Raw genomic sequence first — 40618 nt, forward strand, 5'->3', positions numbered from 1 at the left:
GTTGAGCGGTACGTTTCGGAATTTTCGGCTCGCAGAAGAGCACTGAAATTGTTTCCGCCTGGCCGCCACGGCCAGGACGACTCAAGTTTCGGAATTTTCGGCTCGCAGAAGAGCACTGAAATTCAAGACACGACTCAGCAAGGAGTTCAATTCGCCCGGTTTCGGAATTTTCGGCTCGCAGAAGAGCACTGAAATGGAACAGGCTGAAAAGGTATCGCGCTCATAACAAGTTTCGGAATTTTCGGCTCGCAGAAGAGCACTGAAATACGCGTCTGGCTGGCGCTTGACAAGATTGCAAAAGGTTTCGGAATTTTCGGCTCGCAGAAGAGCACTGAAATCTGCAGCTTTGTCCACTTCCGCACGCGTTCACGCGGTGGGTTTCGGAATTTTCGGCTCGCAGAAGAGCACTGAAATTCGACGTTGTGAGTCAACGTTTAGATCCCGGTAGCGAAAAGTTTCGGAATTTTCGGCTCGCAGAAGAGCACTGAAATCGCAGTCAGTTGCAAATATGACCTGGACATCCAGCCTTGGTTTCGGAATTTTCGGCTCGCAGAAGAGCACTGAAATTTCGGGGTTGTTCGTTCGATTCTTGTCTCACTCATGCGAGTTTCGGAATTTTCGGCTCGCAGAAGAGCACTGAAATCGAGCACTCGTTTGATGATTTCTCCAAGCCCGTTCGGTTTCGGAATTTTTGGCTCGCAGAAGAGCACTGAAATGGCTAGTAATACGGGTGTAGAACGGATGTTCACGGACGTTTCGGAATTTTCGGCTCGCAGAAGAGCACTGAAATCCCACCCTGGCTCGATGCGACGTGTCTGGCTAGCACTTGTTTCGGAATTTTCGGCTCGCAGAAGAGCACTGAAACTCAGGTCCAGAACTGTTCCTCCGACCGTTCATAAAGTTTCGGAATTTTCGGCTCGCAGAAGAGCACTGAAATTGGAAGGGGTCAGTAAATGACTGACGGACTTGGAGAGTTTCGGAATTTTCGGCTCGCAGAAGAGCACTGAAATGGGCTATGATTCGAGCGCTGATTCAGCTGGATAGAGTTTCGGAATTTTCGGCTCGCAGAAGAGCACTGAAATCTGAACACGAGTTCGAAGGATCGGCTCGAACGGGGCGGGTTTCGGAATTTTCGGCTCGCAGAAGAGCACTGAAATTTCTGACTCCCGACATACCCCGACCGCACCATTGGGTTTCGGAATTTTCGGCTCGCAGAAGAGCACTGAAATTTTCCGTGCTCATCCGCCTTCCTGTGACCCCTATCGTTTCGGAATTTTCGGCTCGCAGAAGAGCACTGAAATTTCTTTCAGTTCGTCGATGAGTAGTTTTAACGAGATGAGTTTCGGAATTTTCGGCTCGCAGAAGAGCACTGAGGGCGTAAGTCAAAAGGTGAAAGGCAAAAGGCAAAAATCTTGCTTCAGGCTATAGCGGCTGGCTTCGACAGGCGCAGCCAACATCTGGTTCCCGCACCGGTTCCCGCCCTGATGCGCGCGGTTGGCTTCGACAGGCGCAGCCAACTCAGCCTGGAGACATCAGCACCCGGCAAGCGCGCTCGTAGAATAGCGGCTGGCTTCGACAGGCGCAGCCAACTCAGCCGCAAGGCGGGCGCGGCACGGCGCTCCTGATGCGCGCGGTTGGCTTCGACAGGCGCAGCCAACTCAGCCGCAAGACGGTCAACACGGGCAAGTATTGAGCCACATCCGGCTGATCACCCTATGATCAAGCCCTTTGATGGCGTCGTTCGCTTTGGGCATTGGGAAGCCATCACCGGCGAAGCGCCGCTGCTCTCCAACGCCTCCTGCTCCCACTGTGGGAGAAGGGGGGCGGGAAGAAGGGCGCCGTGCCGCGCTCCAACGCCCCCGCTCCTCGCCGACCTCGCCTACGCCGTCGCCGTCCCCAACGAAGGGCGCCGCGCTCCACCGCCCCCTGCTCCCCCTGTGGGAGAGAAGGGGGTTGGGGGATGAGAGGATTCCTCCTTAGTGGATAGATACGCTAGGGCGTCATCGCCATGCTATAATGTCTCTCCGGTTGGCGCGCCAGCATTCAGGGGCACGTGATGGATCAGATTTTTGTAGCAATCGATGTCGAAACCACCGGCCTTGAGGCAGGGGTCGATGAGATTATCGAGATTGCAGCGGTTAAGTTCCGCGCCGGTGAAGTGCTCGAGACGTTCGACACCCTTGTGCAGCCGCGCCACTCGCTGCCGCTCAATTCCAGTCGGTTGACCGGCATCACCGCCGAGATGCTCGCCAGCGCGCCGCGCTTTACGGAAGTGGCGCCACGCTTCGCCACGTTCCTCAAAAACTATCCGCTCGTCGGGCATAATGTTCGGTTCGACATCAACATGCTCCAGGCACAGGGCATGCGCCTGCCCCAACCAGCCTTCGATACGCTCGAACTGGCGACGCTCCTGATGCCGCGGACACCTGCCTACCGCCTTGGCACCCTCGCGGCAACGCTCGGCATTGCCCATGATGAGGCGCATCGCGCGCTTAGCGATGCCGATGTGACCCGGCAGGTCTTCCTGAATTTGCTTCAGCGCATTGCGGCACTCAACCTGAATGACTTGAATGAGATTGTGCGTCTGACAGCGCGGATCGACTGGTCTCTGCGACCGCTCTTCGAGGAGGCGCAGCACGCCAAAGCCTTGCGCGTCTTTGTGGACGAAACGCCGATCAGCGCCGCCGAATCGCACGACACCGAAGAGAAATGTGTCCCGCTGAAGCCCACCGGCGATGCTCGTCCGATCAATCTGACGGAGATCCGTCGGTTCTTCAACCCTGATGGGGCGCTTGGCCGTGCGTTCGAGGGGTATGAACAGCGCGATCAGCAGGTGCGGATGTCGGAAGCGGTTGCCGATGCGCTCAATCAGGGCGGGGCGCTGATTGCTGAAGCCGGCACGGGCACCGGCAAAGGGCTGGCGTACCTGGTTCCGGCGGCGCTGCACGCTGCGCGCCGCGGTGAGCGTGTCGTCATTTCGACGAATACGATCAATCTACAGGATCAGTTGTTCTTCAAGGATATTCCGGCACTCCAAGAAGTTATGTCAAATGGAGCGACGGATAAGCCACCGTTCACTGCAGCGCTGCTCAAGGGACGCAGTAATTATCTGTGCCTCAAACGATACCACGACCTGCGGCGCGATCCGCGGCTGATGTCGGACGATGTGCGCGCGCTGCTCAAGGTGCAGTTGTGGCTCCATGTCACCGAGAGCGGCGACCGCGCAGAATTGCCGTTGCAGGAAGGCGAGAATGCGACGTGGAATAAACTGAGCGCTGCCTGGGATCAGTGCACCGGTCCACGTTGCAGCGAGTTTCATCGCTGCTTCTTCTTCAAAGCGCGCCGGCAGGCGGAAGCGGCGCATCTGGTGATCGTCAATCACGCGCTGCTGATGGCGGATCTGGCGGTCGAGAATGATGTCATTCCGCCTTACGATTACCTCATTATCGACGAGGCGCACAATCTGGAGGAGGCTGCCACCGATCAGTTGAGCTTCAATGTTGATCGGGAAGGGCTGCTTGCGTTCCTCGATGATATTTTTGTCGAAGACCAGGCGCAGATCGTCGGCGGGTTGCTGAGCGAACTTCCAAACCATTTCCGCGAAAGCATGGCAACCCGGGTCGATATTGACCGCGCCGACTCCATTGCGGCCGCCCTGCGTCCGGCAGTGGCGCGTGCGCGCGATGCGGTGTACGGCTGCTTCAATGCGTTGATGGCGTTCATCCGACACGACGCCAATCTGAATGCCGCCGACACGCGCCTGCGCATCACCCAGGCGCTGCGACGCAAACCGTCGTGGGCGGACGTCGAACGCGCCTGGGAAACGCTCAGCGGAACGCTGACCGCCATTGGCGAGGGCCTCGGGCAACTGGAGTCGCTCCTGATCGACCTGAAAGATGCCGAACTGCTGGAATACGATGCGCTGCTGCTGCGCGTGCAGGCGCTCAAACGGTATGCAACCGAAGTGCGCGTCAATATCGGGCATATTCTGACCGGCGGCGCGGAAGAAAAAGTCACCTGGCTGACCCACGACCGTCTGCGCGATACGCTGACCCTCTCCGCCGCGCCGCTCTCGGTCGCCGAGATGTTGCGCACCAACCTGTTCGAACGCAAGACCACGACGGTGCTGACATCGGCGACGCTGGCGGTCGGCGGCGACTTCCACTTTGTGCGCGAGCGGATTGGTCTCGATGAGGCTGAAGAACTGGCGCTCGACTCGCCGTTCGATTACACCCGTCAGGCGTTGCTGTATATCCCAAACGATATTCTAGAGCCGTCGCATCCCGGGTATCAGCGAGCGATGGAGCAGGCCATTATCGACCTGGCACGCGCGACGAACGGGCGGATGCTGGTGCTGTTCACCGCCATCAATGCACTGCGGCAAACCTACCGCGCCATCCAGGAACCGCTCGAAGACGCCGGGATCGCGGTGCTCGGTCAGGGGATCGACGGTTCGCGCCGCAGTCTGCTCGAACGCTTCAAGGAGTTCCCCGGCACCGTGCTGCTCGGCACTTCGAGTTTCTGGGAGGGGGTCGATGTGGTCGGCGATGCGCTCTCGGTGCTGGTGATCGCAAAGCTCCCCTTTAGCGTGCCGACCGACCCGATCTTCGCTGCGCGATCAGAGCAGTTCGACGATGCCTTCAACCAGTACGCCGTCCCTCAGTCGATCCTGCGCTTCAAACAGGGGTTCGGGCGCCTGATCCGCTCGAAGGACGACCGCGGCATCGTGGCGGTGCTCGACCGCCGCCTGCTGACGAAGAAATACGGTCAGACCTTCCTCGACTCACTGCCGCATACCACGGTGCGCAGCGGTCCGTTGCAACGTCTCCCCGATCTGGCGCGGCGTTTCCTGGCGGCGAATAATGGCGAATAATGGTATGTCGGGGGCGTAGGGGCGGGGGCAAAACCTGTTCCTTCCCTGTCACAAACATTCCAACCGCCGCATCCAGGCGTCGAAATGCGGGCATTGTACACGAATGGCGTCAAGACCAATCTGCTCAACAATGCGAGGTCCGTGGAGCGGCTTCCGGTACTGCGGAAAATGGCGCCGGATGCGTGCTGCAGGGTGAGAATGCTGACCATCATTGATATCTTCAGGCGACGCAAATGACTCCCAGTCGCCAAACATGCGACCCACGGCATCACGCTTTGTAAACATTTGCTTGACGAATTCTGGTTGCACGAACAAAAATGCCTCGAATTCGTGCAACATCAGATAGGGGAAAAAGCGATCATGACCTATATCCCGAGTAAATTCCCGCTCAAGATGTGCAACTTTATGATGGGGCGACGCGGCAGGAAGTGTCGATACTCCTGGAAAATCAGCAGGCAATCCGTAGTAGTCAATAAGCGTAGTCACTAATACAGCGCTGTTGTCGCGAAGCAGGTTGAAAATATCACGACGAACCTGGGCATAGCGCGTGATGCCTCCTCGAGATGCTGCACCTGATTTCGATAATTTTGTCACAATCAGGGTGGGAATAGCGACAATATCACGGCTCAACAAATGCGACGCTACGCTACGGTGAACAAACGTTTCCTCTGTTTGTCCTTCGCACAAGATGAGCACTTTTTTCATATCACCGTCCTGGACGCCCGCCGATTACATTTTTCTCCCACAGATCGCCGAGACTATAGTCTTCTAACCAGTGCTCGATCTCTGCCTCATCCAACCTGCGAATGACAGATCCTTCTTCGGTGCGATCAACGACCAGGATTTCGGGTGCAGTAAACTGATCAATGAGCGTGACCGATTGGGTCGATAGAATCGATTGAACCTGATGTGAAACGCTGCGGATCATTTCAGACAACAGTGTGACGGCATAGGGATGCAAACCCAGCTCAGGTTCATCAAGAACAATCGTTGCTGGCATTTTTGCCGGTGGCTGGAGGAACAGCGTTGCCAGGCAGATAAAACGCAGCGTTCCATCAGAGAACGTGCCTGGACCAAAGATTGTGTCCGAACCACGCTCTTTCCATTCCAGACGAATTTTTTCCGGGTTATGCGGAGAAGGACGGAGCACAAAATCGCCAAAAAACGGCGCAACCAGCCGCACCGTCTCAACAATAGCACGATAATGCTCTTCATACTGTTCACGCAGCAAGTAGAGATATGCTGCGAGGTTGGCGCCTTCGGGATGCAGCGCTTGATTGTCGTGAATATCGCACCCACTCCTGACACGCGCCGATTGGCTCGTATCGTGAAAATGGTAGAGTCGCCAGGAACGCATCGCCTGATAGACGTACCTGGATACGCGACTCTCTTTCACCCAGCGCCACAGATTGCTCTCAGGTCTCAACAGGTCATCACGTCGATCCAGGTACGGCTCGGAATAGTGACGACGGTCGTGGAACAATGTCGCTTCGGTTTTGATCAATAAGGTATCTTGAGCGGGAATAAGCGTGCAGGCATACCCGTTTGCCAGATCATCCCGCCTGAACCAAAGCATGATGTCGATCTGATCGGTCGTCTTGCGCCCATAATAAAGAATCTGATCCACGCCGCCACTCTGGGCAACATGAACCTGGAGGCTCTCTTCCATTATGCGATGAAGAAATGTGAAGAGGCTGATAAAGTTCGATTTGCCCGAACCGTTCGCGCCGATCAATACATTGACCGGTTCAAGCAACAGATCGAGACTCTGGAATGATTTGTAACCTTTGAGTATGACTCGTTCCAGCATCTGTTGAGGCATAACAAGCCCTCTTCCAGATCATTTATCTTTGAGTGTACCATGGTTTGGGTCTGCATGCCTGCCACATATGCAACAACGACAGGTTGCGCAGGGAGATGGCATCGCTACGCCCGCGCGGCGGCGCCGATCGTTTCGGCGACAGCGCGTTCGATCCGCGCGTCGTCGCCGGAGGTTTCAAGCGGGTCTTTGCGCAGCCGGTGGCGCAGCGAGAGCGTTGCGACCCGCGCGATGTCGGACGGCTGCGCGCTCTCGCGCCCCTCGAACGCGGCAAGCGCCACTGCCGCGCGCGCCAGCGTCAGTTCGCCGCGGTGCCCGTCGATGTTCAATGCCACGCACAATCGCGCCGCTGCATACAATGCCTCGTCGGTCAACTCAACCGAGGGCAGCCGTTTCTGCGCCATGCGTATGCGCCGCTGCAACCGTTGCTGTTCCCGCTCCCATTGCTGCGCAAATGCTACCGGATCGGCGTCGAATGCACGCCTCCGTTTGACGATCTCGACGCGCTCCGCCACGTCGTCGATGGTGGTGATGCGTGCGTGCAGCCCGAAGCGGTCGAGCAACTGCGGGCGCAGGTCGCCCTCTTCGGGGTTGCCGCTGCCGACGAGCACGAACCGCGCCGGATGACGCACCGAGATGCCCTCGCGCTCGACGACGTTGACGCCGCTCTGCGCTACGTCGAGCAGGAGATCGACGAGATGATCTTCGAGCAGGTTCACTTCATCAATATAAAGGAAGCCGCGATTGGCGCGCGCCAGTAATCCCGGCGCAAATGCCTGCACCCCCTCGACCAGCGCACGTTCGATGTCGAGCGCGCCAACCACCCGATCTTCGGTGGCGCCGAGCGGCAGATCGACCACCGGCGCCGGACGCAGGATTGCGGGCAGGCGCTTTGTGCCGGCGCGTCGCTTCTCCTGGCCGTTCTTCGTGGTATGCTGATCGGGCGCCGAGCAGTGCGGGCAGATTGGCGACGGCGCAGCCGGATCGCATCCGTAGGGGCACCCGGCGACGGCGCGCTGTGGCGGCAGCAACGCCGCCAACGCCCGCACCGCCGTACTCTTCGCCGTGCCACGATGCCCCATGACCATCACGCCGCCGATTGTCGGATCGATGACGCACAGGAGCAGGGCAAGTTTCAATTCCGCCTGACCAACGATCGCAGTAAATGGATAGACCGGCAGCGTGGCGAGTCCGCTGTCGGTCGGTTTGCCGTTGTGCGTTTCAGCAGAGGTTGTGGTCATAACACCTCGATATCGGGCGTCACCGGTTGGCTGCGACAGGCTCAGCCAACGCCGATCACAAGAGTTGTCGGATCCTGGTCATCAGGCATCGCCGGTAATCGCGACCAGTTCGGTCAGCGACGGCTGGCGGCTGCGGAAGGCGGTTACGTCGATCCGCTGTAATAATACCAGAGAAATGCCCAGCAGCAGCGCCTCGATCAGGAACACGCTCACGTAACCGCTGACCGCGCTTCCGCTCATATGCGCAATCACGTCACGCATCACGCCGCCAAGCAACGTGCCAACCCCACGCGCGATGGCGTCTGCCACCCCCCACGCGCCGATGAACAACCCAACCTGTTCCGCCGTCGTCATATCGAGCATCAGCGCCAGGTTGGTCGTTGTGGCGATACCGGTGCCAAAGCCAAGGAGCACGATGCCGGGGAAGAACATCGCTTCCATGGCAGTCATACCGCTCAGCGCAATGAGCAGAAAGCCGGTCGCTGCAATCGAGCCGCCGATCATCGCGCCGCGCTTTTTGCTAATCCAGCGGCTGAGGAGCGCACCGTACAGCAGCAGCGCCGCAAGCGTCGCGCCGCCCCACATCGCCGTCAATTGCGTGGTTTCCTTCACGTTCATCCCGAACGCCTGTGCGCCGAACGGCTCCAGCAGCACGTCCTGACCCAGAATCGCCGCCAGCATCATAATCAGGTAGACGAAAAAGATCCGCGCCTGCGGGTTGTCGAGCACGGCACGGATGGCCGCCATCTGCCCGGCGCGACTCTGTTGCGCGGCAATGGGTTCGCGCCGCGGTTCGAGACCGATCAACCCCGCCAGCGCCAGGACCAGCGCGACGCCAGCCGTCTCCAGGAAGACGGTAAACAGGCGCTCTTCGCTGTACGGCTCCAGCGCGCGTCCAACAACAACCGCCGTCACAATGACGCTGGTGATCATCATAAACCACATAATCGCAACCGTGCGCGAACGCTGCTGCTCGGTGGACATATCGCTGGCAAGCGACAGATAGGCGACAACCGCCAGGTTGTATCCAACGCCCCACATACCAAACAGCAGCAATGCCAGCGGCACGCCAACCGACGGATCATGCGCCAATGCCAGCGCCGCATGCGGCGCCAGCGCAGCGCCGGTAAGCGCAAGCAATGTTCCCAGCGCGATGTATGGCGTGCGCCGGTACCCGAAGACCGGATGGGTGTCGGAATACTGCCCGATCCAGACCTGCGCCGGCGAGAGGATGTATGGCAGCACGACCAGCACGGCGACCACACTCGCCAGAATGCCGAGATCATGGATCATGATGCGATTCAGCACGCTGTTGATCAACACGAAGGTCATGGCGATCGCAACATGCAGCAACCCCAGGCGAATATTCTTGATCAGCGTCATCGTGCGCTCCTTTCCTGAACGTCGAGCGTTTACCGCTCCACGGCAATCCCTTCCAGTCGATCCTCAAGGTCCGCATAAATGGCTTGCAACGCCATGAGGGTGGCGTCGTCCGCCTGCCAGAATCCGCGGCTGTGCGCTTCGAGCAGTCTGCCGGCGATGGCGGTGGCGGCGTGTGGGTTGAGCAGCGCCAAACGCTCGCGCATCTCCTCGTCGAGCATGAAGGTTTCGGCAACCCCCTGGTAGACCCACCCCTCGACGGCGTCCGCTGTGGCGCTCCAGCCATACGTGTTGCCGACGCGCGCTTCGATCTCATGCACCCCCTGGTAGCCATGCGCGAGCATTGCCTCGAACCATTTGGGGTTCAGCAGCTTGGCACGGGTCTCGATGCGCACCTGCTGCTCCAGCGTGCTGATGCGCTCACCGGTGGTCGCCAGCGCCTCGGCGACCAGCACACGTGGCCGGGCGCCACGCAGTTTCTCAACGCTCTTCGTCACACCGCCAAGGTACTCGTAGTAGTGGTCGATGTCGCTGATCCCGATCTCGAAACTGTCCACGTTCTGGAAGGTCGCATCGACCGTCGCCAGCGCCCGCTCCAGCACCGCGCGCGCGTCGCGCCATTCGCCGTGTGCGCCAGGGGCGAAACTCTTCCGCGCCACGAAGGCTTCGCTCATCTCGGAGTCGCTGTTCCACGTACTGCTCTCGACCAGGTGGTTGACATTCGCGCCGTAGCTGCCCGGCGCATTCGAGAAGACGCGCGTGGCAGCTTCGTCGAGGCTAATGCCAAGTTCGGCGGCATGCGTCAGCGCGTGTTTGCGCACATAGTTCCGCTCCGGCGGCTCATCGGCGTGCGCTGCCAGCCGAGCCGCCTTGCTCAGCAACTGCATCTGATGGCTGAACAGGTCGCGGAAGATGCCGCTGACGGTGATCACCGCGTCGATGCGCGGCCTGCCCAGTTCCGCCAGCGGAACGAGCGCGACATCGCTGATGTTGCCGAGTTCGTCGGCGACCGGACGCGCGCCCATGAGCGCCAGCGCCTGCGCAATGCCTTCGCCGTCGCTCTTCAGGTTATCCGTTCCCCACAACACAATGGCGACACTCTCCGGCATGCGCCCCTGCTCACGGCTCAGGCGCGCCAGCAGGTCGGCCACCAGGCGCTCGCCGGTCGCCTGAGCCGCCGCCGTCGGCACGCGATACGGGTCGAGACCGTGAATGTTGCGCCCCGTGGGGACCACTGCCGGGTTGCGCACCACGTCGTTGCCCGGCGATGGCGGGATGTAGCCGCCATCGAGCGCGTGCAGCAGATTGCGCAGTTCGTGGTCGTGAACCATCCGGTCGAGCAGGTCTTCCAGGTAAGCGCGAAACCGACGCAAGACGCCGGATGGAAGCGGCGCGCGCCGCAGCAGCGTTTGCTCGAACGTCATGCCAGGCACGGGCGCAGACGACGCACGGCAGCGATATTCTTCCACCAGCGCGCGCATTGCGTCGCGCACCAGCGCATCGATCCGCTGGAAGACCTCCTGCGCCTGCGGATCGTGGCGCAACGCCGCCTGGAGCCGTCCATACTCGTGACCCATTGCCGCAGCCACCACATGGGTCAGCGATTGCTCGACGCCTGACGGTCGGGCGAATGCCGCCACCAGCGCCAGCACATCGGTCAGTTCGGCGGGGTCGGGTTCTTTGTCGAGCACATGCAACCCGACCGGGATCATGCGCTGTTCGATCTGCAACAGTTCGTGCGCCAGCGCCGCGACATACGTTTCATCGGTTGTCTGGTCCATTTCATTGCCGATGCCCAACTGCTCCGCCTGCGCGCGAATGTCGTCGAGCATACCCGGCTGCGGACGCGCCCGATACGCATCGAGCGAGTCTTTCAGGCGGCGCAGTCCTTTGTACAGCCCTGCCTGTTGCAACGGCGGAACCATGTAACTCACCAGCGTTGCGGCGCTGCGGCGTTTGGCAATCGTTCCCTCGCTTGGATTGTTGACGCTGTAGTAGTAGATATTCGGCAGAGGACCAAGCAAGCGCGCGGGCCAGCACTGCGTGCTGACGCCGGTTTGTTTCCCCGGCATGAACTCCAGCGCGCCATGGGTGCCGAAGTGAAGCACGGCATGCGCGCCAAATACGTGCGCCACCCAGGTGTAGAACGCCGCGAAGCCGTGGTGCGGCGCAGCGTCCTTTGCCATCAAGAGGCGCATTGGGTCGCGCTCATAGCCGAATGATGGCTGCAACCCGACGAACACGTTGCCGAACGTGTGGCCACAGATGAAAAAGTCACGTCCATCGGTCAGCAACTCGCCAGGAGCGGCGCCCCAGAACGGTTCGATGGCAGGATACGCAGGGAAGAGGCGCCGGTAATCGGCGACGCTGAGACGCGCGGCGACGCTGCCGGGTGTGCCGAACAATTCCGCGTTCTGCTCCACGACAAGGTGGCGCAGTTCTTCCGGCGATGCTGGAACCTCAACGGAGTACCCGGCGTCGCGCAGCGCATGAAGCAGGCGATGCACCGAGGCGAAGACGTCGAGATAGGCGGCGGTGCCAGCATTGCCGAGGGTTGGCGGGAAGTTGAAGAGCACAACCGCCAGTTTTCTGGCGTGGGGCGGGGTGCGGCGCAGCGCCACATGCCGCGCGATGCGCTCGGCTGCCAGATCGATCTGTTCAGGCAGCGGCACGAAGCGATCACTGCCCGCCGTCGGTCCACCGAAGACCAGTGGCTCGACCGCGCCATCGAGTTCAGGCAGCGCAACATTCATCGCCACCTGAATAGGAGTCAACCCACTGTCATCGCGGCGCCACTCCTCGACGCGCTGGAAGGAGAGCGGGATCAACCCCAGGTAGCGGGTATCGAGGTCGCGCAACGCCGCCACCGCCTCGTCGGGCTGGCTTGCCGCCATGCCGCCAACAAGCGCGAATCCCACACCATTGACAAGTGCATCGATCGTTGCCCGCCGGGTGCGGTGACCGGCATTTTCGCCGCCGAACCAGTGTGTGCGCGGCTCATGGGTCAGGAAGAAACGCTCGATTGCCGGGCGAAAATCGAGACCGGCGGCGTATACCATGCGCACCTCGAGACCGCGCTGTTCCAACGCGCGGTAGAGAGCGTGAATGTGCTCCATGTTGCCGCTCAACGCCACCGTGCGCAACGTCAGCAACCCTACAGATCCCTTCGATGGCTCGCCTTTGCGACGTTTTGTGCGCTGCGCGAGCCACTTCTCGTACTCGCGCTCGTCGACGAACGGTTCTGGCGCATCAGGATGCAGCAGCGCCACATCGGGGTACTCGATCGGCGGCAGCACCTTCATGCGACCCTGATAGCCGGGCACATACCGTTCGATCAGCATGACCAGCATGCGGCGCAGATTTTCGGGCGAACTGTGCATCCAGTACTGATGCACCGCAATGTAGGTCGCCAGATCACGCGCCTTGCCGGGAATGTGCTGCAGGACGCGCCCCAGATTACGCATCAGCGCCAACTGCCGCTGCCCCTCGCCCCGTCCATTTTTGGGGCGGAACTTGTGCATCCAGCGACTCAGGAGCGACGCCTCCTGTTCCTCCACCTTCTTCCGCAGATCGAATCGCCCCAGGCGAGTCATGCGGATGAGCGCCGGATTGCTGGTAATAATGCAGACTGGCGCCGTCGCCTGCATCAGAACCTGTTCCAGGGGACGGACGAACTCCTCGCCGAAGAGCATCGCACCGAACACAACATCGCTTGCCGCCACATCGTCCGCCAGGCGTTGCCAGTCAGCGGCGGTGCGTAGCGCATTCGTGTCATAACACGTCAGGCTCAGTGCGATCCCCTCATCGCGATGCAGCAACCTGGCGCCTTCACGCAGCGCCGCAAAATGGTTGCCGTCCATGGTCAGGAAAACGAAGCGCATGGCTGAGTCCTCAGGGGTTAGGGGTTAGGGGTTAAGGTTAACGCTTCCGCGTGCGGTCCCCTGAACCCTGGCGATTTATGCTGAGATCACCTGTTCATTGAGCGATGTATCCTTTTTCCAGCCCGGACCGGGATAGTTCGGGAAGCCTTCGAGACCCTTCCAGTGACTGACGTCGGTGGTTGGCGCCGGTGGCAGGCGATAGGTCGCCAGAAGGCGCGCGGCGATCCCGGCGCTCAGGCGCGCCCGCTGCGCCAGAGCAATCGGATCGTTCCGTCCTTCGAGCGCGCGGATCTGAGCGTCGTAGCGCACACAGGCGTCGAGATGGCGGAAGAAGCGCGGATCATCCACCGGCAGCGTCACCGGAAACACTTGCGTGGCGATATGGTTTGTCAGGCGGATCACCTGCTGATCGTAATCGCGCCAGTTCAGGCCGAGCGCCTCATAAAACCCGGCGCGGCGCGCATCATTCAGGTACATCGTGGCGTATACCGCCAGCAGGAAGAACCGGATCCAGCGCAGGTTGCCGCCACGCAGCAGATCAGGCTGACTGCGCATCAACAGCGAGAAGAACTCGCCGTGCCGGTATTCATCGTTGCACCACTTCTCGAACCACTTGAAGATCGGGTGAATCAGGCCCTGCGGGTGCTGCTGCAAATGACGGTAGATCGTGATATACCGGGCATAGCCGATCTTCTCCGAGAGATAGACGCTGTAAAAAATAAACTTCGGCTGAAAATAGGTGTACTTCTTGCGCGTATGGAGCACCTGCAGATTCATTTCGACGCCGAGGTCCGCCATTGTTTTGTTGAGAAAACCGGCATGGCGACCTTCATCCCTGCTCATACAGCGGAAGATCGCCCTGAGCGTCGGATCATGGAGATGCTTGACCATTTCCGCGTAGAGTAGACATCCACTAAATTCTGCGGTGCAACTGCGCTCGAGAAACTCAATAAACTGATCACGAGCGGGCATATCGTCGAAGTTTGCCAGAAACTCCTCGTTGCGCACAAAATGCTTCTTGTTGTAATCGAACTCGAATTCATTGCGAATCCAGTCGAATTCATCACGCATATGCGCGACATTGAGACGATCAATGGCTCGAAAATCAGTCGTGTAAAAACGCGGGTTCAGGATCGCTTCGCGCAGCGCATGGCGCGTCGTCGGGCTGTATTCACCAGGCATATTGATCATCGTTGCCTCCTCCTGTTGCTACCGCGTCGGATCAGAACATCAAACCACGATCACGGATGCTCGACCAGTTCATTGATCTCTACCAGGCTGCTGCGCTTCACCAGCTCGCGGCGCAGGCTGCTCGCCTTCGTCAACCGAATCCGGCTGGAGTACGTGATCTCCCCATGCGTCTGACCGTGCGTCTGCGGCACGGTCAGAATTTCGAGCGTGTCGCCCGCTTCGATCTCCAAGCCCGGCGGTAGATCGACATGCAGGTGGAAGTGTTCATGCTCACTCTGGAGACGTACCACCCCCTCGCCTTCCAGAATCTTCTCGCGGTGATACCAGAGCCACATTCCTCCGGCAATCATCGCCAGCAACGCCAGGATAAGTCGCTTCATACGCCCTCGCTTACGTAGTTCATATTCGTTACTACAGGCACAAAGAAAACACGTATTCCTTAAAGACCTTTGATGTCGAGACAGATCCGAACCAGGCGCGGCGACCGTTCCGCAGACACCGTTCCTCGCAGACCGCCATTCCCGGCAAAGACCTCAAAGGTCGGTGTCGTTTCATTCACGTATCGTCTCGACCAGGTTCACGTGGTAGAAACCGCTGCGGATCGGTTCGATCCGACCGACGCGCAAGCCGTGTCTAGCGATGGTATAACGCACGTCCTGCTCACGGATCATCTGAATTTCGGTTCTCCGGTGAGCACGCGGGAAGAACCCGCCGACCCAGTGCATCGCTGCAAGCAACGGCTCGTATGGCGCATACGTGAACAACAACAATCCACGTGTGCGCTGCGCCAGATGTCCAAGCAACTGACCGAATGCCGGTTGCGGATAGTGGATCAGCACATCGAAGCACGCAACCACATCGAAGGTTCCGGCGCTTTCTTCGATATCGCCAGCCAGGAACGTCACCCGCTGCGCCACCCCTGCCGCTTGCGCGCGTTCAGCAGCGGCAGCGGTCATCTGTGGCGCAATATCGACTGCTGTGACCTGCATGCCGTGCTGCGCCAGCATGATGCTGAAGACGCCGGTGCCGCAGCCGGCATCGAGCGCGCTCATCGCCAATGGCATGCGCCCCGTCGCGCCGATCCATTCGAGCAGCCAGGCTTCGGCGCGCGCCAGCATCCGGGCATGCCCGACACGGACGGTGCGCCGGACGCGCGACACCTCGGCGTCGCCGTAGATTGCGCTCCAGCGCCGAAAACCGTCACCATCGAAGTAATCGCGCAGCTGTTGTTTATGTCGAGTCACATCGATCATCGCCATCCGCCAATCACATTGAAGATTTCTCGATCGCCCATCGGCTTCGGCACCGTCGAGCGTGGACGGTTCAGCAAATACTCTGCCATCTCCAGGAATGGCGTGGTGCATTCTTCTTTGCCGGGACCTTCCATCTCGAAGAGGGTCTTGCCCATCAGACGTGAGCGACGGATGAGATCGTGGTACGGCACGCGACCGATGATCTGCGTGCCGACAGTTTCGGCGAACTGCTCGAGGAGCGCCGTGCCGCCGCCGAGTTCATAGTCCACCCGGTTCGCGATAATGCCTGCCAGTTCGACGCGGTAGCGCGCGCTCTTCTGTTTGATCGCCAGGCACAGGCGGTTGGCGGCGAAGATGCTATCGAAGTCGTTGCAGGCGATGATGACGCCGTAATCGGCGTAGTTCAGCGGCGCCGAGAACCCGCCGCACACCACATCGCCAAGCACATCGAACACAATCACGTCGTACTTGTCATACAGACCGAACTCGTGCAGCAGTTTGACCGTTTCGCCGACAACATAACCGCCGCAACCGCTGCCCGCCGGCGGGCCGCCCGATTCGAGCGTGTCTACTCCGGCAAAACCGGTATGGACCACATCCTCGACCGACACTTCTTCGTGATGAAAGTCAACTTCGGTCAGCACATCGATCACAGTCGGCTGGAGCATGCCGGTGAGCGCGAACGTGCTATCATGCTTTGGATCACAGCCGATCTGCAACACCTTCGCGCCTTTGAGCGCCATTGCTGCTGACAGATTCGAACTCGTCGTGCTTTTGCCGATACCGCCTTTTCCGTAGATGGCAAGCGTGAGACTCATACTCTTCCTCCGCCAGCGTTTCAACCGCCAAGCGCTTCTTTCGCCTCAACCAGAACCTCGGCGGTAATCGTGGCATAGCCGTGTTGCGCGGCATACCGCTCGACATTCTTTTGCACCCGCCCACGCACGAAGAATGGCACTTTCTTGAGCATCGCCTGCGCCTCCGGCGACCAGACCGGAGTGACAGAACGGAGTGATGCCGCAATGACCTGCGCAGCGGGATTGATCGCCGAACCAGAAACATCACCGTTTGATCTCGAACCCGCGACAGCCGGTTCCCCAGTTCTCAGTTCCCCATTCTGGGTTCCCGGTTCTGAGCGCCCGGTTCTCAGTTCTGGGTTCTCAGTTCTCCGTTCTAGGTTCTGGGTTCTCGGTTCCGAGTTCTCAGTTCCCAGCTCTTCATACTCCAGCCCCGCATCACCAAACATATCGATCAGATGTTTCTCCATGCCTAGCGTCGCCGTGGTGTAGACTGTGTCCGCCAGCACATCGGCGCCATCGAAGCCGAGCACCGGTCGATAACTCAGGAGATGGTTTTCGATATGCGTCGGCGGAGCGATGACCATGCACGGAATATCGAGCTTGCGGCAAGCATGGCGTTCCATTTGCGTCCCACAGACCAGGTCAGGCGATAGATCGGCGATGCGCCGCGCCACATCCTGGAACACGTCGGTCACCAGAAAGGCGGAGTCAGCCGATCCAGCCTCGTCGGCCGGCAGGTAATCCTGAAGTTCCTGACGCACCCAGTCGGCTTCGTGCTCCAGATAGGTTCCGGCTCCGGCGATCTGCATGCCCAGTTCATCGCGCAGAAATTTCACCATGCCGACAGTATGCGTGGCGTCGCCGAAGACAAAGGCGCGCTTTGCGCTGTAACTGTCCATGTCGGCGGTGCGCGCGAACCAGGGGACCGAACTCGGCGCGCTCATGCCATCGAGCGAGAACGCAGTCAGCGACGGCAGGCGTAGCGGAGTTGTCAGGCGTTGCAATCGTTCACCGGCATTGTTGAGCGCCTCGACCAGGCGCCGCAGCCAGCGCAGGGTCGGCTGCACACCGATTGGCGCATCGGTAAGCGCCGGAACGCCAAATTGCGCTTCGAGCCAGCGTGCGGCATGCTGCCCCAGTTCGCGGTAGGGCGCAATCGTCGCCCAGGCAGCCGGAAGACGCTCCAGATCGCGGATCGAAGCGCCAAGAGGGGCGACGACATTGACCTGCACGCCGAGGGTTGCCAGCATGCGCCGCAGGCAGATCAGATCGCTGCGGTTGTGGAAGCCGAGCGACGCCGGACCGAGAATGTTGACGCTCGGCGCCGCCGTCGGCGGTTGCGAGCGCGCACAACGTTGCGTCAGCAGCGTGAACAACCCATCAGCGGAGCGCACCTCCTGCATACGGTAGGGGTTGGCGTCGTACACCAGCGTCTCCGCGCGCGTTCCGGCGCTGCGCGCCATGCGCTCCAGGTCTTCCTGGAGCAGAATGGTCGAGCAACTGGCGCACACCACGATCAGATCCGGCTGCACCTGCGCATCGACCTGACGGAGGGTTTCGGGCAGCCGCACCGTTCCCTGCGCCAGGTCGCGCCCACTGACGATGCTCGTCGTCATGCGCGGAAAATCAGGGGTGCGCTCCAGCATGGTGAAGATCGGATTCACGTAGTCGTCGCCCTGTGGCGCGTGAAACACCGCATGCACCCCGCGCATGCTGTTGGCGATCCGCCCGACGCCGTGATGGGCTGTGCCTTGATACATCCAGAGAGCCAGTCGCATAGTGGTTTCCTGATCAGGGATTAGGGATGAGGGGGTACGAGAACCAGGAACCAGGAACTGAGAACCACCTGGCCCTTCCCCCTCACTCCTTCTCCTTCTCGCCTTGCGAACCTCCCCACATTACCGCCTGCAACGTTCAACGTTCAAACACGCCAACCTCGCACCTTTCACCTGCAACCTTCCACCGCGCTCCCAAGACCTTTGAGGTCGGGCGGCGTTCTCGGCGCGGGTGCAACCCTTCCCGCCACTGACGTTCCCCAGCAGCGACGCATCTCCGGCGCAGACCTCAAGGGTCGGTGTTTCCCGCCAAGACCTTTGAGGTCGGGCGGCGTTCCCGGCGCGGGTGCAACCCTTCCCGCCCGTCACGTTCAATGGCGGCGCCTGATCCTCGACGTAGACCCCAAAGGTCGGGGGACGTTCCCACCTTCAACCTTCAACTTTTCCACCTTCAACCTTCCCACCTTCAACCTTCCCACCTTCACCGCCCCGGCATCATCCCCGCCACCCACAGCGGATCGTCCATGAGCGGGTCGAGTTGCGCATGGCGTTTGAGCGGTCGGGTGAACATGCCGGCAAGTGTTGCAGCGCCGCTCCAGCCGTGGATCGGCATGAAACTGAACTCCGTACTCCACTTCGCCACTACACCGTGCCCCACGAGCGGGTTGGTCGTCGCCAGATTGCTGATCACCAGGTCAGGGCGCAAGTCCCGGATGTCGCGCAACTGCCGGTCGAAGTTGGGTTGTTCAACGATGCGCACTCCTTCGAGCGCCGCCAGTTCGCGCACGTGGAACTTGCGGTTGATATACGGGCTGCTACATTCCAGAATGGTGCATCCGGCGTTCTTGAGGAACCGCGCCAGCGGCAGTTCCATCAGGTTGTCCGCTGTGAAGAACACCTTCTTGCCGCGCAGAATCTCAAGGTGCGGTTCGAGACGATCCCATGCCTGCCGTTCACGATCGCGCAGATCGACCGGATTCCCCATCGCGGCAGCCACGTCTTCCCAGAACACCCGCGTTCCGTCAGGACCAAAGGGGAACAGTGAGGTCACCACCGTTGCGCCGCGTTCGCGCGCCAGGCGACCGGCGACCTTCGCCAGGTACGGTTGCAGCGGCGCCACCACCGTGCCTGGACCGATCGGCGGTAGATCGCGGAAATGGCTTTCAGGCAGGAACCCGGCGACCGGAATGCCGAGACGTGCCGCTTCGGCGCGAAAATCATCGGCAATCGCATCATTGACCGAACCGAGGAACACGACCCGTCGATCATCGGGAGGAGCGACCGGGCAGAAGGGGAGCAACGCCTGCAACACCGAATCCTCCGCCTGGCTGAAGGTATAGTCGAGACCGCTGGCGGGCACGAAGAGCACCGGCAGATCGGGGCGGCTAACTGCGCGCGCCAGACCGTCGAACTCGACCTTCATCACCTCTGGCGTACAGGAAGAGAGCAGGAAAATGACCGACGGATGGTGATCGGCGACAATCTCATCAATGATGGCGTTCAATTCTGGTTGCTGCTGCGACAGATCCGCCTCTTCGATCAGCGCGACGCCGAAGCGCGGACGGGCGAACACCATGACGCCGAGCACGTTTTGGAGCAGATGAGCACAGGTATGCGTGCCGAGCACCAGAAAGAAGCTGTCCTTGATCTTCTGATACAGCCAGCCCACGCACGTCAGCCCGCAGAAACTGTGGTATGCGCCGTCTTCCCGAATGACTGTCGCTGCCATGGCATTGCCTTGCTTAGGGGTTCCGAGAACCGAGAACCGAGAACTGAGAACCAACCCGTCTTCCCCGCCCGCCTTCTCCTGCTTGCCTCTTGCCCGGCTAACCTTCCCACCTATGTCCCATAGACTACAACGGATACCATTGTTCAACGAGGCCTCAAGGGTCAGGGGCGTTCAGCGTTCGCCGCGCCGCCTGAAGAACGAACCGTCGCTCGACCATTTCGGGCTGGTTCAGATCGCTGTAGACGCTCGCCGCCCACACGCGCAGACGTTCGAGCGCAGCATTCAGCGTGACGTCGTCGAGCACCCAGGTTTCGGCGTCCGAGCGCGACTCCATCTCTTCGAGCACCTGCGCCGGGCTGATCGGCGCCACCCAGGATGCCGCCACCACCTCGGGTTCCGCCATCGCGCCAAGTTTCGCCAGCGCCTGCCCAATCGCCGCACCCGCGCCTGGCGGACGCGCCCCGGGCAACAGGTCGATCAACGTTTCCCGCAGTTTGCTGCGCAGCCGGCCGACGCAACTCTGCGGATCGCGCCAGTCGCGCCCTTGAATGAAGACCCCGCCCGGACGGAGGACTCGTAGCGCCTCAGCGAGCGCACCGCGCCAATCGCGCGCCAGATGGAGCACATGCACTGCCAGCGTCGCATCAAACACCCCATCGGCGAACGGCAGACGTTCGATATTCCCCTGAAGCAACCACAGCGCCTCGCCGCCATCTTTCGTGCGCGCTGCACGCAGCATTTCAGCAGAAATATCGATTCCGACGACCCGGCAACCGGCTGAGGCGACCGGCAGAGCAATGCGACCGGTGCCAATGCCGAGTTCCAGCACAAGCGCGTTGTTCCCTGCAAGCGTCGCAATCGCCCTGCCGATTTGCTCCGCAACCTCCGGCGGATGACCACGCACCTGGTCATACGCACCAGCAATGGCATCGAACCGGATAGGAAGAACGTCGGTCACCCGCACACCTCATCAGGCGACTGCGCCGGCTTCCATCGCGCGCGTAATGTCGGAGCGCGTCAGACCGCGGAAGGCCTCGATGCTGACGCCTGACAGCAGCGCAATGCCGATCACCATCAGCACCGCTTCCAGACCGAAGATCACGCCGTAGCCGAGCGTCTGGCTGAGCGCCTGCGCCTCGATCAGCACCGTATGGAGCGCACCTGCCAGAATATTCGCCGTTGCGGTGCCAAACGCCTGCGCCATGCCCCACATACCCATGTAGAGACCGGTTGCGCCTTCGACGGTCATATCCATCATCAGCGACAGCGCGCCGACGTTGTACAGACCGGTGCTGACGCCCATGAGCACAATCGCCGGATTGAGCAGCGCACGCTGTTCAGTCAGCGCACAGACCGCCAGGAGTCCGAGACCGAACGCCGTGCCGACGCCGCCGATCAACGCAATCAGTTTCTTGCCGATCGGAAAGATCGTGCTGAGCAGCCCCATGATCAGCATACCGCCGAGCACGCCGCCGCCCCACGTCTGCGTAAACGTCGTCGTCTCCTTCAGGGTCATATGGAAGACCTCAGCGCCAAAGACTTCCAGGATCGAGTCCTGCAGGAAGATGCCGACGATCGAGAGGAAGACAAACCCGAAGAACGCGCGCACCTGCGGATTCTGGCGCAGCAGACCGAACGCCGCGCTCAACGGATTGCCGGGAGGCGCGGCAGCGCGCGCACGTTCGAGCGCAACCGCCAACTCTGCGCGGCTCAGACGTTTCTCGATACCCAGCACGCCGAGCAGCGCCGAACCGATCACCACCAGCGGCGTCAGGTTGTAGAGCGACTGCATCAGCTCAGGGGTATACGTCGGCATGCGCGCCTTGATCACCGTTGCAGCGATGATCGTGCTCATGATCGTGAACGTCCAGACCACTGCAATGACGCCGCCGCGCGTCTTGGGATTGGTCACCTCCGCAATCAACGCATGGTGGCAGTCGCCCATTGCTGCGATACTGACGCCAAACAGGATCAGCAGCGCATACCCGGCGGCGATTGCCAGCACCGACCCCTCACCCATTGCCAGCGCCACCGAAGGCAATGCCAGGAACACCAGGCTGGCAACCGTCGCGCCAAGGAGCAGGTAGGGTGTGCGGCGCAACCCAAAGACCGGATGGCTATCGGCGATGCGCCCCCAGACCACCTGAAACGGCGACAGGAAGTGATGCAGACCGATCATCGTTGTCACGATGATCGCCATGACTCCCAGCTCGACGATCGACACGCGGTTGAAGTTGCTGGTGAGCAGGGCGAACATCCAGCCCACGCCCAGTTTGGGCAGCGCTAGGCGCAACACCTTCAGAGCGCCCAGCAGGAACCGACCGATTGCGCGCAGCAGATTCATACGTCGCCTCCCTGAAAAACGTGCTTACCTGTTCACAATGCCGTGCCGCTGCAAACATCACCGTTTGCGCCGACAGAATAGTGAACATTCGACAACTTTGTAGTAATGTATCTGAACTACAATGACGCGAGAAAAAATCAAAAAGGATACAACAACCACGTATGAGAACCATACGCAGTATAACCCGGCAAAAGATGTAGTTCAGAGTTCGTAGTATTACTATAGCACACGTCCTCTCAGTTTCAACATTATTTTCACTACGCATCACTTACATGTTCTCTGCGCAATCGCTTGAAATGATCAGAATACATTTCATTTATTCTGCAAGATATGTTCAAAAACTGTGCAGGTGAGAGGTGAGAGGTGAGAGGTGAGGGGTGAGGGGTGAGGGATGAGATGGTGGGAAGGTCGAAAACATCCCCGACCTTTGAGGTCTGCGCCAGGGATCAGGCTCGACCATTGAACGCCACCGGCGGAACGGGTCGCGCCCACGCCGGAAACGCCAACGACCTCAAAGGTCTTGGCGGGAACGTCGCCGACCCTTGAGGTCTTCGCCGGAGATGCGTCGCTGCCGGCGAACCTCGCCAGCGGTGTGGTTCCTGCTCACTCCAGGAACGCCGGTGGACCTCAAGGGTCTACGCCGGGGATCAGGCTCGACCATTGAACGTCACCGACGGAAAGGGTCACGCTCGACCTCAAAGGTCGTGGGGGAAGGTCCATTGAACGTCCCCGACCTTTGAGGTCTGCACCCCTACACCGACGACGACACCGCCTTCGGGGCGCGCAGTGATGCGCCGATTTCGTGGAGATACCCCAGAATCTCGCGGTACGATTGGATCATCGACGTTTCGTGGTACGAAATGCCGTGTTTTGCACAGAACTCCTTGACAATCCGGCTCGCTTCACGCAGACGGTGCATTGGCAGCGACGGGAACAGATGATGCTCGATCTGATAGTTCAGGCCGCCGTACCAGAAATCGGTGATCGGATGACCGCTGACATTGCGCGCCGTCAGCACCTGGAGGCGCAAAAAATCGATCTGCGTGTCATCATCGACGATCAGCATCCCCTTGTGATTGGGAGCAAAGACCGACCCCAGATACACGCCGAAGAACGCCTGACTGATCAGAATGAACCCGATCCCGGCCCACGGTCCCAGCGCGATTATCGGCAGCGAGAGATACCAGACCAGGTTGAGCGCCATCATGGCAATCTCGATGCCGCGCCGTCGCGAATCGGGACTCAGCACGAAGCGGTAACTGACCTCACGCAGCGCATACCCCTGCAATGTGAGCAACGGAAAGAAGAGAAACGCCTGATTCTTCACCATCCAGCGCCAGATGCCGCGCCGCGACTCCGCCTGCTCGGGCGTGAACGCCACCACCGGCACGTCCAGGTCGGGGTCCATGCCGTCGTGGTTCGGATGCGCGTGGTGCGCATTGTGCTTGCCGGTCCACCATTCGGCGCTCAACCCTAACAGCAGATTACCCAGGAAAATGCCAAACGCATCGTTCCAGCCGACCTTGTGGAAGATCTGCCGGTGGCAGGCGCTATGGGACGTAAACCCGATCTGCGCCAGGACAAAGCCCATGAATATGGCGTTCAACGCCTGAATCCAAAGATTATCGACCAGAAACAGAATGACGATACTGGCGATAAGCATGCCGACCTTGAGCGCAATCACGCCGATAAAAAACCCTGGTTGCTTGTCGAGAAGACCGCGTTCCTTGATGAGTCTCTTGAGTGCGATGTACTCTGCGTTGCTGACTGAAGACACGATGTTGATCCTCGTATCACTGCTCGCTGACGAGACGCTTCCCGCTGAAGCGTTCATTACCGCCAGGAGCCTGTTTTCTTGTTCCTTTCACTATAGCCCACGTCTGAGCACGAACTCAAGTGATCTGAACACATGTAATGATCTGTTCGTTCGTTGTTGACGTTCTCCAACTTCTTTCGGGGGCAACGCTGGCTGCTCAGTTATCAGAATGCCAGTACGGGTGAGGCGGCGCCGCGCCTCAACACCCCGTCTGGGCGCCTGATCCTGCGCGCGTGATAGCCCCGCACGGGCTTGACGGACTTGAGCAAGGGCTTTAGCCCGCAGCGCTTGCGCTCCCCGGTGCTGTTATAATGAGTGAGAAAAAGAACAAAAGACAGGTGATGCATGTCGATAGACGCACTGTTTCATGGACCAAACGCCGGGTATGTGATCGAACTCTACGAACGCTATCGCGCCAACCCTGAGTCGGTCGATCCGGCGACGCGCGCATTCTTCGCACACTGGTCGCCGGAGGCGCCTGCAATAGTCGCAGGTGCGACGCCTTCTCCTGCGGCGCCTCCCGTGATCGATCTTCAGACCACTCCCGACATTGATCTTTCCAGAGCGCACATCGGTCCGGCATCGCCGATTGATATCACCCATACGGTCGCTGCCGCCCGTCTCATTCGCTACATCCGTGAACTCGGGCATCTGGCGGCGCGGATCGACCCGCTTGGCAGCGAGCCGCCCAGTGATCCGGGACTCGATGGCGCCAGCCACGATGTAACCGATGCAGACCTTGCGTTGCTGCCCGCGCATATCGTGCGCGGACCGCTGGCATCCGAGTCGCGCAATGCGCTTGAAGGCGTACAGAAACTGCGCGAAGCCTACTGCGACACGATCGGCTATGAAACCGACCATGTGCAGGTGTTCGAGGAACGCGAATGGATCCGCGAAGCAATCGAAAGCCGACGCTTCTTCTATGGATTCGATGAGACCCGCAAACGAGAACTTCTCGAACGCCTGACCGAGGTCGAAACCTTCGAGCGCTACCTGCATCAGACCTTCGTCGGGCAGAAGCGGTTTTCGATTGAAGGGTGCGACATGCTGATCCCGATCGTTGACTCGATCATCCGCAATGCCGCCACCGGCGGCGTGCGCGAGGTCGTGATCGGCATGGCGCACCGCGGGCGCCTAAACGTCCTGGCGCACATTCTTGGCAAGCCATATAGCGCCATCCTCAGCGAATTTCTGACCGCCGGACGCGACGCAGCCCTCTCACCCGCCGGGCGCGGCGCTGCCGGATGGGTCGGCGATGTCAAGTACCACCTCGGCGCGCGGCGCGCCTTCCGCGAAGCCGGGATCGAGCAGATGCCGATCACACTGGCGCCCAACCCCAGTCACCTGGAATTCGTCAATCCGGTGGTCGCCGGGCGTGCACGCGCCGCAGAGGACCGGTGCGATCAGAAAGGTGAGCCGGCGCAGGACAAACGCGCCTCGCTCGCCATCCTGATTCACGGCGACGCCGCCTTCCCCGCTCAAGGGATCGTCGCCGAAACGCTGAACCTCGCCAATCTCGCCGGGTACAGCACTGGCGGAACCATTCATATTATCGTCAACAATCAGATCGGGTTCACGACATCGCCGCGCGAGGGACGTTCGACCCTGTACGCCAGCGATCTGGCAAAAGGGTTTGAGATCCCGATTGTGCACGTCAATGCCGACGATGTCGAGGGGTGCATCGCGGTGGCGCGTATGGCCTACGCCTACCGCGAACGTTTCGGCAAGGATTTCCTGATCGATCTCGTCGGCTACCGCCGCTGGGGACACAACGAAGGCGACGAACCCGCCTTCACCCAACCGACGATGTATGCGATCATTGCCCGCCACCCGACCGTTCGTGAACAGTGGGCGGCAAAACTGATCGCCGAAGGAGTCGTATCTGCTGACGAGTCGAACCGGATGATCACGATGGTCTGGGAACGGTTGCAGCAGGCGCGTAGCGCGGCGGAAGCGCACCCGCACTTCGAGGAGCCGCCGCCGCTGCCGCCCCCTGGCATCGCCCGCCGCACTAACACCGCCGTTTCCGCCGAACGGTTGGTTGCGCTCAACGAGGCGCTCCTCCAGTGGCCCGCCGGTTTTCGGGTGCATCCGCGTCTGGAACGCTTGCTGGAACGGCGTCGTACCGCACTCCACATGCCGGGCGCCATCGACTGGGCGCATGCCGAAATCCTGGCGTTTGCATCACTCCTGGAGGAGGGCATCCCGATTCGCCTGACCGGGCAGGACGTTGAGCGCGGCACGTTCAGTCAGCGCCACCTGGTGCTGCACGATGCGCAGACCGATGAGCGCTGGTGCGCGCTTCAGGCGCTGCCGCAGGCGCGTGCTTCGTTTGCGGTCTACAACAGCCCGCTCTCCGAAGCGGCTGCGCTCGGGTTCGAGTTTGGATATTCGGCGCACAACCCGCAAGCGCTGGTGCTCTGGGAGGCGCAGTTCGGCGACTTTGCCAACGGCGCGCAAGTCATCATCGATCAGTTCATCGTGTCGGCGCGCAAGAAATGGGGGCAAACGCCAGCGCTCGTTCTGTTGCTGCCCCATGGCTATGAGGGACAGGGACCTGAGCACTCCAGCGCGCGCCTCGAACGCTTTTTGCAGCTCGCCGCCGAAGATAACATTCGCGTGGCAAACTGCACCACGGCGGCGCAGTATTTCCATCTGCTGCGCCGGCAGGCGCTGCTGCTGAACGCCGATCCACGCCCGCTGATCATCATGACGCCCAAGAGCCTGCTGCGCCACCCGCGCGCCGCTTCATCGCTCCACGATCTCAGCGAAGGACGTTTCCAGCGTGTCATCGACGACCCGCAAGCGCAAGAACGTCCGGCGGATGTCGCACGCCTGGTGCTTTGCTCCGGGAAAATCTGTGTTGACCTGCTCAGCGCCAGCGACACGCCACTGACGAATGGCGTCGCAGTGGTGCGGCTGGAAGAGTTGTATTCCTTCCCCGTCGATGAACTGCGTGACGTGCTGGCCGGCTACCCCAATCTTCAGGAGGTCGTCTGGTTGCAGGAAGAGCCAGAGAACATGGGCGCCTGGCGCTATGTCGCGCCGCGGCTGCGTGACCTGATCGGACCCGACCTGACGCTCAGTTATGTCGGCAGGCCGGCATCAGCGAGTCCGGCCGAAGGATCGCTGGCGCTGCACCTGATCGAGCAGCAACGCCTGATCGCCGGGGCGCTGCGCGCGCCAGCAGTTGAGCAGTATCACTGAACCACGAGGACAGTATGGCCATCGAAATCAAGGTCCCAACTCTGGGAGAGTCGATCGTCGAAGCCACGGTCGGGGTATGGCGCAAACACGAAGGTGACCCGATCACCACTGGCGAGGTGCTGGTCGAACTCGAAACCGATAAGGTGACCGTTGAAGTGACGGCGGCGGAGTCCGGGGTTCTGAGCCGTATTCTCAAACCCGACGGCGCGGTTGTGACCATGGGCGAAACCCTGGGGGTCATTACTGAAACCGCAGCAGCGCCTGTCACGGCGCCGCCGCACGATGGCGCGTCTGAAGCCAGAGTGATGGCCACCCCGGTCGCACGCCGCATTGCAGAGACGCAGGGAGTGAACATTGCCGCCGTCCCGGGCAGCGGTCCCGGCGGGCGGGTGACGAAGGAGGATGTGCTCAAACGCGAAGGCGTGCATCATCCAGCGCCGGCGGAACCTGCTCTTCCACCGCCGCCGCAACCTGCCCCGATGCCGATCCCTGCATCAGTCTCCGGGGAAAACCGGCGCGAGGAGCGCATTCGGATGACTCGCCGTCGCCAGACGATCGCCGCCCGGCTCGTTGAGGCGCAGCACACGGCAGCGATGCTCACCACGTTCAACGAGATCGATATGAGCGCCGTCATCGAGCTGCGTAAACGCCATCGCGACCAGTTTCGCGAGCGTCACGGCGTCGGTCTTGGCTTCATGTCGTTCTTCACAAAAGCGGTCATCGGCGCACTGAAAGCCTTCCCGCTGCTCAACGCCGAAATCCGCGGCGACGAGATTATCGTCAAGCACTACTATGACATCGGCATTGCCGTCAGCACCGACGAAGGATTGGTGGTACCGGTATTGCGCGACGCTGATCGTCGCAGTTTTGCCGAGATTGAACGCGGTATCGAAGAACTGGCGCGCCGCGCCCGCGAGTCGAAACTGACCATCGCCGATCTCCAGGGAGGAACCTTCACCATCACCAACGGCGGCATCTTCGGCTCGTTGATGTCAACGCCGATCCTCAACACGCCGCAGGTCGGCATCCTGGGCATGCACAAGATTCAGGAACGTCCGGTGGCGCTCAACGGGCAGGTTGTCATTCGCCCAATGATGTACGTCGCCCTGTCCTACGATCATCGCATTATCGACGGGCGCGAGGCGGTGTCGTTCCTGGTGCGGGTGAAAGAACTGGTGGAAGACCCGGAGCGGCTGCTGCTGGAGGGATAACGTATCAGGCGTCGAACGCTCCAGGTGGCATGTTCGCTCCTCTTCACCACAGAATCTGCACAACGGCAACGAGGAACAGCAGCTGCACAATCACCGAGGCGCCCTGGAGCAACCGCGCGCCGGACGGCAGACGCTGGTACAGCGCCAGACCGGCAGCCATGTTGAGCAGGCTGAGACCGAACGCTGCCATGGGCAAAAAGAGGGTCTGATGGCGCGGACGCAGTTCGGCAAGTTCGCCGGTTGCATCGAAGCGCATCTCCACGAGCGGCGCCAGCGAGGGATAGGCGACAGCGATCAATCCAAGCGCCAGCAGATTGATGAACACCGCCGCCACAATCAGCGCCAGCACCGTTCCATCGTGCCAGAATGTATAGTGAAACGCCCGGCTATATTCGAGCGCCGGCTGCATCGGCTTGGTAGCGCCCAGACTCCGGCGCTGCTCCAGGTCCTGAACGAAGGCTTCCGGGTCTTCCGGCGATATCGCGTAGGCGGCATCCGGCGTGTAGATAATCAGGCACTCACGCAGCGGTTGCGTCGCATAGAGGTAGAGCGGCGCTTCACCGGCAAACGCGCGCCCCCAATATGTGCCCACACGTTGAAACAGACCCAGTGGCAGGAAGACTGGACCAGATCCGAGATCGATTGTCACGATCCGTTCCAGCGGAATGATCGCCTGATTGCCTGCCCAGCGGATATACAACCCGTTACGGTCAATATCGTAGGTCAATGTCAGGGCTGCAATCCATCGATACGCCGCCCATACCGCCGCCAGCAGACTGACCATCAACAGCAGCAGCAAGCCAAACGCACCAATGTCAATCCGCCACTGTTCAGGGCTGCCGCTCAGGCGGCGAACCAGACCGATACCAGCCAGGGTAATACCGCCAAGCGCGAGGATCAACAGACCGAGTGCAATCCATCGACCGTAGGCAGCCTGTGGTTTCCAGTGTCTCATGATTGCATGTCTTGCGCCTCGCCTTTTACCTCTGGCGCAGACCTTTGAGGTCGCAGCGACGCATACCCAGAGGAAACGGGTCATTCCGCCAGCGATGACCGCCAGCATAGCGATGTGTGTGGAGCAGACCTCAAAGGTCGAGGACGTCTTCGACCTTCCCATGAGAACGGGCGAGCGAACCGCTTGACCTTACGCTCCTCTCGCCTCTTTTTTCTCTCACCTCTTTTTCTCTCACCCTCTCCCCGCTCACCCCGCTCCTCTCGCCTCTTTTCTCTCGCCTCTTTTTCTCTCACCCTCGCCCCGCTCACCCCGCTTCTCTCGCCTCTTTTTCTCTCGCCTCTTTTTCTCTCACCCTCGCCCCGCTCACCCCGCTCCTCTCGCCTCTTTTTCTCTCACCTCTTGCCTCACATCTACGGCGTCGGGGTTACACCAGGCGTCCCCTCAGCCGGACCGGCAGTTCCCGTCGGCGTTATCTCAGGCGTTCCTTCGGGAACACCGGTTGCGGTCGGCGTTGACAACGGCGTCGGCGTCGGCTCGCCGCCCAACTCCACTGTCGGCGGCGGAGCAGGCGTTCCGGTCGGCAACGGCGTCGGCGACGGCACGAGGGTCGGGAAGCGCTGAATGCTGATTGCGGCACGCTGTTCTTCGAGCCAGCGATCGAACGCTTCCGCACGCGCCCGATTGATCTGCGCCTCGCGCGAGTCGACCGTTCGGCGCACCAGTTGCACAATATGCCAGCCAAACGACGTGCGCACCGGACCTACGACCTCGCCTTCCTCCACATTTGCGATTGCCTGAACAATTGCCGGGTCGATCTGCTGGCCATCGGTCGTCTTGCCGTCCTTGTCGAACAACGGCAGCGTCCCGCCTGTTTCCTTCGTATTGAAATCCTCCGAGCGTTCACGCGCGAGTTCGGCAAAATCGGCAGCCGCGCGCGCCTCAGCCAGCAACGCCTCGGCTTCAGCACGACGCGCAGCAAACGCCCGTTCGCGCTCTTCTTCCGTCGCCGTCACCGGAACCGTCACCTTGAGCAGAATATGGCGCACCTCAATGCTGCTCGGATCGGTCGTTGGCGTAAAGGTTGCATCCGGAACCAGTTGCTCCTGCACCTTGCGCGTCAGCGCCTCGCGGAAGAACTGGAAATACAAACCACGCCGAAAATCATCGATCGTCAAATGAAGGCGACGTTGCGGATCGATGCGCCGCATTTCATTGACATACTCATCATAAAGGCGCTGCAACGCCGCCTGTTGGCGAGCAAGCGCCTCATCCGGCAACGGCGTCGGCGACGGAGTCTGAGTCGGTTCCGGTGTTGGTGAAGGCGTTGGCGTCGCCGTAGGACCGGCGGGCGTCGGTGAAGGCGTTTCTGACCCGGCGGTCGGTTCTGGCGGGCTGGTTGGCGGCAGAGTGGCGGTTGGCGTCACCGCATCGGCTGGCGGCGCAAAATCGGGACCATAGATATTGATAAACCCTTGCGCCACCTCGCTGTCGGTCGCCTGAATACCGAACCTGTTCTGCGCTCCCTGGCGGATCAGTTGCAGATCGATCCACTCCTGCACCAGGGCGTCATCGACCGGCTCGTTGCGTGCAGCGGCAGCCCGCGCATCGAACTGTGGAATCTGATCGAGGAACTGCTGCGCAAACTGCGGGCCGAACGTCGCCAGATAGAGACTCTGCGCAATCAAGCGCGCCGCTTCACCGCGACGTTCCACCTCGTAATCGCCGCGCGTCAGTGTCACATCACCGACCTGCGCCACCGGGCGACCCGGCAGCCAGACCTGTTCGTAGACCAGACCGGCCGCCAGGGACATCAAGGCTATCGCCACGACTACTATCGTGCCGATGATAATCGTCCGCTGGCGGCGGCGCTCAATTTCACTGCGACGCAAATGACGACGTGCAGGAGTTGGCGGGCGTGTCGAGCGCGACGATTGTGGTTTCTGTTTATGAGACGTCATGCAAAGGCAATTCGACACACAAGAGCCGCCACGGTCGATATGCTCTGCTGACGGAAGCCGTGCAGACAAACCGACCGGGCGGTTCTGCCAGGAATGAACTCACTACCACTTACGAATGCATATGCGCTGCAACAAACGGAAGCAGCGCCATATGGCGCGCCCGCTTGATCGCCACGGTCAGCGAGCGCTGGTGACGCGCACAAACGCCGGTACGGCGACGCGGCAGAATCTTGCTGCGTTCAGACAAGCAGCGTTGCAGACGCTTCATATCTTTATAGTCTACGGCACGGATCTGGTCGGCGCAAAACAGGCAGACCTTGCGCCGGGATCCAAAGCGGCGGCGGGATGCGCCGGCGCCGCGACGAGCCTGATCGTCAGTCACAAGCCACCTCACCTGAAACGCTAAAACGGAATATCCTCGTCACCAATGGTAAAATCATCCTTCGCCTGTTGCCCACGAGCGGAGGAGCGATGATCGGGTTGATGATAGGGCGGTTCATCGCCATGGTGCGACTGCTCTCGCGGAACCCGGCTATCGAGCATAATCATATCGCTTGCGACCACCTCGGTGCGATAATGCGTCACGCCGTTCTGGTCGTCCCAATGGCGAGTCTGAAGGCGACCTTCGATGTAGACGCGACTGGATTTACGCAGGTGCTCGTAGCAGATCTCGGCCAGTTTATTCCACGTCACAACATTGAACCACTCCGTCTCCTCGTGCAATTCGCCGCTGCCGTCCTTCCATTGTCGTCCGGTGGCAACGCTAAACGTCGTGACAGGGCTGCCGCCAGGCGTGTGGCGCATCTCCGGGTCCTTGCCGAGACGCCCAATGATCATCACCTTATTCAGATCCTTCGCCATTGTTCGTTCCTCTCCCCTTCATAACGAACCAGCGCCTGTCAGTCGTCATCGGTTTCCTCATCTGCTTCGACGTATTCTGCGTCCTCGTCCTCGTCCTCGTCCTCGTCAAACTCCTCCGCTTCTTCGGGCTCTACGCCATCGCGCGCTTCGGCCGATTTGACCGCAACAGGCGCTGGACTGCGTGTTTCGATCAGCGTCAGCATGTAGCGCAACACCGAATCGTTGAGTTTGAGCAGGCGTTCAAGTTCGGCGATACGATCTGCTGCCATCTGGAAATGCACTAACACGTAGTACCCTTCCGTAAATACCCGGCGACTCGCCTCGCCTTCGATGTAGGCGCGGATCGGGTAGGCAAACTTCCGACGTCCCCAGGGTGGCGCGTGATTGATGGTCGTCACTGTACCGCCGAGGTTGGCGATCGTCTGAGCGACTCGCTCGATAGCGTTGCCAATCTCCTCATCGCCAATACGTGTCGGGGGAATAATGAATAACAGTTCGTAGTCACGGCGACGCTCGCGCATTGATCCTCCTCTGGTCTCAGGCCCTCTTTGTCATATCCCGCACCATGCGCGCGGCGCGGGCGCAAGAGAGCAGAAGTTTTCTTCAGTTGCAGAGGGCGATTATAGCACAGACCAGGCGGACTCGCAACGTTGCAAGGCGCACGGGATGCAGGCATGATGCGTCACGCCGTACCGCTGCGGGCTGAAGCCCGCGCTGAGGACGCGGTTCGACCGTGCTCACCGCAAGTGCCAGCCTCTTCGCGGCTGGTCCGCTGCCGGATGTTGCACCCCCCACGCGGGGAAAAGGGGCGCAGCGGGCGAACTGGACTCCTCTTCTCGTGCCGCCCGATCCTGCGCACGGGGCAACCCTAACGGGGCGCACTGACCTGAGCAAGGGCTTCAGCCCGCGTCAGCGGGGCTGCACGAAGAAGAAGGCGTGGCAGCGCCCGTTATGCAGCGGCGCCACGCCCTATCCGAAGTCGTGGTACACTTCGTTCTATACCCAGTGAAGTCATCCCTTCCAGTCAGAAATCATGGACCATGAGCACCGCAGGACACTCCATCCAGCGCATCCTGGGCATTTTTGCCCATCCCGACGACCCGGAATTCAGTATGGGCGGCAGCGCCGCTCTGTGGGCGGACGAAGGGCACGAGGTTTATTACTGCATCGTGACCGATGGTTCGGCTGGCAGCAACGATCCCGACCAGGACCTGCACGAACTGGTGCGCATTCGTGAGAAGGAACAACGTGCCGCTGCCGGGGTGCTTGGCGTGCGTGAAGTTTTCTTCCTTGGCTACAGAGACGGCGTGCTCGAACCGACGCTCGAGTTGCGCCGCGAACTAACGCGCCTGATCCGCCGCCTGAAGCCGGATCGCGTCGTTTGTGGCGATCCAACCGCGTTCTTCTATGGCAATGATTATGTCAATCATGCCGATCACCGCGCCGCCGCCGAAGCCGCCGTCACTGCCGTGTTCCCCAGTGCTCCAACCCGCCCGATCTTCCCGGAATTGCTCGCTGAAGGTCTGGAGCCGCATCAGGTCAAAGAGTTGTACATCACGACCGATCAGGCGGGACCGTACACCGTGTACGTGGACATTTCGACGACCATCGAACGCAAGATTGAAGCGTTGCGTTGCCATGCCAGCCAGGTGCAGGTCGGCGACGGGCAATGGTTACGCGACTGGGCGGCGGAAACCGGCAAAGCCGCCGGGCTGGCGTATGCCGAGGCATTTCGGGTCATGCGCCTGGCGCGTGAGCATCAGGATGGCTCGTAGGAACACCATTTCCCGCGCTGTTGCAAAGACATAACTATGTTGCGAGAATAACCATTGACGCTCGCTCTTTTTTGACCTATTATCTGCTCGCAATATCCTATTCCGGCCATTATTCTTCCATTTTTGAAGTTCCCGCGCAGATAGTGCGCGAGAGCGCAGGTTTGTATTGGCAAAAAGGAGTTGAGGTTGCTGCACTCCGCCAGACCTCAACGGCGCATAGCGTTGGATGCCACGACTGCCAACTTTACTTCTTCGGGTTATGCTATCGCGCGGCATGGCGACTTAGAGCCTATCCCGCGCAGGCGAAGGCAATGCCTTCACCTGCCTGGTCACACGTCACGTGGCGAGGTCTTCGGACAGGCTCTCAGCCTGTGCCGCGTGTCGTTCTTTACCCGGGCGCCCCCAGAAACCGCAATGATGCGCGTGCAGGGGTAGGTATATCTCACCTTTAGAGCGAAAGGAGGATTGATCCAGACCTACACGAACGTTCCCCTCGCTGCAGCAGACTCCCGGTTTTCGTTGCAACCGTTTTCTGCGTGCAACGCAGGATCAGCGCCTGGCTGACGTTCTGAACGGTCAGAGCGTCAGGGTTCGGTTCAGCGTTGAAAGAAAGGAGACACGCTGTATGAAACGCATCTGGCATGGTCCGCTGGTGGTGTTGCTGTTCTTTGGCATCATTCTTGCTGGCTGCGGCGGCGGCCCGCCGTCCACTCCACCCTCCGGCGCAGGAGGCGCAGAATCTCCACAACCCCAAACGACTGCACCCACAACCGCACCGCAACAACCGGCAGCGGCGACTCAGCCTCCCGCTGCGGCGCCCGGCGGCTGAAAAGACGGTCATCATTGGCTTTACCGCCTCCCTCACCGGTAAATTGAACGTCGAGTCAACCCGCCAGACGAATGGTCTCAAACTGTGGATGGACCAGGTGAACCAGGCGGGCGGACTCAAACTGGCGGATGGCACGGTCGTCCGTTTCGAAGCCAAGTTCTACGACGACGAATCGAACAAAGATCGCGTCCAGGAACTCTACACCAAGCTGGTGACCGATGACAAAGCCGATTTCCTGATCAGCCCGTACTCATTGCGATTGGCGGATGCCTCGGCAGTGATCGCCGAACAGTACGAACGAATTATGATCACCACCGGCGCCGCCTCTGAAGGGACATATCAAAAGGGGTACACCCTGGTCTATCAGACTTACACCCCTGCCGGACGGTACCTGACCGGCGCCGTGGATATGCTCGCCAGCATCGATCCCAATGCAAAACGCATTGCGATCGTCCACGAAAACGACAAATTCTCCACCGATGTTGTGCGCTGGAAAAATATGCGGTCGCACAGGGATTTGAGGTCGCTATGAAAGAAGGGTACGACTCCGGCGCCACGGATTTCGCGCCGATCATCAACAAGATTCCGACGAACGTCGATGCCATCCTGGGAGGCGGACACTTTGCCGACGGGCAACAGTTCTCTAAGGCAATCTTCAGCAAGAATCTGCCGGTCAAGTTCATTGCCCTGCTGGTGGCGCCGCCTGAGCCAACCTTCGCCGAGATCGGCGATGCAGCTCTTGGTATCGTTGGACCCAGTCAGTGGGAACCACTGGCGGCATTCACCCCTGATTACGGACCGACAGGCGCCGAGTTCATCGAAGCGTACAAAGCGGCATACAACGAAGAGCCTTCGTACCATGCCGCCGGCGGATATGTTGCAGGGCTGATCCTGCAACGCGCCATCGAAACCGCCGGATCGCTCGACACGCAAGCCGTCAAAGCCGCGCTCGACAGCAAGGGAAGACGGCCGACCCTGTGTACCCAATCCGATAATTCCTGCGCCGACATGCCAAAGGAGGTATGCGTTGAGTCCGGGCACGATTGCTTCGTCGATCGCCGATGGCTTATTGATCGGTATTGTCTATGGCATTGCCGCCATGGGGTTGAGCCTCATCTGGGGAGTGATGAGTGTGATCAACCTGATCCACGGCGCGCTGATCTCGCTGGGGATGTTTGGGGTCTACCTGCTGTTCACGACCTTTGGCGTGAATCCGTACCTGGCGTTGTTTATTGTTGCGTTCTTCGGGTTGCTGTTGGGAGCGCTCATTTACCTGATCGCCATTGCGCGCGTGATCGACGCACCACATCTGTCGTCGCTCTTGGCCACCTTCTCGGTCAACATGATTATTATCGGGCTTGGAACCGCCATCTTCACCACCGCGCCGCGCGATACCGGCTTCTCACTCGGCAGCGTCCAGATCGGTCCGGTGGCGCTCCAGGGCACACGCCTGGTCGCCATGGTCGTGACGTTGATTGTGACCGGCGCGCTGTACACCTTCCTCTACCGCACGCGCACCGGCAAATATATTCGCGCCGTGGCGAACAATCGCGCCGCAGCCGAGTTGATGGGCATTCCTTCGACGGCCATCCTGGCGCTCAGTTTTGGCATCGGGACGATGCTCGCCGCTATCGCCGGCGGATTGATTTCCACCTTTTTCTCGTTTACCATCCTCTCAGGCGGCATCTACGAACTGAAGAGTTTTATCATCGTGGTGCTGGGGGGATTAGGCAATCCGCTCGGCGCGCTCGTCGGCGGGTTGATCCTCGGCGTTCTGGAAGGGGTGTTGCCCCTGACGATGCCAAATACCTGGGTGCCGGTCATCGAATTTCTGTTGTTTGTCTTCATTCTGCTCGTTCGACCGAGTGGCTTGTTAGGCAAATGATGAAACAGTGGCTGCATCCGGGGTTTTGGGTCACGTTCGTGATTGTGCTGGCATTGGGCCTCGCGCCGATTGTCACCCAGAGCGCTTCGACCCGTGAGGTCATGTTCACGATTCTGCTGGCGATTGGCATGGCAGTCAGTCTGAACATCATCCTGGGGTATACGGGGTATGTCTCCTTCGGTCATGTGGTATTCTTCGGGCTAGGCGGCTACCTCGGCATGTACCTGATCGATTCGTGGAATGCGCCGCTCCCGCTGGCAGTGCTGGGGGGCGGCATGATCGCGGCGCTGCTCGCGCTTGCGCTCGGCGCGTCGATCCTGCGACTGCGCGGCGCATACTTTGCACTGGCAACGATTGGGATCAATGAAGCAGCGCGAACGTTTGTCGCCAACTTTGAGCCGTTCGGCGGACCAACCGGCATCGAAGTCTACCGTGACTACGGCGGTCCCACGCAGGCGCTGTGGATTACGTACTATTCCGTCGTAGGCATCGCGCTTTTTGCGGTCATCTTCAGTTATCTCATCAAAACCAGCAAGTTCGGTCTGGGGTTGATGTCCATTCGGGAAGATGAAGACGCCACAGAAGTCATGGAGATCGTCACGCCCCGCGCCAAAACGCTGGCGTTTGTGTTCTCGGCGGTGCTGCCCGGTATGCTGGGCGTGCTCTTCTTCTTCAAAAATGGCAATGTCGAGCCGGGCGACGCATTTCGTCTGCATTTCTCGATCGAAACGCTCGTCATGATTATGCTCGGCGGGCAGGGCACCCTCCTGGGACCGGTGCTCGGCGCACTTGGCTACCAGCGGTTGCGCGGGTTGCTGCTGACCAGCGATGTCAGGATCGGCGCCCTCCCGCTCAAGGATTTCCAACTGGTGATCTCCGGCATTCTGCTGCTCATCATCGTTCTCTTCATTCCGGCAGGACTGATTGGATGGCTGCGTCGTCGCTTTGCGCCGTTGCGGAGGGTGCTGACATGAGCGTTCTCTTACAGGTCCGCGATGTGACCAAACGATTCGGTGGTCTTCAGGCGCTGACGCAGGTGTCGTTCGATCTGCCAAAGGGCCAGATCCTGGGATTGATCGGCCCCAACGGCGCTGGCAAGACGACCCTGTTCAACACGATCAACGGCGTCTATAAGCCGGATGGCGGGCGGGTTCTTTTTCATGGACAGGATGTCACCGGCAAGAAGCCATATCATCTCGCCAAAATGGGCATGGCGCGCACCCATCAGATCGTGCGCCCGCTCAATGACCTGACCGTGCGCGAAAATGTGATGGTCGGCGCCTGTTTCGGGCACGAGAACCGTCCACTCCATCAGGCGCGCGAGATTGCCGATGAGGTGCTGACGTTCGTCGGTCTCGACGCGCGCGCCGATCAACTGGCCGGCAGTCTCAACGTCGCGCAGAAGAAACGCCTGGAGATGGCGCGCGCGCTGGCTGCCCGTCCGCATCTGCTCTTGCTCGATGAGGTGCTCGCCGGTCTCAATCCTGCCGAGATCGATGGCATGGTGCAAACCATTCTGAAGATCCGGGATCAGGGCGTGACGATCCTGATGATCGAGCACGTGATGAAAGCGATTATGAACGTCTCTGATCGCATTATTGTGCTGGATTACGGTCAACTGATCGCCGAGGGAACGCCACAGGAGATCGCCGGCAATCAGCGCGTGATCGAGGCGTATTTGGGAGATCCGCGCATTGCAGAACAATTGATGGAAGAACAGGTGTAGCATGAGCATCCTGGAAATACGCGACTTGGCGGCAGGCTATGGCGAAGTGCAGATCCTGTGGGGACCTTCCCTGTCGCTTGAGGAGAAACAATTAACCTGCCTGGTCGGCGGTAATGGGGTGGGGAAAACCACGATGCTGCGCACCGTCATGGGGCTGATCCGCCCCTGGAAAGGGTCGATCCGCTTCGACGGCAAAGACATCAGCGGAACACCCGCCTATACGAAAGCCGATCTTGGTCTCGTGCTGGTGCCGGAAGGACGGCAGTTGTTCACCGAAATGACGGTGGAGGAGAACCTGGAGATGGGCGCTGCCAATCGCCGCGCCCGTCCGAATGCGAAGAAGAATCTTGAACGGGTCTATGAGATGTTCCCGCGCTTGAAGGAGCGTCGCCAGCAGAAAGCCGGAACTCTCAGCGGCGGCGAGCAGCAGATGCTGGCAGTCGGGCGCGGGATTACGGCAGAGCCGGTCGTGCTGATGATCGACGAACTTTCCCTCGGACTGGCGCCGGTACTGTCGCTGCAACTGTTTCAGAGCCTGCGTCAGCTCCGCCAGGAAGGTCTGACGATTCTGCTGGTCGAGCAAAATGTGCAGATGGCGCTTGCCATCCTTGCGGAAGGCAAAGTCGAGATAGAGGGACCTGCGCGCGAACTGGCGCAGAATCAGCACATCCGCGCAGCTTATCTGGGTCTGTGACTCGCCACAGAACGGCAGAGATCGCCTGCTTCCCGCCCTAACGCGCGACTGCCGATCATTTGGACAACAGGAGGACATGTATGCTTGTCGGTGAACGTATGTCTGCTCCGGTCATTACGGTGGAACCCAAAACGACGATTTCGGAAGCGCTGATGCTCTTCCGGGAAAAGCGCATCCGGCGCGCCCCGGTGATTGCTCACCATCGTCTGGTCGGCATCGTCGCCGAGCGTGACCTGCTGTTTGCTTCTCCCTCGCCGGTCTCGTCGCTCAGCGTGTGGGAATTGAACTATCTCCTGAGCAAACTGACCGTCGATAAGGTGATGACCCGCGAGGTGATCACTGTCAGCGAAGACACGCCAATCGAGGAGGCAGCGCGCATCATGGCCGATAAGCGCGTCGGCGGGTTGCCGGTCATGCGCGGTCACGAGGTCGTCGGTATCATTACCGAAACCGATCTCTTCAAAATCCTGCTGGAATTGATGAGCGTGCGCGAGCATGGCGTGCGGGTGACGGCGTTGCTCGATGACCATCCCGGCATGCTGGCTCGCTTGAGCAATGCCGTCTTCCAGGCAAACGGCAACTTTATCTCATTTGGCCAGTTCGACAAAGAAGACGGCGCGCGTTTGATTACGTTCAAGGTCAGCGGATTGAACCTCGATCAGGTGCAACAGGCGATTGCGCCGGTGGTCAAACATGTGTTCGACATTCGTGAGGTGTGATCGATTCAACCGGAAAAGAGTGATTTCATGCGCATCAGCAGCCAGACATCCCCTTCGACGCGGTAGCGCCTGAGCAGATACGCCAGCGTCCCATCAAGCCGGCCATAGCAGACAGAGAGCCACACGTCCGAAGAGGAGTGGATCGTCACATCGGGCGTGTGGAAAACCCCCTCTTGAAAGACGCATGTTCCATCGGCAATGCGCAGGTAATAATCACCTGGCTCGGCGCCGGTGATACGAAACTGAATGACGGCGCGCAGTCCGCCGGCGGCATGCGCATTGAATGACAGCGGCATACCGCGGATTGCGTCACGACAGGTGAGGTTATCGGGAGGTTTCACGAGATTCCTTTCTCCAAGACCCTTGAGACCGGAAATGTCCCAACCGGACGCCGGGATTGTTGCGTCGGTCAGGTTCTGACACGGTTCCTGATCTGTGCTGCTCATTCCCCTTGACCCTTCTATGATACCGCTGATTGATTCCCCCGAGAAGGGCGCTCAACTCAACGAGGCGACCAGACGGGTAGGCGAAGGCAATGCCTTCGCCTCCCCCAATGCCTTCGCCTCCCCCAATGCCTTCGCCTCCCCCAATGCCTTCGCCTCCCCCAATGCCTTCGCCTCCCCAACAGTGCGTCCACGACTGCCAACGCGCGTCGTAGATCGTTACGCCTTGCAAACCGGGCGCTCGAACATCTTG

Annotated in this window: 30 protein-coding genes, 1 pseudogene and 1 CRISPR repeat array; of the genes and pseudogenes, 11 read left to right on the forward strand and 20 right to left on the reverse strand. The window is 60.2% G+C overall.

Translation table 11 applies throughout. The features are described 5' to 3' along the window. Nucleotides 1–12: 12 nt before the first annotated feature. Nucleotides 13–1376: a CRISPR direct-repeat array (repeat unit 37 nt; unit sequence GTTTCGGAATTTTCGGCTCGCAGAAGAGCACTGAAAT). Between the two features lie 680 nt (nucleotides 1377–2056). Next, entirely contained in the window at nucleotides 2057–4873 is a 2817-nt protein-coding gene (locus tag AC3EA7_RS21675) for a helicase C-terminal domain-containing protein (RefSeq protein WP_488616161.1), read from the forward strand. A gap of 48 nt (nucleotides 4874–4921) precedes the next feature. Here AC3EA7_RS21675 and AC3EA7_RS21680 read toward each other — a convergent pair whose 3' ends face one another. From AC3EA7_RS21680 to AC3EA7_RS21745, 14 genes are all read right to left on the reverse strand, one after another. Then, nucleotides 4922–5578 (reverse strand): DUF4276 family protein, encoded by a 657-nt coding sequence (locus AC3EA7_RS21680; RefSeq protein ID WP_488616162.1) that lies wholly within the window; start codon nucleotides 5576–5578, stop codon nucleotides 4922–4924. A gap of 1 nt (nucleotide 5579) precedes the next feature. Continuing rightward, entirely contained in the window at nucleotides 5580–6695 is a 1116-nt protein-coding gene (locus AC3EA7_RS21685; protein WP_488616163.1) for an AAA family ATPase, read from the reverse strand. Nucleotides 6696–6799: 104 nt separating this feature from the next. Further along, complete coding sequence (gene bchI, locus AC3EA7_RS21690; RefSeq protein ID WP_488616164.1) at nucleotides 6800–7933, reverse strand: magnesium chelatase ATPase subunit I; 1134 nt, start codon at nucleotides 7931–7933, stop codon at nucleotides 6800–6802. 81 nt (nucleotides 7934–8014) lie between these two features. Then, complete coding sequence (locus AC3EA7_RS21695; RefSeq protein WP_488616165.1) at nucleotides 8015–9316, reverse strand: BCD family MFS transporter; 1302 nt, start codon at nucleotides 9314–9316, stop codon at nucleotides 8015–8017. A gap of 29 nt (nucleotides 9317–9345) precedes the next feature. Further along, nucleotides 9346–13194: a magnesium chelatase subunit H gene (locus AC3EA7_RS21700; RefSeq protein WP_488616166.1), complete on the reverse strand. Its 3849-nt coding sequence runs from the start codon at nucleotides 13192–13194 to the stop codon at nucleotides 9346–9348. 75 nt (nucleotides 13195–13269) lie between these two features. Further along, nucleotides 13270–14385, reverse strand: coding sequence for a magnesium-protoporphyrin IX monomethyl ester (oxidative) cyclase (gene acsF, locus AC3EA7_RS21705; protein ID WP_488616167.1), 1116 nt, complete (start codon nucleotides 14383–14385; stop codon nucleotides 13270–13272). A gap of 50 nt (nucleotides 14386–14435) precedes the next feature. After that, nucleotides 14436–14765, reverse strand: coding sequence for a hypothetical protein (locus tag AC3EA7_RS21710; protein WP_488616168.1), 330 nt, complete (start codon nucleotides 14763–14765; stop codon nucleotides 14436–14438). A 171-nt stretch (nucleotides 14766–14936) separates the two neighbouring features. Next, entirely contained in the window at nucleotides 14937–15644 is a 708-nt protein-coding gene (gene bchM / locus AC3EA7_RS21715; RefSeq protein ID WP_488616169.1) for a magnesium protoporphyrin IX methyltransferase, read from the reverse strand. After that, entirely contained in the window at nucleotides 15635–16456 is an 822-nt protein-coding gene (gene bchL, locus AC3EA7_RS21720) for a ferredoxin:protochlorophyllide reductase (ATP-dependent) iron-sulfur ATP-binding protein (RefSeq protein WP_488616170.1), read from the reverse strand. The genes bchM and bchL overlap by 10 nt, the downstream gene beginning before the upstream one ends. 20 nt (nucleotides 16457–16476) lie before the next feature. After that, on the reverse strand, nucleotides 16477–18216 hold the full coding sequence (locus AC3EA7_RS21725) for a ferredoxin:protochlorophyllide reductase (ATP-dependent) subunit B (protein WP_488616171.1): 1740 nt from the start codon (nucleotides 18214–18216) through the stop codon (nucleotides 16477–16479). A 478-nt stretch (nucleotides 18217–18694) separates the two neighbouring features. Then, nucleotides 18695–19942, reverse strand: a complete 1248-nt coding sequence (bchN, locus tag AC3EA7_RS21730) for a ferredoxin:protochlorophyllide reductase (ATP-dependent) subunit N (protein WP_488616172.1) — start codon at nucleotides 19940–19942, stop codon at nucleotides 18695–18697. 154 nt (nucleotides 19943–20096) lie between these two features. After that, nucleotides 20097–20900 carry a class I SAM-dependent methyltransferase gene (locus AC3EA7_RS21735; protein ID WP_488616173.1) on the reverse strand — a complete coding sequence of 268 codons (804 nt, stop codon included), beginning with the start codon at nucleotides 20898–20900 and terminating at the stop codon, nucleotides 20097–20099. Between the two features lie 12 nt (nucleotides 20901–20912). Continuing rightward, a complete protein-coding gene (locus AC3EA7_RS21740; RefSeq protein ID WP_488616174.1) occupies nucleotides 20913–22286 on the reverse strand; it encodes a BCD family MFS transporter in 1374 nt (457 codons plus the stop codon). Between the two features lie 751 nt (nucleotides 22287–23037). Next, nucleotides 23038–24063 carry a fatty acid desaturase family protein gene (locus AC3EA7_RS21745; protein WP_488616175.1) on the reverse strand — a complete coding sequence of 342 codons (1026 nt, stop codon included), beginning with the start codon at nucleotides 24061–24063 and terminating at the stop codon, nucleotides 23038–23040. Between the two features lie 384 nt (nucleotides 24064–24447). Between AC3EA7_RS21745 and AC3EA7_RS21750 the strand changes: the two genes are divergently transcribed. Further along, a complete protein-coding gene (locus AC3EA7_RS21750; protein WP_488616176.1) occupies nucleotides 24448–27309 on the forward strand; it encodes a 2-oxoglutarate dehydrogenase E1 component in 2862 nt (953 codons plus the stop codon). Nucleotides 27310–27323: 14 nt separating this feature from the next. Further along, nucleotides 27324–28520, forward strand: a complete 1197-nt coding sequence (odhB, locus tag AC3EA7_RS21755; RefSeq protein WP_488616177.1) for a 2-oxoglutarate dehydrogenase complex dihydrolipoyllysine-residue succinyltransferase — start codon at nucleotides 27324–27326, stop codon at nucleotides 28518–28520. Between the two features lie 43 nt (nucleotides 28521–28563). On the opposite strand, the gene AC3EA7_RS21760 is transcribed toward odhB, so the two are convergent. The 5 genes from AC3EA7_RS21760 to rpsF all read right to left on the reverse strand — a co-directional run bounded on the left by AC3EA7_RS21760 (nucleotide 28564) and on the right by rpsF (nucleotide 32815). Beyond that, a complete protein-coding gene (locus tag AC3EA7_RS21760; protein ID WP_488616178.1) occupies nucleotides 28564–29475 on the reverse strand; it encodes a PH domain-containing protein in 912 nt (303 codons plus the stop codon). A gap of 410 nt (nucleotides 29476–29885) precedes the next feature. After that, nucleotides 29886–31433 (reverse strand): peptidylprolyl isomerase, encoded by a 1548-nt coding sequence (locus AC3EA7_RS21765; protein WP_488616179.1) that lies wholly within the window; start codon nucleotides 31431–31433, stop codon nucleotides 29886–29888. A 109-nt stretch (nucleotides 31434–31542) separates the two neighbouring features. Further along, a complete protein-coding gene (gene rpsR / locus AC3EA7_RS21770) occupies nucleotides 31543–31815 on the reverse strand; it encodes a 30S ribosomal protein S18 (RefSeq protein WP_488616180.1) in 273 nt (90 codons plus the stop codon). Between the two features lie 20 nt (nucleotides 31816–31835). Continuing rightward, on the reverse strand, nucleotides 31836–32294 hold the full coding sequence (locus tag AC3EA7_RS21775; protein ID WP_488616181.1) for a single-stranded DNA-binding protein: 459 nt from the start codon (nucleotides 32292–32294) through the stop codon (nucleotides 31836–31838). Between the two features lie 38 nt (nucleotides 32295–32332). Continuing rightward, nucleotides 32333–32815 carry a 30S ribosomal protein S6 gene (gene rpsF / locus AC3EA7_RS21780; protein ID WP_488616182.1) on the reverse strand — a complete coding sequence of 161 codons (483 nt, stop codon included), beginning with the start codon at nucleotides 32813–32815 and terminating at the stop codon, nucleotides 32333–32335. Between the two features lie 519 nt (nucleotides 32816–33334). Between rpsF and AC3EA7_RS21785 the strand changes: the two genes are divergently transcribed. The 7 genes and pseudogenes from AC3EA7_RS21785 (at nucleotide 33335) to AC3EA7_RS21815 (ending at nucleotide 39922) form a co-directional block, all read left to right on the forward strand. Then, nucleotides 33335–34069, forward strand: coding sequence for a PIG-L deacetylase family protein (locus tag AC3EA7_RS21785; protein WP_488616183.1), 735 nt, complete (start codon nucleotides 33335–33337; stop codon nucleotides 34067–34069). Nucleotides 34070–34710: 641 nt separating this feature from the next. After that, nucleotides 34711–35795: pseudogene (locus tag AC3EA7_RS21790) on the forward strand (amino acid ABC transporter substrate-binding protein); the annotation flags it as partial. Between the two features lie 130 nt (nucleotides 35796–35925). After that, the gene (locus AC3EA7_RS21795) at nucleotides 35926–36783 is read left to right on the forward strand and encodes a branched-chain amino acid ABC transporter permease (RefSeq protein WP_488616184.1); all 858 of its coding nucleotides are present in this window, start codon (nucleotides 35926–35928) and stop codon (nucleotides 36781–36783) included. Continuing rightward, a complete protein-coding gene (locus AC3EA7_RS21800; RefSeq protein ID WP_488616190.1) occupies nucleotides 36783–37757 on the forward strand; it encodes a branched-chain amino acid ABC transporter permease in 975 nt (324 codons plus the stop codon). The genes AC3EA7_RS21795 and AC3EA7_RS21800 overlap by 1 nt, the downstream gene beginning before the upstream one ends. After that, nucleotides 37754–38509 (forward strand): ABC transporter ATP-binding protein, encoded by a 756-nt coding sequence (locus AC3EA7_RS21805; protein WP_488616185.1) that lies wholly within the window; start codon nucleotides 37754–37756, stop codon nucleotides 38507–38509. Before AC3EA7_RS21800 ends, AC3EA7_RS21805 begins: the two co-directional genes overlap by 4 nt. A 1-nt stretch (nucleotide 38510) precedes the next feature. Next, on the forward strand, nucleotides 38511–39203 hold the full coding sequence (locus AC3EA7_RS21810; protein ID WP_488616186.1) for an ABC transporter ATP-binding protein: 693 nt from the start codon (nucleotides 38511–38513) through the stop codon (nucleotides 39201–39203). An 80-nt stretch (nucleotides 39204–39283) separates the two neighbouring features. Then, nucleotides 39284–39922, forward strand: a complete 639-nt coding sequence (locus AC3EA7_RS21815) for a CBS domain-containing protein (protein WP_488616187.1) — start codon at nucleotides 39284–39286, stop codon at nucleotides 39920–39922. Between the two features lie 5 nt (nucleotides 39923–39927). Here the strand turns inward: AC3EA7_RS21815 and AC3EA7_RS21820 are convergent, their stop codons facing one another. Further along, entirely contained in the window at nucleotides 39928–40368 is a 441-nt protein-coding gene (locus AC3EA7_RS21820) for an SCP2 sterol-binding domain-containing protein (protein WP_488616188.1), read from the reverse strand. A 16-nt stretch (nucleotides 40369–40384) separates the two neighbouring features. Between AC3EA7_RS21820 and AC3EA7_RS21825 the strand changes: the two genes are divergently transcribed. Next, the coding region (locus tag AC3EA7_RS21825; protein ID WP_488616189.1) for a hypothetical protein at nucleotides 40385–40618 on the forward strand (234 nt) is incomplete at its 3' end.

It is taken from the genome of Roseiflexus sp. (assembly GCF_057785375.1).

What these genes read in the sequence shown, in the direction of transcription:
- AC3EA7_RS21695 (WP_488616165.1), bottom strand. Translation starts at nt 9,316, where the DNA reads ATGACGCTGATCAAGAATATTCGCCTGGGGTTGCTGCATGTTGCGATC.
- AC3EA7_RS21775 (WP_488616181.1), bottom strand. Translation starts at nt 32,294, where the DNA reads ATGGCGAAGGATCTGAATAAGGTGATGATCATTGGGCGTCTCGGCAAG.
- bchN (WP_488616172.1), bottom strand. Translation starts at nt 19,942, where the DNA reads ATGGCAGCGACAGTCATTCGGGAAGACGGCGCATACCACAGTTTCTGC.
- odhB (WP_488616177.1), top strand. Translation starts at nt 27,324, where the DNA reads ATGGCCATCGAAATCAAGGTCCCAACTCTGGGAGAGTCGATCGTCGAA.
- AC3EA7_RS21700 (WP_488616166.1), bottom strand. Translation starts at nt 13,194, where the DNA reads ATGCGCTTCGTTTTCCTGACCATGGACGGCAACCATTTTGCGGCGCTG.
- bchI (WP_488616164.1), bottom strand. Translation starts at nt 7,933, where the DNA reads ATGACCACAACCTCTGCTGAAACGCACAACGGCAAACCGACCGACAGC.
- rpsF (WP_488616182.1), bottom strand. Translation starts at nt 32,815, where the DNA reads ATGCGCGAGCGTCGCCGTGACTACGAACTGTTATTCATTATTCCCCCG.
- AC3EA7_RS21760 (WP_488616178.1), bottom strand. Translation starts at nt 29,475, where the DNA reads ATGAGACACTGGAAACCACAGGCTGCCTACGGTCGATGGATTGCACTC.
- AC3EA7_RS21740 (WP_488616174.1), bottom strand. Translation starts at nt 22,286, where the DNA reads ATGAATCTGCTGCGCGCAATCGGTCGGTTCCTGCTGGGCGCTCTGAAG.
- AC3EA7_RS21805 (WP_488616185.1), top strand. Translation starts at nt 37,754, where the DNA reads ATGAGCGTTCTCTTACAGGTCCGCGATGTGACCAAACGATTCGGTGGT.
- AC3EA7_RS21765 (WP_488616179.1), bottom strand. Translation starts at nt 31,433, where the DNA reads ATGACGTCTCATAAACAGAAACCACAATCGTCGCGCTCGACACGCCCG.
- AC3EA7_RS21750 (WP_488616176.1), top strand. Translation starts at nt 24,448, where the DNA reads ATGTCGATAGACGCACTGTTTCATGGACCAAACGCCGGGTATGTGATC.
- AC3EA7_RS21815 (WP_488616187.1), top strand. Translation starts at nt 39,284, where the DNA reads ATGCTTGTCGGTGAACGTATGTCTGCTCCGGTCATTACGGTGGAACCC.
- AC3EA7_RS21675 (WP_488616161.1), top strand. Translation starts at nt 2,057, where the DNA reads ATGGATCAGATTTTTGTAGCAATCGATGTCGAAACCACCGGCCTTGAG.
- acsF (WP_488616167.1), bottom strand. Translation starts at nt 14,385, where the DNA reads ATGATCAATATGCCTGGTGAATACAGCCCGACGACGCGCCATGCGCTG.
- bchM (WP_488616169.1), bottom strand. Translation starts at nt 15,644, where the DNA reads ATGGCGATGATCGATGTGACTCGACATAAACAACAGCTGCGCGATTAC.
- AC3EA7_RS21725 (WP_488616171.1), bottom strand. Translation starts at nt 18,216, where the DNA reads ATGCGACTGGCTCTCTGGATGTATCAAGGCACAGCCCATCACGGCGTC.
- AC3EA7_RS21710 (WP_488616168.1), bottom strand. Translation starts at nt 14,765, where the DNA reads ATGAAGCGACTTATCCTGGCGTTGCTGGCGATGATTGCCGGAGGAATG.
- bchL (WP_488616170.1), bottom strand. Translation starts at nt 16,456, where the DNA reads ATGAGTCTCACGCTTGCCATCTACGGAAAAGGCGGTATCGGCAAAAGC.
- AC3EA7_RS21680 (WP_488616162.1), bottom strand. Translation starts at nt 5,578, where the DNA reads ATGAAAAAAGTGCTCATCTTGTGCGAAGGACAAACAGAGGAAACGTTT.
- AC3EA7_RS21820 (WP_488616188.1), bottom strand. Translation starts at nt 40,368, where the DNA reads ATGAGCAGCACAGATCAGGAACCGTGTCAGAACCTGACCGACGCAACA.
- AC3EA7_RS21810 (WP_488616186.1), top strand. Translation starts at nt 38,511, where the DNA reads ATGAGCATCCTGGAAATACGCGACTTGGCGGCAGGCTATGGCGAAGTG.
- AC3EA7_RS21685 (WP_488616163.1), bottom strand. Translation starts at nt 6,695, where the DNA reads ATGCCTCAACAGATGCTGGAACGAGTCATACTCAAAGGTTACAAATCA.
- AC3EA7_RS21800 (WP_488616190.1), top strand. Translation starts at nt 36,783, where the DNA reads ATGAAACAGTGGCTGCATCCGGGGTTTTGGGTCACGTTCGTGATTGTG.
- AC3EA7_RS21785 (WP_488616183.1), top strand. Translation starts at nt 33,335, where the DNA reads ATGAGCACCGCAGGACACTCCATCCAGCGCATCCTGGGCATTTTTGCC.